This window comes from Treponema paraluiscuniculi Cuniculi A (assembly GCF_000217655.1).
Lineage (GTDB): Bacteria > Spirochaetota > Spirochaetia > Treponematales > Treponemataceae > Treponema > Treponema pallidum.
This window is the reverse complement of sequence record NC_015714.1, coordinates 232,501-277,500: the sequence shown is the minus strand read 5'-3', so window position 1 is coordinate 277,500 and position 45,000 is coordinate 232,501. Positions and strand designations below refer to the sequence as shown.

The following is a 45,000-nucleotide window of genomic DNA, read 5'->3' as shown; positions in this document are numbered from 1 at the left end:
TTACAATCTTTCGACCTTCCTCATCCACGCGGTGTCGCTCCGTCAGGCTTTCGCCCATTGCGGAATATTCTTAGCTGCTGCCTCCCGTAGGAGTCTGGGCCGTATCTCAGTCCCAGTGTGTCCGGTCACCCTCTCAGGTCGGATACCCATCGACGCCTTGGTAGGCCATTACCCCACCAACAAGCTAATGGGTCGCAGGCTCATCTCTGAGCGAGGCCGCAGCCCCTTTCCTCTCAAAGACCTACGTCCAAAAGAGCGTATTCGGTATTACCCCCTATTTCTAGAGGCTATCCCCATCTCAAAGGCAGATTACCCACGCGTTACTCACCAGTCCGCCACTCTAGAGAAACGAAAATTCGCTTCCTTGCCGTTCGACTTGCATGCTTAAAACGCACCGCCAGCGTTCGTTCTGAGCCAGGATCAAACTCTCCATCATTATTCTAAACCCCGTTTCCAGGGTCCGAAACCTCAACCTGTCCGCCCCACACCCTTCCCTCCCCCTTCCCTCACCCTCTCAAATATCACTCCGCGCGCACCACATACCCGCAGCACACACAACTCAACCACTCTACCCATAACCTATACCCCTTGTCAACCCCCACCACCCGCATAAAACGCCACCCGCACCACCCCTATTCACATACAAACGCTGCCCCGGCAAAATACTCCCAGGAGGAATCGTGATACATACTCACACGCTCTCGCTGAGCTTCATGCTGTTTTCATTCTTCTTCGGTGCAGGAAACCTCATCCTTCCCCCCTTACTGGGAAAACACGCAGGTACGACACTCGCCACGGCGTTGCTCGGCTTTGCCACTTCCGCAGTCCTCATACCAATCGCAGGGCTCATTACTATCGCACACGCAGGCGGTATTGTCCCTTTGTCAGAAAGGGTAGGAAAACGCTTCGCTCACTTGTATCCGGCTATTACTCTCCTTGTCATCGGACCGGCGCTTTCTATCCCACGGGCAGGAATCGTCCCCTTTGCGCTCGCCATCGCTCCCCTCATCCATCGGGCGAATACCACACTACTTGCGCAGCTTATATATACAACATGCTTCTTCATTGTTTCCTACTGGCTCTGCATGCGTCCACACACCTTAAGCAACACTCTCGGCAAAGTACTTACCCCCGCGCTCCTAGTACTCGTTCTCCTCCTCTTCCTTGCCTCCTTCACTCCGACACTCGGTCCCTACCTCCCTGCACAGGGCGCTTACGCTACCCACATACCCTTCAGCCAGGGATTCTTAGACGGCTACCTCACCACGGATGCACTCGCCTCCCTTATGTTCGGCAATATGATCCTTACCTATTTGCATCGGACCCGCTACACAACCGCCCCTTTCCCTCCCGCTCCAGCAAACATCCTCGCAGATATGCGCACCGTCGCCTGGATAGCAGGGGCCATGCTCTTTTTTACCTATGGAGTACTGGCGCATCTCGGCGCACTCAGTGCCCGCCAACTCCCTCATACCATTAACGGCGCGCACATACTCGCGTCGGTGTCACTCCACCTTTTCGGAAAAGCAGGCATCGCACTACTAGGACTGATCTTTACAATTGCCTGCCTAACTACCTGCGCCGGACTGCTTGTTTCCGTCAGCGAATACTTCCACAAACGCGCACCCCGTGTGTCTTACCTGTGCTGGATACGCCTGTTCACCATATCCGGCTTTGCGCTCGCAAATACAGGACTAGAACGCATACTGGCATACGGAACACCTCTACTCATGATCCTATACCCAATCTCGCTGGTCCTCATTGGCATATCACACCTCGAGCGACTCATACGGATACCACGCGCCGCCTACCGCCTGACAGTATGGAGCGCAGGAACACTCAGCACCTGTGCAGTCGGTACGCCGCTTGTGGCGCACACCCGGATAGGACACGTGTTGAATACACTCATACATACCCTTCCACTCGCACAGGAACAGCTCTGCTGGCTTATCCCCAGCGCGGCAGTTCTTATACTTAGTACTGCGCATGCACGCTTACGTGAAAAAACATGCACGCCTCGCGGTACGCTACCCCTCACGGATAACTGACCACTGGATCTCACCATCTTGTGGAGATGGGGGGAATCGAACCCCCGTCCTAAAGAGCGAGTGCTGCGCGCCTACAGGTTTAGCGGTGCGTACTGCGTTTGTCGGACTCTGCTAGGCCTGCACCGCACGCGCCAGAGTCTTAGCACAGACAAAAGTCCCCCTACGTCCGCCGTGCACAACGTAAGAGCAAGCTCCGTTTGGCGTCGGGCCGATATGTTCGCTCAGAGCAGCGCAAACACAGGCCCGCGATTACGCGGCGAGCGCGTAGTCGAAACTGTCAGAATTGGCAGTTATAAAGGCGCCGAATCAGGAGATCGACACTCCACCTGCAGCGCAACACCCCACATCCCTAGTCGAAACCTAGTCATCCCCCACAGACTGACGTCTGCCCTTTTCTCTACATTCCCCCTCCCTCACCCTGTGCACCCAACCTAGGAGGCACGCTCTTCCATAATCGCCACCCCATTGCTGGTACCAATCCGTGCACAGCCAAGCTCGATAAAACGCTGCGCCTGCGCGCGCGTACGGATGCCGCCTGAGGCTTTTATCTTTGTCTCACCTTTCAGATATTTTTTAAAGCACTGAATATCCCCTTCCGTTCCCCCGCGCGACGCGTAGCCGGTGGATGTTTTGATAAAATCCGCGTGTCCCGCCTCCACACAGGAACACGCAAACGCGATGTGCATCTCATCTAAGAGGGCGGTTTCCACGATCACTTTTACAATGGCCCCGCGCGCGTGACACCGCGCTGCAACCTGCGCAATCTCGCGTTCTACAACCTCTCTTTCTCCTGCGCACACCTTGTCTATACGGACGACCATATCCAACTCTTGCGCCCCATCGTCCAACGCACGCTGCGCCTCAGTGCACTTGACCTCCGTGACGTGCGTACCAAAGGGAAAACCGATCACGCTACACACCCGCACCGCCGTCCCCCGCACCGCACCTGCTGCTAACGCCACATGGCAAGGATTCACACACACCGACGCGAAGCGATAGTGCTGCGCCTCTTGGCACAGACGCAACACTTCGGCCTCAGACGCAGAGGGCCTTAAGAGCGTGTGGTCAATATATGCATTGAGTTCCATGACACTATCCTCCCTGGGACGGAATGTCAGCCGTACCTAGATGGGGAAGCGGACGTGCCCACGCCTCCGCGGACAATTGGCCGATCCGCTCCTCCCCTGCTCCGTCATACGCTGCAAGCGCAAAAAAATACAAAACGCCGTTCTGCAGTCCCCGCACCGTATATGACAAACGCTTACCCACCCGAATAGGAGATCCCGCCACAAAATACATCCCTGACGTGTCGCCCACATACACCACATACCCCTCTACGTCAAAGTCAACCGAAGGTGTCCACGTGAGTATCACCGACCCGTCAGCCGCCTGCGCAAAAAGACGTCCCGGGGGCAAAGGACGCTCATCTTGCTCATAATCAACGGTTACTGCATGCACCACCGGTGTCTTACGCCCTGCACCATCTGGATACAATTGCACAGCCACCTGGAAGTATCGTCCTTCCAATCCGCTGAGCGGCTGGCCTGCCACCACCGGCTGCCACAACGGGTACTCCGACGTCCAGTCCTCTTTCGTTTGTCCTACTCGCACGAAGAACGCCACATCTGCCTGCTCTGGAATATCCACATCTGCATTCACACGCCGGACCACCGCCTGCAGTCCTCCTGCATCCGTGATCTCCGACTCAAAGCGGCCACCTGCCTGGTCAAAACGCGCAAGACGGTTAAAACGGCGCAGCACCTCTCCTGCTTCAGACGGCGGAACAAATTCTTCAGTAATCACCACCTCATCGATCAGACCAGAGTAGCGCTCCCCGATATGTACTGCGGCTGCAGCGCCTAAACGTGCATGCCACACCTGGCCAGTTTCATCCTGCGAATCCGTGAGGTACTCAAGACATTCTGTACGCCCATTCATGCGATACTCAAGCACACCGCGCGTTTCGTCGTACGTGAGCATATGGTGGCTCCACCGCTCTGGCAGCACGTGCGTACGCGAACGGAGACGCAAAGAGACTGCCTGTCCGCGCACGTCATTCCACAACCCCTCCGCGCGCCACTCAAGCCGGTGCTGTAAAATGTGCGCTACAATATGCTGATAAAAAGAACGTCCGCGATCAGAAAGAGAAGAACGCCACCGGAACAACACCGCCCCGTTCTCACTTACCGCAGGATACAGCCAAAACTCAATGGAGAACGAAGACAAGGCCTGCGACCCATAAAAAAGAGCGCCCGGATTTGGCTGTAGCACTACCCCTTCTGCACCATCTCCCCCCGCGGCCCCTCCATATGCAGACGGCACGGAGCGGTGCATCGTGCGAAACAACGCCGCCCCCGCTCCGCGATGCGCACGCTCTTCGCCCACATGCTGCGCAGAGGAGGACTGCACACGATAACGACCGTACAAATCGCTGACCAACGGATCATCAAAACTAAGATACAAGTCACCCCGAACACTACGGGTACGCGCAGCAGAAGAAAGTTCAAGCGCCGGATGGCCCGCTCGCCCCACGCGTGTACGCAGGTTTTCTACCCGTGTAAGCGACTGCCACCCCTGTGCACCCCCGAGCAGCAGCTGCGCTTCCTTTGCATACAGCACACCCGCAGCATTCCCCTCCCCCCTCCACACGCCGCACCATACCCCAACAAGGGCGAATATTGTCGCAAAAAGCGCACCCATCGCCGCCGAGTATCGGCCTTTCCACACGAATAATCAATAATGGGCGCTCACACAGCTCCTACACTGTACAGAACCAGCGCGCACGCAAAGCCCGCGCAGCGCCTTTGTGCGTACGTGCACGGTATACCCCAGGGAAAAAGAGCGTCCCCCAGCAGACAGCGAAAACGAATGGGCACTCCGCTACAACGGTTCAGCCTAAGGGCAAACCATCACCCTTACCCCGGCGCATGGTCACGTAGCGGTTCAAATCCGTCATATTTTTAACTACTATCCGGCGCTCTTGACACTCAACCTTCCGCTGATCAGAAAGCCTGCGCAGCGCGTCCTGTACCTCCCTGTCAGAAAGACCAGCCCACCGGGCTATCTCTTCGATGCTGATATCAAAAGAACGCGCGTCGCTGCTGCGATCTACGTGCGGTTGCGTTTCATCCAACATCAAGAAAACATCCCCCACACGCGCAGTACTATCTTGAATCGTTAAAATCATAAAACGCCGCTTCTGGGTGTAAATACGCCGCACAAACGTTTTCAAAAGCCGCATTGCAATAGCAGGATTACCCATCATGAGCACTTCGAAATTCTCCCGATTGAACTCCAGCGCCACAACATCGTCGTACGCAACCGCAGACGCCGAACGCGGTGAGTTGTCGAGAATAGACATCTCTCCAAAAATCTCCCCCGGTTGCAACACATCCAAGTAGCGCTCCTTTCCGTTGATAATTTTAATTAGACGCACCCGCCCGCTCTGCACGAGGTAGAAACTCTCCCCCACATCAAACTCTGCGAAGATAACAGAACCCCGCTGAAACTTTTTGGCAAAGCGCGTAAACGAGGCAAAGGCATCAGCCATGCGACGCCTCCTCACAGGAACGCTGGAGCTCTTTTATGCGCGGAACTAAAGACTCAGGAGCGGTAGAAAGCGCCTTGTCGTAAAAAGAAATCGCCTTATCCGGCCTCCCCATGCCCTGATAGCACTGTCCCAGATACATCAGCACCTCCGCAAGACGCGTAGACTTCGGATTGCGGGTAATGCACTCAGTGAACGTCTGAATGCTCCGCACAAACTCCCTCTGCTCAAAAAGACACCGCCCCGCACCCAGATATGCGGCCTCCGCGCCCACTCCCCCGTTCGACGCGCACCCTAACCGGTAATGCTCATAGGCTTCACCCCACTTTCCCTGTCGCTCAAGAAGCTCTGCGGCACGCAGATCCCCCACTTCAGAATCGACAGCTGACTCAGCAAAAGCAGAAGGCACCTCAAAACCCGCATCCGAACCTTGCGCACCCGCCTCCTCAAAGCCGCGCCCGACTGTACCGTCGGCGCTCTCAAGCATCGACGCAATATCGTTCCGATGCTTTCCGTCCGGATACAGTTCCCGGTAACGCTGCGCCACCTGACTTGCAGCAAGGTAATGCTCAGAGGCGTGAAAGGCATGGGCAACGGTGTACAAACCCTCCTCGTTATTTGTCTCCTCCTGAGAGTCAAGGAGCGACTCAAGCTGCCGATGCACGCTCCGCAGTTGGCGAGAGAACACCTTGAGCATCTTCATAACAATGCGAATGTTCGTTTGAGCAAAAGCTTCAAACTCCTGACTCCCAAACGCATACACAATCGAATCCACCAAGGTGATCGCATTCTCTTCACGAGGAAAATTACCGAGCGCAGACTTAACCCCAAAGAACTCACCAGTTTTAATGTACTCAGTCACCTGCGACCCTGTTTCGACATCCGCAAAGGTAAGCGCCACGTGCCCCTTATTCAGGAGCATGACACGATCGTCAAGATCGCCTGAAAAATAGATAACCGAATTGGCCTTATACTGAATGGCTTTTGGCACGTCTGCCTCCGTCTTCCACGCGACACCGAGAAAAAGCGCGGCTCCCACGGTACATTTTCGATAGAACGGTCATGCACTTAAGTCTTTTTCCAGAATTCACGTCACACGCTCCTGCGCGCACACCTGCAGAGATCGTTCGCATGCCTTTTCCAGGAAAGGTGGGCGTGCTACTATCGGTATGTGCAAGTTCACTCTATCTGGAGGCGCTTCTGTGCGCTCGGCCCGCTGGTGCCCTTTCTGCTTCTGCTGTTTTCCTGCACCAACACGGTTGGTTACGGCGTCCTCCAGTGGTCCCTCCCAGATCTGGGACTGAGTACAGGGGACATCCTGCCGGTGTACGTGCGCTCAAACGTCTCCCGAGTGTATATTGTGGAAATCCAGAAGAAAAAGGTAGAGCTGCCTTTCTGGCAGCTAAAATTATGCAGGACAAAGAAAGAGGCGCTTCAGTACGCTGAGCGCCTTCGCGAGTACCGTTACAGCTATGCCGCCTCTGTGCTCGACGGTCTGCCCCTGCGAGAAGGGCCTGAGAACACTGCCCCCCAAGTTTATCGCCTCCGCGAGGGACAGGCGGTCAAGCTATTGTGGAAGGGTACAGGGAAGGCCGTCTACCGCGGTGAAAATCGCCTCGAAGGGGATTGGTTCAAGGTCATGACCGAAGACGGTACCACCGGATGGTGTTTTTCTCACGGTCTATCCCTCTTTGATGAGCGCGAGTCGCGTCCTACAGTACGAGAAACGGACGACCTCGCACGTGATCGCGACCTTCAGCACGTACTCAACTCTGCGTGGTATCCTGAATACTACCGCACCATGGTTGAACAGCGCCGCATCGACTTAGAAAAAATGGCAAGCGGCTGGGGTTTATTTGTCGGTGAGAAAAAAGGCCTCGCACGCATTGAATTGCCCGATGCGCACTACGCCTTTCCCTACTCCCGTCTGGTAAAAACGGGATCCAACGGGTACCTCTTTGACGGATCCTCTCTGAGCATCTATGTTCGGGACGCGCACACCCTTGCCGCGCAGTTCACTGACGAAGCTGGGCGCCTGCGCATAGAACGCTTCGTCACCCTGGAGAAAACGCCTGAAGAGATTATCGCAGAAGAGCAGCTGCGGCGCAGTGCGCTTTTGGAACACGTCTGCACACCAGGGCTGCGCCTTCACTCTGAGATATATGGGACGCTGTCTTTTACAGAACGCAACGTCTTCACCTGGACAGGGGCGCGCGCGCTGTCCCCGGCGCTTATCCCCGCAGGGGCAGGGAGCACGGGGCGTGTAGCACTGCGGTGCTTCATAGATCAATCGCTGAAAAGCGAGTATGAAGGGGTGCTGTCCTTCGACTTTGACAGCGCGCAGGAATGGGTGCACTTCCTGTACTTACGCACCCCCGGGGGGCTAAAGCTCGAACACATAGACTCCACCCACCTGAAGGATGCGACAGTGCTCCGTAGGAGCGTAAGCCCAGTGGTACTCTACTTCGCGCCGGAAGGACACGCCGAGCCCCAACCCTAAGAAGCAGTCAGCCGTCGGGAAGGGAGACGGCCGCAGGCCCCTTTTGGGAGGACGAGCGAGCCCTGTGTGCCTGGCTGCCCGCCAGCTGCCACCCCGGCGCGGATTTGAGCAAACTGGCGCGCAGTGACTCCTAGCGCGGCATGTCCCGAGGCTCGGTCTTGCCGATTTTTTCCCCGAGTTTGTTCATAAACTCAGCTAGCTTCATCTTACCCTCAGAACGATAGATACGCTCTACCTGGGCGAATGCCTCAAGCCCCTTGCGGACATGATCCGGATCAGCCATAAACTCGTCAAAGTTCGGAATAACCAACTTCATACCTGGCCTAATGCGGTCTGGATGCGTCACCACGCCCTCACTGCAGGCCATAATAATGGGGAAATAGTATCCGCGGATGCGCGAGCCGTAAAACTTTTTAGCAATTTGAGAAAGGGTGTCTTCGTTTTTGACCACGTACTCAGCACGAGACACCTCTTGCGGAGCGACTGCCATAGGCTCCTCGGGGACGGGCGTCATGGGCTCTTCTTCCTGCTCCTCCACAGGCGGCGCAACTTCCACGAGCTCCTCCGCCGGAGGCGCAGACTTGCAGGACGTAACACCCGAGATAAACGCAATCCACAGCAACAGGCCCGTACTAAACTTCCTCATCATCGTCTCCTCCTCCAGACTGCACGCACAATCCGGACAAAATAGCGGTCCATTCTCACACAGAACCCCAATGAAGACAAGATACATGCCACCTCATGGGGAAAATCATACGGCATACTCTTAGCAAGCGCACACACCGTCCTTCCCACCTCTGCCGGGAGCAGCGTGCTCTCTTTAGGTCCATTTCATCGGAAAGGATGGCACTGCAATTCATTAAGGATACGCACACAATCAACCGAAACAGTGACGCACGTGGGTGCGCGTAGCTTTCGTTCCGCCGTTTTTACTCTTCTCACCACTGTCTGTGCGCTGTGCGGCGACCCGGCACATGCCTATCTTGTGCAATTTAAAGAGCAATTTTACCGTCTGTACCATACGCACCTGCACCAGTATCCGGACGAAGTTATTGAAAATATTCATTGGCTTGAGCGCGCTGTTCACGCCGACTTCGCCAATCCCCTTTATGCACTTGCGCCTATTCGCGATAAAAAAAGCTGGGAAAGATACCGCGCACTCTTCATGATGCACTTAAACCTCAAGCTGACGGAGCAGCATTTGCGTCTTGGCGAAAAATTTGACAAAAGGGAAGCCCTCTTTTTCAACGCACCATGGAGAGAAGAAAATATCGAAAGCCTCGCTACCGCCGAGCGGTGCTACCACACTGCACGGCAATACTGGCACGAAGCGGCGCTCTGGGCCGAGCGCGCAAACGCCGATCAGTTTCGTTTTCTGTTCCTCACCGAGTTGCCTGCTTGGGAAGACGAGCGAGAACGCATCGCGCGCGGCACGCTCAACTATGCGCGTACCATATCGCGCGAGCTCGCACGTCTCGAGGCGGTGCGTGCTCGCTTCATGGAGATGAACGACACCTACTGAGAACGAACTCCACCGGTACCAGGCGACACTGAACACTTACATCGCCTGGACTACACAGAAGGCCGGTCAATAGCGGGCGGGTTTGCCCAGAAACTTTACCCCAAGATCAGGAAAATCCGTGAGCACCACGTTTGCGCCGGTCTGTTTGAACAAAATGGAAAACATCTCGTCCATGGTACGCGCGTAGCTAGGCAGTGTTTCTTTCCGTACCGTGTGCACATGACATTCCAATTTCGCATCTTGGATTGCAGAAACCATCGGACTCAGGCGAACAGCGCCCACCTTCGACCATTCATTCTCTATGAGCATCCTCCAGTCAGGACCCACGCCGTCTGCATATTTTGCTATTTTCTGCATACCACCGGGCTCAAACATCCAATTGTAATTGTAGTTTATCCATTTCCCACGCGAGTCCTTCTCCTGTGTCTCACGTTGATCTGTGTAAGCAACACGCTGAATCAGCTTCACGTTCATTTCGTACTTTGGTAAAAGTTCTCGTTTGATACGCTTCAGCTCGTTAAAATCATACGTTTGCACATACACTAGATCCGATCGACTCTGGTAACCGTATTTTTTCAACAGAGCGAGGGTAAGCGCTGCGATGTCTTTTCCTTCCTGATGATGAAACCACGGCACCTTTATTTCAGAGTAAATTCCAATCTTTTTCCCGGTTGTCTGCTCCAACCCACGGATAAACTGCAACTCCTCTTCAAAAGTGTGCAGCCTAAAACCAGGCTTCCAAAGAGGAAAGCGCTGGCCATACACCGGCGTATGTCGCTTACCGCGCGTATAGAAACTATTGGTTGCACGGAGGAGGGAAAGTTCTTCTACCGTAAAATCTATGACATAGAAATGCCCATCCGCACGCTGCCGGTGTGGAAATTTTTCTGCCACGTCAGTCATATTATCCAGAATATGGCTTTGCGCTACGATAAGCTGATTATCCTTTGAAAGCACGACATCCTGCTGCAGGTAATCTGCTCCTTGTGCAAAAGCAAGAACTTTCGAGGCAAAGGTGTGCTCGGGCACATATCCTGCAGCGCCCCGATACGCAACTATCATACGTTCGGACGCACAGCCTGCAACCAATGCCGCAAACACCCCCCCCCAAAGCGTCACACAATATGTTCCCCGCATAAACTTCTCTCCTCCCCTGTTATAGAATGCACAGATCGTCACCGTGCATAGTAGCACGCCGCATATCTCCACTGAGCGCTGATCCTACCTTCAGTTTTAATCCCATTCACGACATGTCTTGCATACAGGGTAACGGGTACGCCCACACACGCGCTTGAGAATGGGGAAAAAAGTCTTCAAGTAAGAAAAAAAAGAAGCAAGAGCCAATACCACTGGCACCACGTACACCAGGCGGCCAACCGCACGCATGCGCTCATACCAATCCGCGCCAGCCAATTCAAAGGCGTACAATGCTTTCAAAAGAAGCGAAAAAAGGATCGCACCCATATACGAGGCTGTTTTCAGCTTTCCCATTCTCTGGGCACCAACTACGTGACCTTCGCCACACGCAAGCATTCTCAGGAACATCATTCCAAATTCCCGATACAAAATACACAGAAAAAGAAAAACCGGCATGAAGTTATCTGCCACGAGGCAAAGCATGACAGCTACATTCGCTATCACATCAGCAAAGGGATCGAAAACCTTCCCAAAACTAGAATACTTTCCTGACTTGCGCGCGTAATAACCGTCGAGGAAATCAGTGCACGCAATGAAAAGAAAAAGCAGCACCGACGCGATAGACACCACACGCCCCACATTGGCAGCAGGAAAGTACATAACAACCCAACGTGGCATATGATAGAGTGCAAAGAAAGGGAGAACCAACGCCAGTCTCAGCGCAGTATAAAAGTCAGAAAGCCTCATACTCACCTAGGGAAAAGACGCAATGGTACACCACAGGTGTACTCCTAGCCTCGAATTTTGTATCGCCTATTGAACCTGTCAATACGTCCTGCTGAATCTACCAGTTTCTGTTTACCGGTAAAAAACGGATGGCACGCAGAACAAATCTCTACCCGCAAGTCCTTCACGGTAGAAGCAGTCACGATGACGTTACCACACGCACACACCACCTTCGTCTCCTCGTACCGAGGATGCAGTCCCTTTTTCATCTAAATCGCTCCTTTTCCCATTCTACAGCGCGCCGCGCCCTTAAAAAGGTTACACCCGCCCTCTTACAGAAGGCTCGTACACGCCGGGTGTAACCGACACACGTTCCAGTCTCCTTACTCAGGAGGAGAACGCACCCGTATTCATAGACCTCAAAAACGCCTCGTTGTTCTTTGTTTTACGCATCTTATCAATTAACAATTCCACAATTTCTGCATCGTCCATAGGATTGATTACCTTACGCAACACCCAAATACGCTGCATTTCTTCCTCCGTCAGGAGCAACTCTTCCTTACGCGTACCAGACTTTTTAATACTCACCGCGGGAAATAGGCGCCGATCCGAAAGGCGACGATCGAGATTTATCTCCATATTCCCCGTACCTTTAAACTCCTCAAAAATAACCTCATCCATCCTACTGCCTGTTTCAATAAGCGCAGTGGCAATGATTGTCAGACTTCCTCCTTCCTCCACATTGCGAGCTGCACCAAAGAAGCGTTTCGGTTTGTGCAGAGCATTTGAATCCACTCCCCCCGACAACACTTTACCTGAAGTTGGCATCGTTTGGTTATAGGCACGCGCCAGACGCGTAATCGAGTCAAGCAAAATCACCACGTCCTTCCGGTGCTCTACCAATCGCTTTGCGCGCTCAAGCACTATCTCTGCAATCTGTACATGGCGAGTAGCCTGTTCATCGAACGTAGAAGAAATAACTTCAGCATCAACCGTACGCTCCATGTCGGTTACCTCTTCAGGACGCTCATCGATGAGCAGCACGATAAGATAAACTTCAGGATGATTTTGCGTGATGGCATTTGCAATTTTCTGCATGAGAATCGTCTTTCCCGTACGTGGCGGCGCTACAATCAGCGCACGCTGCCCCTTTCCGATCGGACAGAACAAGTTCATGACACGCGTTGAGATATCTTCCGTCCTTGTTTCTAAATTCAGCTTTTCCCGCGGGTACAAAGGGGTAAGACTGTCGAAAGGGACACGGTCCTGTACCTTTGCTACTTCTTCGAAGTTTACCGTTTCCACGCGGAGCATTGCAAAGAAACGCTCTCCCTCCTTAGGGGAGCGAATCTGCCCATAGATGGTGTCGCCCGTTTTCAGATTAAACAGGCGAATCTGACTTGGAGAGACGTAGATGTCATCGGAACCGGGCAAATAACTGTTCTGAGGTGAACGCAAAAAACCATAACCGTCAGGCAATATCTCCAGCGAGCCAGAAGCAAAGATAACGCCACCATTCTCAGTGTGATTTTTAAGAATGTGAAAGACGATATCTGACTTTTTCATGACAACCACGTCTTCTTGAGAGATACCCCGCTGTACTGCAAAATCACGCAGGGCATGCATCCCCATCTCAGTTAAATCATCAATCAGCAAACGCGCCCTACCCTTAATGTCGGCGGAAGACTCACTTGTTTCCGCATCTTCTGGGCAGAAATTTTGCTTAAAGCGTAGGGCTCTTCGCGGACGTTTTTCCACCTCCAGCGCTTTTGACGTCACCACTCGTCTCCGTGAGCGAGAGCGGATGACGAGCTTCTTCCTCCCGCCGTAGGCATCGCATTCCCCCACGTCAGCGGCACTATCCTCAGACACAATCTGATTCCCCACGATTCCCTCTTCCAAACCCAACTCTCCTTGTCCGACGACGGTACCAACAGAATCTTTCATAACTTACACACCGAGATTACCGACACCGGTTTGAATAGCACGCAGCACCGTGCACGCTACAACCCTGGAAAGAAAAACCGACGTCCAACGAGTACACGCCCAAGAACACTCTCACCTAAATTGGCTAAAGACTAGAACACCAGGAGAACAGAAGACGACACCCTTAACTTCACGTGGTGTACACAGGAACTGTGCGCCTCTTTTAGGCATTCAGTCAAGACCCAACCATATCTACGCTAACGACGCAGATGCTCCTTCAATTGCTCAGACTGGACAGAAAATAGATCCCGCTTCGAAACATTCCCTTCCCGAGTCATGCAAACAGACCCCTCAAACGTAACTCCATCACAGATTTTAATTCTAGAAGCAGTGACATCCCCAAACACTCGGCTTCCATCCCTCATCTCCACACGATCAACCACCGTCAGATTCCCTCTCACTTCCCCCTCAACAAAAATAGAAACAGCACGCGCGTACTGAACTGCACACACCGCACCCGGCGCAATGGTCAAACAGCCCTGCGCATCGATAGCACCGGAGAACTTTCCCCTAATGTGCAGGTTACCTTTGAATCGCAATACCCCGTCGAACACCGTCTTCGCACCCAGAACAGTCTTGCCATGCCCTTCGCTAACCCGTTTCAACGCCACCCGCCCCTCCTGCATCTCAGCATATGGCGCGCACCACCAGCAATCAATATAAAAAGGGACGCCACACAAAAAAAGACTCCCAACGCGTCCCCCCAATACCGGTAGCCTCCGCATGCGCATGTGACAATCGGAACGTCCGCCACCAAAACTCCCGGGGCAAAGGGCTGTAGTTCATCGAGTATACGCCCGTCAGGCGCAATTGCAACCGTCTGGCCAGACGTGCTCGCACGCACCAGTGCCCTCCTGTTTTCGATTGCACGAAACACCGCCATACTCAGGTGCTGATACTGACAGGAAAGACTCTTTGCCCAACTGTCGTTAGAAATATTGACGAGCAAAGAGGCACCACGCGCACAGAACTCACGCGTGATGTACCCAAACGCATCCTCGAAACAAATCGGGACAGAAAACTTTAACCCTCGTGCCTCAAACACAACGAATTCACTCCCCTGGGCCCAAAAGCGCGCATCCTGCTTTTCCAAGAAGTTGTAAAACCAGGGAAATACCCGCTTGTACGGAAAGTACTCCGTAAAGGGAACAAGCTTTATCTTATGGTACCGCTGCGGACTCGGCGGAAGCACGTTCACCCCAGGAATGAAAAGAAGCGCCGCATTGTAATCAACACGTTCCCAATCCCCCTCCTTCGTGCGCCTCTTATATGCGTCGTCACTACCGATAACGAACGGGCAGTTCTTGGCGTTCACGTAGTCCAGCAAATCGCATACTAACTGAAATGACTGCTGTTCGTGCCGGTAGCGATAGTGCCAGTCGATGCGAGGAACAAAAGCCGTCTCCGGCCACACCACCAAATCAACATCTGGATACCGCTCAAGCGCCCAATCAGAAAGATACGTCAGTGTGCTAAAATCCGCCCGATATGACTCGATACCGCCGCGTCGCGGATCACTATTAGGCTGAACGAGCGCAACCTTTGCCCGCGTGTGAGCTGTGCAATCCGGCCACCATCCCGCCTTGGCCGCGCATACACAAAACCCACACAGACCAACCCACACCAGCGCCGAAACCCAGTGGCTATACGCGGCAGACAAAAACGCTCGAGCATCCCTTTCACTTTCCTCAACCCACTGCCCCAGGACAGATGCGAGCCACGCTGAAGGAAAAACCACCAATGCAGAAACAGCCCACACACCGAAGACCGATGCAACTTGGATAAGCGGCAGTACACGCCATTGCGAATAACCCATAACCCCATAAGGGAAACCAAGAAAACCAAGCGTCTTCGCGTACTCATACCCAAGCCACACAAGACACTGCACGAGAAGCGCCCGCCGCTGCCAAAATGCACCACCAGCCTTCAGCGCAAGACACAGCGCCGCAAGAAAAAGCGCAGAGAAGCCGGCAACTACGCACAACGCCACCGGATGAAATACAAAAAGCCAATAAGAAAACGCACCGTAGCTGAACGCGCCGTACGCGCCCCCCCAGAACACAACCGCAAAACCCGAGGCCCACCTTACCAAAAGGAAGAGAGGAGCAAGCGCCCCATACGCTAGGAGAGCACACCCTCTGGGAAGCAGAGGGTTAGGGTGAGAGAGCGCGAACAGGGAAACCGCCAGAACAAACAACAAAAACTCGCCCAGACGGGAACGACACCATTCCTCAATCCGCACCAACCTCCCCCGAACGACATCCCCGCACCGCACTCCTCAAACGCTTGCTAGGGCGGAACACTACCACACAATGACTCGGAATAGAGACCACCTCCCCTGTCTTTATGCTCCTCCCGACGGAAGCCTTACGCACGCGAGACTCAAACACCCCAAAATCCCTCAGCTCGACTGTCTCCCCCCGTTCCAATGCAGCGGTTACCACAGAGACAAAGTTATCAACAATCCTCGCGACATGGCGACGGCTCAAATCCACCTCGTCACAAAGCGCATCGACAACGAAAGACCGCGTTCTCCTAACTCTCTTCACGACAAGAAACACACTCGGGCAAACAGCCGCTTCAAACGCGCACCACCTCGGGTGAAGAGAACACACCGTTGTACAGTCTACACATTCGGGACTTCTGGCGAGCCACAGCCTTTCTAGCGAAAACACCTTTCCGGGCAGCGGTGTCGAGCCGCTTCACCAGGCTCCTAAGTAGAAGCAGAGAACTCTCCCTATCCCCGGATGTAACAGCAGCCAAATACCTCCGCGCACAAGTACGCGCCGCAGACCTAGCCATCCTACCACGCACCCTACGCACCTCACTCTGATCATGCCTCTTCCTGGCGGATACACTCCTACCCATCCGACCTCCCCGAACGCCAAAACACCGCTAAAACCCAAGAAAAGAAGAGAGGGAAAAGACACGCCCCGTGCCTAGAACCCCACTGTCCCCTCTCCCTAGGAAGACTACTGCACTACTGCTGCCCCTCCTGCCGCTGAGCACCCCCAGAGGGTGTAAAACCAACCTCTGTAGCAAGCTTCTCTTGCTCTATATAACGCAGCACCTGCTGCTGCCCGAAACGCGCAACCTCAACTCTCTTACGCTCAGCCTCACGCTGCGCCTGGATACCCCACAGGTCCTCGTCCGCAAAATCGCGCACCGTACTCAGCACCGCCTTATCATAGATAATCTTGACGTCCTTGAAATAACCAACATAGTCCCCTCCGGCATGAGCCGCGTCCCTAGTAACCACAAAGCCTTCAAACACGACGTGGGGCGTCGACGTGGGATACACGGGATACAAGCGCACCTCCCGCGACCGAACATCAGAGATATACGAAGGATTGTTCCACACCAACTCCTTCCAGGAGTCGAACAGGAGATACCCCATGAAGTAGCGATGCACCTCACCACCCTGATCCCGCATCATCACGTACAAACCATGAGGATAATTCATCCCGTAAGTGTTCACCGCGATGGACTTAAGAACACCCACATTCTTTACCACTCCGTACCCATCTTCAAAACGCCCCTTTCCAGAAGCCTTCTCCTCCTCTGTGGGGGCCTGCACATTACCCTGATCGTCCACCTGAGCCATCACCTCGTACGCAGGAATTACGAACGCCGGCTTTATCATTGCGTTTGCGTTACTGTCCCACGTGGGGAACAACACGCGCACACCAAGGACACGCTCACCAGCAAAACTCTTCGCTCCCTCACTTACCGGAGCCTCAATAACGCGAGAGGCAGCATGGGCGACAGGATTGCGCGCGGAAGAATTCAGCACAACCTCCCACTGTGCAACCGCAAGAGAAGATCTCATCAATGCCTTCTGCTCGTCAGTGTACGAGGCACCCGCCAGAGAAGCATAGTCCAGAACGGTACGCCGATTATGCGTCATACCTCCACTCTTATCCGCCATGATATCAGCATTCAGCTTTGCGAAGTCGATGAGCACTGACTCATCAGCAACCGCGCACACCCCCGAGAGCAGCGCCACCGCGCTCAACACAACCGCTTTCTTCATTCAAACGCTCCTTTCGCACAATAAGATAACCGCCCTTCGAGTATACGCTCACCGCCTATTTTGTCAACACCCCTGCATCTACCCATCACTTTCAAACCCCGCGCGTCCCCCGACATAAAAACACACCCGCTTTACCGGCGCACAGTTCAACACAACCGATCGCTCAAAAAGCTCATACGCACGGTGCAGACTACACGTCTGATACTTCGGTGACAGCACCCCCACAGGCAAATCTATATACAACGTATCGCCACGAGAAAAACAACTCAGCGGTCTCACCGTTGGATCCACCAACCGTGCGTAACCATGATGCTGCGGCCCTAACAACAATTCGCGCACTACCTCGCGCACAGCACCCCCTTGCGTGTGCCCACGCACATAGCGCGGCTCACACACCACTGCCCCATCACGCATCCGCTCAAAGAAAAGCACATACCGAATACACCGCTCCCCCGCCAATTGCTGCGCCGCAAGTGCCACACCAATCATTAGCAAGAGAGTCCAACACACCGCCCTCACTACACCGTACAATGCTGCCCCATCCCCTATCATAAGGGTCCGGTAAATCCCCCCGAACCTTCAAAATACGTGATAAAAGAAACAAGCCCATTGTAGATTCCCTGCGCGCACCTTTTCAAGTAGTCCGCATCGTTGAGCAACCGCGCCTCTACCGGATTACTCACAAAGCCTAATTCCACCAAAACACTTGGCATCTTCGCGTTCCGTACTACAAACCAGGCCTCCTCTTTCACTCCACGATTTTTACTTTGTGCACCGACGCTTGCTTGCATTCCGTCAGCGATACTGCGCGCAATCATAATACTTTCCATTGTGAATTCCTCTTCAAGCATCGAGTTCAAGATCGGGAGCACCTCTTTGGACGCCGCATTTTTATCAAGAATTGACCTGCGATATTCAGGCGGCAAGTACCACACCTCAAACCCAGAAGCCTTTGTATTCCATGAAAAATTCGCATGCACCGACACGTACAGGATCGCTTCGTACTTCCCTAGCTTTACCCCATTTGCCATCGCCACACGCTCCTCAAGCGTAAGATATGAATCCCCTTTCCGCGTCATAATGATTTTACGATCCGGATAGCGCGCCGTAAGTAAGTCATAGATATTTTGAGATGCACGCAACGCAATGTCTTTTTCTTTCACCACCACCGTTTTACCCTGCTCACGGTACGAGCCCTTCGTCCCCCAATCCTTTCCTCCATGTCCTGGGTCTATGAGCACCGCACCCACACGATGCTCAGGTTGATGAGAAGAATACCCAAATACTTTCCTTAGCCGCTCTGCAAACCCTCCACTTACATACACCACCGCGTCCTTTACCACCGGCGGCTCAATCATCAGCACCTCACTACCATCCAATAGTGCAAGCACTTGCCCAACCCGACATTGTACTCGTCGCTCACCTTTGGAAAATAAAATTGTTTGCGAAAGCGGATTCCAACTAACCGACACATTCAACGTACGCGCAAGCTTCATCGCAGACACAAACGCTTCATCAGCAGAAAGACACAGTGCAAAAAAGAAAACACCACCTATCAAACACGAACGCAAAAACTTCATAATGCCCCTCGCTCGAGATACCCTGTCAAAGTACCAATGCACACCTGTCCCCTCTCCCTACTCACAATAAGCACATACGTCCACGCACCACACTACCATACCCTTTGCGCATGCAATCTCTCACCAGATGACAACCGGTGCACTTTACTGAGAACGACACGCAAAGTACGCAAAAGCTCACGCGGTAGATATTCCAACCGCTCCCCTAACAATAGTCCTAACTCCTCAGTGCTATTCCATACATCATGGAAAAGCGCGGTTTCTTCCGGACTCATCAATCCAATTTGGAACCCAAAAATCATCACTCCACGCCGACGTAGTTCCTCTATCGTTCGTCGACTCTCATGAGGGTATGAGGAGCATCCGTCAGTAATTACCAACACAACCTTAACAAAAGATGTATCAGACGACACACGTGCACGCCTGCGTTCCACGTCTGCAAGAATGTGTTTTAACACCTCTGCATCATTCGTCCCTCCGAATCGTCCATCTAAGTTCACCGATGCTTTGATAAGCTGCGCGCTATTGAAGTCTTTCGATTTACTCTTTCCAAATGACTTCACTTTTATAAAACTGCTCCCAAAGTAATACACCTCAGAATGAATAGTTGTTCTCTCACGCCTACCTGCTGCGAGCATATCTGAGTACTCTCCAAAATCTTTCAACGAAAGCATACTTACCGCAAGCGCTTCCCTTGCACTCGCAATCTTTTCTTTATTCATAGAACCCGAGTTATCAACAACGAATGAAACTTCTATCTGTGCCGGACGTAGCGTACACGCACGCACTTCATACACACGATCATACACGCGCAGCTTGTACCTCTGATCCCTACCCCGAAATTCTTGAAAATCAGGAAAAACTGAAACAAAATCGCCTACGTTTAACCTCCCCTTCGGGCACTTCCCCTCGTAACAGTCTATCCACTGGACTGACTTTCCAATAAGTGATTTCCAAAACGCGCGCATATCGATACGCAAACGATGCGTTGTACGCAGCAACCGCGCAAACTCTTTGCGTTCCTTCGGAGAAATAGAGAAGCGCTCGTCAAACTGAGTGGTACAAGACTCAAAAACATCTTCTCTTTTTTTCAGCTCTTGCTGCCCGTCCCTTGAGTGCACAGCGTGCAAATTACTTTTAGTGTATTCGAAGGCACGCTCGTTTCTGAAAGGATCATAACTTCTGTCCGTTATATTCTTTAACTCGAATGTGATATTTGCCACACTCAGATGCCAAAGCCGCACAAAATGCTCTAAGAGAAACACAGAGACAATACGGTCCCGGTGCTTGGTTGGGACTACCTCGCCAGAAAGGGGGAAAAATTCTGAGTGAATAAAATTACTCATCTCAGTACCAAGCACTAAAGTGCGTAGCACCTCCTGTACTACAGGATCCCGTGCGATGCATGCGCGATTGCAACCCTTTGGCATATCATGGAACAGCACGCGCTCTGCAAGCGCATATGCAAACTGCAAGTGCAATGCCGTTTCCGTATGTTCCCAATACACACCCCGTTCTTTTTGATACAGAGAAGCCAGCAGCGCACTTCCTTCTGGAGTTGTGTAGTACGGAGCTCTGTTCCGCACATAGTGGAAGGCATACACCGCATCGAAAAGGTAAAACAGTGATGCCACTTCTGTGTGGCAGTAATGCTGAACAAAGGCGCGAACACGTATTTCATCTCTCGCTTCGCGAGAAAAAACTGCCTCATACATAAGACGTCGCATCCCCTGTGCAGCGTCTTCAAAAAAAGACACACGGTTGCAGTAATACGCGTAATCCGCCTTTAATTCTCGATAGTAAACAAGCTCCCGGAAAAGGTTCCACAATATTTCTTTTCCGTCAAAGTCGTCTTTTAAAAACCACTGCAGTGGAACCCCTACCATCCCCTCCTGCGGAACAAATACAAACCGATCAGCTTGTAAAATAGGTACACAACGAAAATGCGCATCCCCCGCAAAGGTGGCGATATTCCGTGCTTCAGCGGAAAAAAAACGCGCAAAATTCTCTTGCGCACGCTTCGCATCACATTCATTCATTGTCATGCAACGGCGGCGCGATGATCTTACTCAGTCTCTCTTTAAACATAGAAGGTTCACAAAATTCGTGCACCGTCAAAAGCCTGCACGTACCATTTTCTGCCGCAATAAACACGTTGAATACCGACAGGTGTTCACTCCGCAATAAGAATGCAGAAATGACCGCTCCTGTTGTGTTTCCAAATGAGCGAGAATACTGCGCCGTGCCCGTGGCATCGAATGACAGCAAACGCGCCTCCCCACCCCGGCCGAAAACAAGCACCATTCGTGAAGAGAGCGCCAACGCGCATAACACTACACTTTTGAAACCTGTAATCCATTCGCCATACGCATAGTCCCCCGCAGCCATGCCATGCTCGTGCCGAAGCACGCGACTTTCCCCGTCATCGCCAAAGACTACCACTCGATCCTCAGAAAGCACGACCGCTTCAGTGTATGGATTTTCAAATCCATATATCGCGTCAGAATACTCTTCATTGTGTAAAAGGCGTGTACCGCTAAAACCACTAAACACCACAAGCTGCGCGGTATTAAGAGCCCGTACTACCCGTATTCCCCCACCTAAACCAAGAATCGGCCCACGATACTCATATCCGTGTACACCCTTTTCTAAAATGAAGAGAGCACCTGTCTCATCACCTACCACCACTCGGTGAGCATTTACTTTTTCCACACACAGCACACGCTCATACACGCCTTCAACACGCGCAACTACCTCAAACGAAACCCTTCTTCTCTTTGCCTTCTTCGATCGTTCCTGAATAGAAAGCACGATCGTTTCACCACCTTCGGTAACGACAACTACTTCTCCATCACCCATAGAGATAAGCGCACAAATACGCCAATCCGTTTTCACGCTCTTATGCGTGGATTCCGCAACAAGCCATTGATCGTGCACCCGGTATAAAAGCCGTATATCATCTGTGCCACCTGCGATAAGGACAGAATCTTCCGCCAAAGGAATCGCTGCGGTGATGCTTTTTCCAAATTCAAAAAACACGTCACTGTACGTGCACTCATCTCCACAGATGTCGGGAAAGCAGTGCCGAAACTCGGGAAGCAGCTCCTGAATCAATGCGTCACTTGTCTGTTCTGCACGTGCAAGATCATCCCACAGTGCGCGCGGAGTTCCTCCCTCACTGCGCAATCGCGCGTGCTCAGACACCAGTTGGTCACACGAACACTGCAGATGGGCAATCCGATCCGCACACTCACGTGCGTATGATTTTTCCTGCAAAAGTCTGAATGCTGCACACACGCGTACCAACTCGTGTATCCGATCGTGCAGAACCAACATCGCACCAGCATCTACCACATCCGGTACCGCATTCTGTGTATGCATGGCGTACGCAGGTCCGTGTCCAAAGAGCAATGCCACCACCTCAGCGAGAGTTTTTACCCCATCCGGCAGACGCGTGTATTCGTAAGGACGGGTACGGATCTCTTCGTAAGAAGTAAAACCTGCCCCAATCCCCTTGGGCCGCACACTCCACCCGTCCTTTTCTTGAAAAAAACCAAATCGGACTGCTTGCGATAAAATATAATTTTGATCGTCTGCATTCAAAACACCACCGATAAAGCCGTCCCACAGCGCCTGATCCACATCCTTCTCTTCGCCCCGATTCCACTCATCAAGCACACGGATCACATTACGAATGGAAAGCACCGCTTCACGCAGCTCAGGCTCCACATCCCCAAGACCGTCATGCGTCTCACTTCCCCCCGTGCTATCTTTCCATTTGCCGGAAAATACCTGCTGCGTCACCTTTGCCAATTGCGCAAGTTTAAACAGCTTGTCCAATGAACCATCAATATCCGGCAGGCAAAGTGATCCTCCAGAAGAGGCAAGACGCGCGAGAATGATGCGAAAAAGTTCATTTTTCTCAGGATGCGCCTGATTCGTATAAAGACCTTCTGTGGACTGCGGAGGGTAATCATATTCGAACGTGTTAAAGCGCGAAGCAAACGCGGGGTTGAGCGCCCCAGTGCCCTCGTAATGAACAAGTCCACTGCTGATGTTCCCCGTGGCAATTACGCCAAACCCTGCAGCTATTTTTACCGGGCCTACCCCGGGGATATAGGCGAAATCCCCTACCCGTTTTTGCAAAATATCATTGAGTGCGATGAGATGCTGCATGGGAATTGCGTTGATTTCATCGATAACAAGAGGTCGTCCCTCTTTTACTGCGCGCAGCACCTCACGCTCAATCTTTTGTACCTCAGTGCCAAAATTGCCATACTTTGCAAGATAGATATCCAGCATTGGATCAAATGCGTAACCACGCTCGGTAAAGGCATGCACATCCTGGTAACAGTGTTCGGGTGTTTTTCCCTCCAGACTGTTTTTTAACACAAGCGTCTTTTCAAGAAACAGATCCTCTGTGTCGATGTGCTTTGACCCCGAAATAAATAGGGGTTTGATGCGCTGCAAAAGCTGCTCGTCACCGAGACGTAGCGCCTGTTCATAATATGCCGCGCGCTGAGAAAAAAGGCGTTGAAACTGCGTACGCGCTTCCTGGGAGCTTTGTAAGGCATCCGACACGCCACGCTCGCTGCCCCGAATCTCCGCACACGAGCCACCGGTTGCAGCAGTGCACCACTCATTAAGCGCACAACGGACATCTTCAGTGATTAATTTATGAAGCGCAAAACGCTCCGCGGCGAGCACGGCGAGCTCAGTCTTTCCCGTGCCGAGATGCCCGCGGAGTAGCACCGCATCCCCGCGGGCAAGGCTTGTCGCTATCCTCTCAAGTGCAGCACTAACAGAGGGGGTTTGCGCAAGCACCCCCGAGCTGACGCGTTCAACTTCCCCAAGCCATTGAGCAGCATGGAGAACGAAAAAGGATTCAGGTGTTTCCAACGCGAGCGCTGCTCGTTGCTCCTCCAGATTCCGTATGGCATCTGAGTGCACTCTGGTAAAAACCGTACTCCGCCTATGGATACCGAAGTGGGCACAGGCGACTGCACACTCCCAGTCGCGCAAAAAGCGCTCATACACAATACGCGCGTCAATATCTGCCAAACGTGCCCGATACCGTGCAAGTTCCGTATTATGGAAGTGCGTAAATGCCTGTAACAACAGGCAATCTGCACTGCACAGCGCGGCGCGCCCATCGCCGAGCACTTCCTCTTGCTGAAGGCCATGCGCAGCGCGGGGATCTATCTCCCTAGACGCACGCAAGAACGAATCACGAACGTCAACAGGGCACTTGAGCTCTGCGCGAACCACCCCCGAGCGCTCTTCCTTTGCGGAAAATTCACGAAAGAGGGCACACGCGCGCGCAAAATTATGTGGATCCGAGAGCAGCCCCCCCACCGTATGGACCCTCCGTTTATGCTGATAAGGCGCACAAGAACACGCCACCCAAAACCGACGTCCAGATAAATCAAGAGAAAGGACGAGGGCAGAAACACCCCCTGCAACAAACGCCCCAGGAAGAGACGCGTATCTACCAGCGATAGTGCGAAAAAGCCTTATTGGCCTCTGCCATGCGGTGCGTATCCTCTTTACGTTTAAAGGCAGTTCCCGTGCTGTGGTACGCATCAAGGATCTCTGCTGCAAGTCGCTCCGACATGCCACGCCCGCTGCGCCTGCGTGCTGCACCGATAATCCAGCGCATACCTAAAGCCTCACGCCTCGTTTCCCGAATTTCCATCGGCACCTGATAGGTAGAACCACCAACCCGCCGCGATTTAACCTCCACTGCAGGCTTTACGTTCTCTAACGCTTTTGTGAATACCGGAAGAGGCTCCTCACCAGTCTTTTGCTGAATACGTTCAAGACAATCGTACATAATACCCACCGCAGTTGCCTTCTTACCCGCCAGCATCATTCGACAAATAAACTTCGCCAACACCACACTGTTATACCGCGCGTCAGGCGGCGGTACCCGACGCGACACCCGTCGCTTCCGCCCCATACCAACTCCTCTCCCCAGCCCCTACGCCCGAGGGCGCTTAGCCCCGTACTTTGAACGACCGCGCTTACGATCCACCACGCCAAGAGTGTCCTTGGCCCCCCGGATAATATGATAACGTACTCCAGGTAAATCTTTCACACGTCCACCGCGAATCAGCACAATCGAGTGCTCCTGCAAATTATGCCCAATCCCGGGAATGTACGCCGTCACTTCAACCCCGCTACTTAGACGCACACGCGCCACCTTACGCAGAGCAGAATTCGGCTTTTTTGGCGTAACTGTCATCACACGCGTACACACTCCGCGCTTCTGCGGACAAGCCTGCAACGCAGGGCTCTTCGTACGAGAAAAAACCGCCTTACGCCCTATCCTCGTCAATTGATTAATTGTTGGCATTCTTTTCGCTCACTTCCCCAAAAAAATCCTCAACACCGTAAACCTTGCCGCACACAGCACACGCGGCTAGGATACTCAGAATAGCCAAACCAGGTCAATCCGTCACGCTTCGCCTTCAGGTTCCCCTTCCATACCCGCAACTGCCTGGGCAAGCGCCTCCTCTTCAAGTTTTCTACGCCTGATAACTTCCTCCATCTGCACATCAAGATCCCGCTTGTTCTTGTCAAACAGCTTCACCTGACGATAACGCCGCATCCCCGTACCTGCAGGAATTAAGTGCCCTATAATGACGTTCTCCTTCAACCCACACAAGTCATCAACAGAGCCTGCAATCGCCGCATTGGTGAGCACCTTGTTCGTTTCTTGGAAAGATGCCGCAGATATGAAAGAGTCTATGTTCAACGCCGCCTTCGTTATACCCTGGAACATTGGGCGCGCAACCGCAGGCTGCCCCCCTTCCGCTTCAACCCGACGGTTCTCTTCGTGAAAACGGTACTTATCCACCTGTTGCCCGTAGATAAAACGCGTGTCCCCAACCGAGACAACCTCTGTCTTTCGTAGCATTTGCCGCACCACTAAACCAATGTGCTGGTCATTGATTGAAACACCCTGCACACGATACACGTCACGGATCTCATTCATCAAATAGTTTTGCAAAGCATTTTCACCCAGAATTGCCAGGATATCATGGGGATCAAAGCAACCATCACACAAGCGTTCGCCCGCCTCAACCGTATCTCCATCACGTACTAAAAGCTGACGCGACATGGACACGAGGTGCTTATATTCCTTCCCGTAATGGTCACGCACCACGACAATACGCTTACCCTTAAACAGTCCTTTGAACGACACAACCCCAGAAATCTGTGCCAAGACAGCCGCATTCTTAGGGCGCCGCGCTTCAAATAATTCAGAAACACGCGGCAGCCCCCCTGTAATATCCGACGTCTTTTGAATTGCTTTTGCCAGTTTTACAATGACCGTACCCGCCTTCACCTGCGCGCCTTCTTCAACCATCAAGCGCGCTTCCTCTGGCAAGTAGTACGAACCCAGCGCATTCCCCGACTCATCAGAGATGAATACCCGCGGTTGAAGCTGTATTCCTGTTTTCAACGTCGTAATCCTGCGCTCCACCATCCCCGTTTCAGTATTTACCTCTTCGATGAGCGTAGAGCCCAAAATAATATCTTCGTACCGCACAAAGCCATCCTGCTCTGCCAAAATAGGTTCAGTGAACGGATCAAACGTAGCCACGGTCTTTCCGGGCGGCACATACTCGTCTGCCTTGATTACTACATTAGAACCATTGCGAATTTCCGTCTTTTGCTCAGGCCCTACCAGGTACACGGTTCGATCGATTATACGCGCAAAACCACTCACCGAAGCGTACACTGTCTGCCCATCGGTGGTGTGGTAGAGAACCTCATCCTTTAGCACCCGCGCGCGGTCACGCACCTGCACGCTGTCACCCTCTTGAAGCTGATACTCTGCCAGAGTTTTGTGAAAAAAGAGCGTCCCCCGACGCGTGAACAGCTGAGAGCCATCCTCCATTTTCACATGCACCCCCTCAATACTCTTTACCAGTATGGGATACTTAAACGTGATGCGGTTCTCTTCCGTAGTACTGCTTGCCGTACCCCCAACATGGAACGTGCGCATTGTCAGCTGCGTACCCGGCTGACCAATGGACTGAGCGGCTACAATCCCAACCGCCTCCCCAATTTCTACAATTTTGTTGCGTGCAAGATTCCGCCCGTAGCAGCACACACACACTCCTCGCTTAGATTCGCACGTGAGCACGGTGCGCAACTTCACTGACTCCACGCCCGCTTCTTCCACCTTTTCTGCACGCTCATCGTCGATGTATTCGTTCACATCGAGCAGCAGTTCATGGGTGATGGGGTGTTCTACACGTTCAAGCGTATACTTTCCTACGATGCGCTCAGCAAGCGATTCAATAATTTCATCGCCGGACTTCACCGCGCGATATTCAATGCCATTGATGGTACCACAGTCCTCCTCGTTCACCACCACATCTTGCGCGATATCAACCAGACGACGTGTCAAATACCCCGCATCAGCGGTCTTTAGCGCAGTGTCTGCGAGCCCTTTGCGTGCACCGTTGGTAGAAATAAAAAACTCAATGACATTGAGTCCCTCTTTAAAATTAGAACGAATAGGCAATTCGATGATATCCCCACTCGGCTTTGCCATTAAGCCACGCATTCCCGCCAGTTGGCGGATTTGATTGCGACTCCCGCGCGCACCTGAGGTAGCCATCATGTAAATGGTATTAAATCCATCCTTGTCGCGCTCAAGTGTTTCCATCATGAGCGAAGTGAGCTCCTCACTTGTTTTGGACCACACCTCAACGACGCGATTATAACGCTCCTCTTGCGTGATGTGCCCCCCGCGGTATTGACTCGCAATCGCTAGCACTTCCTTGTTCGCCTTTTCGAGCATCTGCACCTTCTGCTCAGGCACGATGATGTCGTCCATACTGAGCGTTGCACCAAAGAAGGTCGCGTAGGTATAACCGATAGTTTTCAGTGCATCGAGCATCTGCACCGCAAGCCAAGAATCCTGACGCTTGAACACCCGCTCAATTAATTTCCTGATGCGTTTGTCATCAAGCGTTTCGTTGACAAAAGGAATCTCTGCGGGAACTTCCTCATTCAACACAAGCCTTCCTGCAGTAGTGACCACAAGCTGACCATCACATTTGTGATACCGCACTTGAATCTGATCCTGCCAGCCGATTACCCCCTTTTCCGCAGCCATCATTACCTCCTCCACCGAGGAAAAACGGCGAGGACGAGCACCCTCCGGCAGAGAGCGTTCCTTTGTCAGATAATACAAACCCAGAACCATGTCCTGAGACGGATACACAATCGTGCGCCCATTTGCAGGGTCAAGCAAATTGCGGTTCGACAACATGAGCGTCCAACACTCCATCTGTGCCGCCTGCGTCAGCGGCACATGCACCGCCATTTGATCCCCATCAAAATCAGCATTAAAAGGTTTACACACAAGCGGATGAAGACGAATCGCCTTCCCCTCCACCAACACCGGCTCAAAAGCCTGAATGCCCAATCGATGCAATGTCGGCGCCCGATTAAGCATAACCGGATGCTCTTTTACCACTTCATCCAACACCGAAAATACCTTCGGCGACTCTTGTTCCACGAGCATCTTTGCCTTTTTGATGTTCGAGACAATTTCTTTCTCAACCAGCTTTTTCATAATAAAGGGCTTAAACAGCTCAAGCGCCATTTTTGTAGGCAACCCGCACTGCCACAACTTAAGTTCAGGCCCCACTACGATAACCGAACGCCCGGAATAGTCGACCCGCTTGCCCAAAAGATTCTGGCGAAAACGCCCTTGCTTCCCCTTGAGCATGTCAGAAATAGACTTAAGCGGCCGGTTTGACGCACCTTTAATCGCGGGCTTGCGCTTAGAATTATCAAAAAGCGCGTCCACTGCCTCTTGCAACATGCGCTTTTCGTTCCGAATGATGATATCCGGCGCCTTCAGTTCCATGAGCCGAATCAAACGGCTATTGCGGTGGATCACACGCCGATACAGGTCATTGAGATCTGAGGTAGCAAAACGCCCCCCGTCGAGCTGCACCATAGGACGCAAATCAGGCGGGATCACCGGGATAACGCTCAAAATCATCCATTCCGGCTTATTTCCCGACACCCGAAAGTTTTCTACGATCTCTATGCGACGCAGCAAGCGTTTGTCGCTTTTCGCACCCTTCTCCATCATCTTCTCACGCAACTGTGCAACAAGCGCATCAAGGTCAAGGTTTTGCAAAAGGGTGCGGATAGCCTCCGCTCCCATTCCCGCCGTAAAGCCGCCACCGTAGCGTTCCTGCGCGTCATTGTACTCAGTTTCAGTGAGCAACTGATTCTTTTTTAAATCGGTGTCGCCCGGCTCTATGACTATGTACTTCTCATAGTACAAAACAGAACGCAGTGCGATCACCTGCAGATCGAGTAACAAACCCATTCTACTTGGTACACAACGGTAGTACCAAATATGAGAAACAGGCGTTGCAAGCTCAATATGCCCCATGCGCTCCCTGCGAACCTTGAAATGCGTTACCTCCACCCCGCACCGATCGCAGATAACACCCCGGTACCGAATTGACTTAAACTTTCCACAAAAGCATTCCCATTCCTTTGTAGTACCAAAAATGCGTTCACAAAAAAGCCCTTCACGTTCAGGACGCAACGTGCGGTAATTAATTGTCTCAGGCTTTTTCACCTCTCCATAGGACCATGCCCGAATGGTATCAGGGGAGGCAAGCTTTATTTGTAAACTGTCAAAATCCCGGATATCCTTCATTCCCTGCACCCCTTAAAATTTAGAGCCAATCTTATTCGTCATTTCTTCATCGCGCTCAGTGAGCGGAATCTGCTTGCCCTTCGCATCGTAAATCGTAAAGTCGAGCGCAAGTCCCCGCAGCTCCTGCACCAACACGTTAAAAGATTCAGGAATACCGGTAGGAGACGAAGCCTCCCCCTTTACAATTGCCTCATAAATTTTAGAACGCCCGTGCATATCATCCGATTTAATCGTTAGCAACTCCTGCAGGGTATTCGCCGCGCCGTAGGCTTCAAGCGCCCACACCTCCATTTCCCCGAGACGCTGCCCTCCAAACTGCGCTTTACCCCCTAAGGGTTGCTGCGTCACAAGCGAATATGGACCTGTAGAGCGGGCGTGCATTTTGTCATCCACTAGATGCGCAAGCTTCATAAAGTAAATAACCCCCACAAATACAGGGTTTTGAAAATAATCCCCCGTGCGTCCGTCACGCAGCATCACTTTTGAATTAGTCGGAAAACCTGCCTGCATCAACTTTTCCCCAATCTGCTCGTTGCTTGGAGATTGAAAGACAGGAGACTCATACCATTCGTCAAGCCGCAACCCCGCAAGTCCCAATTCAGATTCAAGAATCTGTCCTATGTTCATACGAGAAGGTACACCGAGCGGGTTCAAACAGACATCAAGCGGGGTACCATCATCCAGATACGGCATGTCTTCTTCAGGAAGGATGCGCGCAACGATACCCTTGTTACCGTGGCGACCGGCCATTTTATCCCCTTCACGCAGCTTACGCTTGGTAGCGATAAGAACCTTCACCACCTCTGACACCCCGGGGTTTAAATCATCTCCCTCCGAACGCCTGAGTCGCTGCACGTCAATGACTGTACCCTCAACTCCATGCGGCACACGTAGAGAAGAATCACGCACTTCCTTCGCCTTCTCCCCAAAAATAGAATTCAGCAGCCTAAACTCTGGCGTCGTCTCAGACTCGCTTTTTGGCGTAATCTTTCCGATAAGCACGTCCCCCGCACGCACCTTTGACCCAATACGAATGATCCCTTCTGCATCCAAATTATCCAGATTCTTCTCAGACTTATTCGGGATATCATTCGTCATTCGTTCAGAACCCAGCTTGGTTTCACGCACCTCAGTAGAAAATTCTTTGATGTGAACCGAGGTGAACATATCCTCCTTTACCACCCGGTGAGAAATCAAAATGGCATCCTCGTAGTTGTAACCGTTCCACGGCACAAAACCAACTAGAATGTTTCTGCCAAGCGCAAGCTCCCCTCGATACGTTGCAGGACCGTCTGCAAGCGCATCTCCTACCTGTACCCGATCTCCCACGTGCACTATTGGCCGCTGGTGGTAACAGGTATCCTGATTTGTCCGCTGATACTTAAGTAACGGATACACGATCTTCTGCTCTTCCCCAGACGCCGCGGCGGAACAAACCACTATCTTCTCTGAGGAAACGTAGGCAACCGTTCCGTCTTGCTTTGCCTTCACCAGCACTCCAGAGTCATATGCACACTTCTCTTCCATGCCTGTACCCACGCGCGGGGGTTCAGGAAAAATAAGCGGCACTCCCTGCCGTTGCATGTTCGACCCCATTAACGCACGGTTAGCATCATCATGCTCAAGAAACGGTATGAGAGAAGCAGAAACAGAAATTATCTGCTTGGGGGAAACATCCATATACTGGATATCCTTAGGACTACGCGTACTGTAATCCCCCCGGTGCCGACAAGAGACATGATCTACACGGATGACTCCGTCCGGTCCTACCGCCGTAGAATCCTGCCCAATGTAGTAGCGATCCTCGTCCATAGCATCCAGGTACTCAATCTCTTTCGTAACAACTCCGTCACGCACCCGTACATAAGGCACCTCCAAGAACCCATACCCGTTAACGCGTGCGTAATTGGCCATAGAAACAATTAAACCGATATTTGGTCCCTCGGGGGTCTCAATGGGACACATCCGACCGTAGTGCGTGTAGTGCACATCGCGTACCTCAAACCCAGCACGCTCCCTTGAAAGTCCACCAGGACCAAGTGCGTTCAAACGTCGCTTGTGTGTCAACTCCGCCAGCGGATTGACCTGATCCATGAACTGAGAAAGCTGACTTGCACCAAAGAACTCCTTAATCGCAGCCATGATAGGTTTTATGGAAATGAGATCCTGCGGCTTGATCGTTTCCGTTTCCTTAGAACTCATACGCTCCTTCGCAATACGTTCCATGCGCAAAAAGGCCGTTTTTAACGTATTGGTCATTAATTCCCCCACCGAACGAATACGACGGTTGCCCAGGTGATCGATATCATCTTCCTGTGCATCACCGCTATACATTCTGATGAGAAATTTCATGGTATTTACGATATCGTCGAGGGTGAGCGTGCACTCAGTAGTCGGCGAGTCAGAGCGAAATTTCTTGTTCAGCTTGTAGCGCCCCACCCGCCCTAAATCATAGCGACGTGGGGAGAAAAACATTGTCTGCAAATCTTTTTCCGCCGCGTCCATGGTCATAGGATCGCTTGGTCTTAGCGCTGAGTATACAATACACAGTGCCTCTTCACGCGAAAGCTCGTCCTGTGCACCCGACTTAGAGAACTTCATTTCCTCTCGTTCAAGACAATTGATAACGACCGCAGAACGCAACGAACCTTCCGCTTCAAGGTTAATAACGTAGACCTCACATATGCCGTTTTGCAGCAGATCATCGATGACATGGGGATGGATTTTCTCTCCTGCTTTGTACAACACCCGGGTTTCACCCTGCTCATTTTCCACCGTCACCGATCGTGCCAGGATCTTACCTGTGAGCAGCTCGTACTCCGCACGATCCTGACAAACAGGTGTCTTTTCTATGGCGTAAAAGGCCTCGATGATTTGCTCACGCGTTTCGTAGTGCAACGCACGCAAAAACACGGTGCCTAGGATACGTCTCTTTTTATCAAGCTTTGCATAGATGAGATCTTTTTTCTGATCAATTTCAAATTCAAGCCAGCTTCCCCGGTACGGAATAATGCGGCTGGAGAATACCTCCCGTCCTTCCTTGTCCTTCTCATGAGAAAAAACAACACCAGGGGAACGATGGATCTGGGATACCACCACACGCTCCGCACCGTTGATGATAAAGGTGCCGCGTTCAGTCATCTTGGGGATATCTCCCATATAAATGTCTTTGCGCCTAATCTCCCCCGTATTGTTGAAACGTAAATCAACAAGCGCCTTCAGCGGAATGGCGTACGTCAAACCCTTTTGTTTGCACTCCGCCTCGGAGAACTTGATGTTTTTCTCATCAAGGGAGTATGATTGGTACTCGAGCGTCATGTCCCCCGTAGAGCTCTCGATAGGAAAGGTAGTCTTGAATACGTCTTCGAGGCCGAGCTCCTCTGTAGTACCGGAGATAAGGGTGTCGGCGCCGGACGGTGCATTCCGGGCCCCATGCAGAAAGGTGTCGTAAGATCGGAGCTGGATTTCGATGAGATCCGGGATGTCCATAAAATTCCTGACATCCTTTCCCACGTATACTCTGTGTGTTTTGCAAACTCGTGCTGACATGCACTCCCCCCTCAAGCTGCACCGAACCGACACGGTGCTCCCTATACCACACGCTCTACCGTAATACTCCCCACACAGGGGAGACGCCGTCCCCTCCACTCAAGCGAGGAGAACGCGACTCAACCCGCATGCCAAAATGCCGAGAACAAGTATGAAAAGAAATAGAAGCCCACGCTCTACTCAAAAGCGCGACGCCCTCCCACACGAAAGGGTGTCAGAGGCACACAACGACGCGCCGGACGCATGCAAAAAAAAACCAGACACTAGGAAATCTCAATGAGCGCACCCGCTGCGGTCATTGACTCTTTTATCTTTGCCGCCTCTTCCTTGGACACATTTTCTTTCAAAGTCTTTGGCGCACCCTCCACCAGATCCTTCGCCTCTTTTAGGCCAAGCCCTGAGATAACGTTGCGCACCTCTTTAATGACCGCGATTTTTTTGCCTGGTTCTGCAAGTCCTTTGAGCACAACAGCAAACTCTGTCTGCTCCTCAGCGGCTACAGAACCTGCTCCGCCACCTTCCGCTACCGGCGCTACCGGCACAGCCGCGGTAACTCCAAACTCCTCCTCCACCGCCTTGATAAGCTCAGAAAGCTCCAGGATGGTCTTGCCCCGAATCGCCTCAATAATCTGTTCATTACTCAACGCCGCCATATTATCTTCTCCTTGTATGCGAAATAACCCCTATAAACGGACAGGAAGACAGCACCTCAGAAGCCTGACCGCCTAACACATACCCCGTAACTAAGTTACAACAACCGCCTAGGACGAATCACCTCCCGACACCACGGAAACTTCTACACCCTCATCCCTTTTATCCATCACAGCCTGTAATACGCGTACGAACTTCACCGTCGTTGCATTCAGCGCAGACAAGAACATGGAAATGAGCTCTTTCTTTCCAGGAAGCTTCGAATACGCTTCTACCTTCGAAGCGTCAAACACCTCCCCATCAAGAATTGCACCCTTCACCACTAAGGCAGGCACTTCCTTTGCAAAATCGAACAGCACACGCGCGACGCCATTCGCATGCTCCGTGTCCACTAGGGCGATGGCCGTGGGCCCCACCAGATACTCTCCCACCGTCATGTTTAGGGACGTAAAGGCGATATTCGCAAAATTGTTACGCACCACCCGATACACGCACGAGAATTCGCGCAGCGCGCGGCGCAACGCGGTCAGCTGCTCAACCGTAAGCCCCCGATACTCCGTAAAGATATAAGAAGAAGCCTCACCCAAATCACGCGTAAGGCTCTCGACAGCAGCCACCTTTGCCGGCTGCAGCCTTCGTGCGCGTACTGCCATACTACTCCTCTGACTTATGGACAACCCAAATCCCAGGCCCCATACTGGAGCTGAGCGAAATCGAACGGACAAAACCAGCTTTTACGTCAACGGGCTTCTTGCGATCCATCTCCGACAGAAACACGTCAACATTCTCTACAATCTGCGCAGAGTCCATCGTCGTTTTCCCTACTGCTAGATGGACCACACCTGTCTTATCCGCGCGAAACTCGACACGCCCCTTTTTCAACTCACAGACAGCAGCCCCCAAGTCCGCACTGACCGTGCCAGTCCTCGGGTTAGGCATCAGCCCTCTGCGACCTAACACCATACCAAGACGACCGACGTCCTTCATCATGTCAGGACTAGCAACGACCACGTCGAAGTCAAACCAGCCTCCTTTTACCTTCTCAAGATATTCAGCATCGCCTGCATAGGCAGCACCTGCAGCAAGCGCTTCCGAAACACGATCCTCTTTACAAAAAACGAGCACACGAACCTCGGCCCGAAAACGGTGGGGGAGCACAACCGTATCCCTCACCGTCTGATTCTTCTTAAGCCTCAGACTAACGTGCACCTCCACCGTCTCGTCAAAGGAAGCATACCTCACTTCCTTAAGCAAACCTACCGCACGGTCAAGGCTGAACCGCTCGGCGCGATCATAACGCGCAACGGCAGCGCGATACTTCTTCCCCCTCTTCATAATGAACGCTCTACCTCCACCCCCATGCTGCGTGCCGTACCCGCGATGATACGCTTCGCAGCATCGAGAGTTAAAGCGCTCATATCAGGTAATTTCACTTGAGCAATCTCCGTTAACTGCGCCAGCGACAAGCGCGCAACCTTCTGCTTAACAGAATTCGTCGATCCTTTTTCGATCCCACACGCCTTCCTAATAAGAACAGCCGCAGGCGGCGTTTTCAGCACAAACGAAAAACTCTTGTCAGAATAGACGGTGACAACCACTGGCACCACCAACCCAGGCTCCATGGATTTAGTACGGTCATTAAACTGCTGCACAAACTGCGGGGCACTAACCCCGTGCGGCCCAAGCGCAGGCCCAACCGGCGGCGCGGGCGTCGCCTTGCCTGCAGGACACTGCAGCTTTATCTGAGTAACCACTTTCTTCTTCGCTGCCATATTGGCCTCTCCTTATGACGTAAAAAACAACAAAACACCCGAAACCAACGCGTAAACGGCAGGCAATCATGCGCATTGCAACACTCTCCACCCTGGAAGAAGAAAATCAGAGCGCCTCCACCTGGACTAGCTCCAACTCCACAGGAGTAGCGCGGCCAAAGATGGTGACTGCCACACGCACCTTGTTGCGTTCACTCATCACCTCCTCCACCTCACCCGAGAAAGTAGCAAACGGCCCCTCAACGATCCTCACCTGTTGTCCAACCAAAAAAGTCTGAGCGATACGAGGAGTCCTATCCCCCTTAATTTCCCCCGCCTTCTGCAAAATACGCCGAGCTTCATCCGCAGAAACCGCCTGAGGCTTCGCATTGCCCGAAGAACCCAAAAAACCGGAAACACCAGGAATCCTGCGCACCTCGTTACACACTATCCTCCAGTCAACCTCGGGCAAATCCATTTCCACCAACAAGTAACCAGGGAAAAACTTACGCCTAACCACCCTCTTCTTACCATCTTTCACCTCGGTAAGCAGTTCCTCAGGGATTTTTATATCAAAGATAACGTTCGTTGGAATCCTCGCATGCTCCACGAGCATACGGACAGCCCGCTCCACCCTTGCCTCGCGACCCGAGAACGTGTGCAGAATATACCACTCTTTCGCCATTCTATCCCCTCAGAAGAAGAAACTCAGCAACGCCACGAACAGAGCATCGATAAGCCCGAGGAAAAGCGCCATGACAACGGTAGAGACGAGCACTACCTTAACCGCGGTATGTACCTGAGTGCGCGCAGGCCACACCACCCTCCTGAACTCGGCAACGCACTCCCTACGAAACTTTGCGAACTTCAACATGAAACACCTTTTCGAAAGCACTCAGGCCAGGAAGGACTCGAACCTTCAACATTCGGTTTTGGAGACCGACGCTCTGCCATTAGAGCTACTGACCCACAAATCCCCGGAAAACACCAGAAAACCCCGTGCGTAACAGATATGACGACAGCCTACTTTATCTTCGCCTCTCTATGCAGCACACGTCTACGCTCAAAAGGACAATACTTCTTGAGCTCGAGCTTTTCCTGAACGTTACGTCGGTTTTTTGAAGTGGTGTAATTACGCCGCTTGCATTCAGTGCACTGAAGCGCAATAAGCTCCACCGCCGTCCTCTTTGCCATACCACCCCTCCTCACATCCACAGACGGAAGCTTCCGAGCGGGATTGAACCGCTGACCTCAACCTTACCATGGTTGCGCTCTGCCAACTGAGCTACAGAAGCAACACAGACAGGACTCCCCGAGCCGCCCGGAGGGCCGGCCCGCATTGTACAACGCCTCACCTCACACATCAAGCACGAAACACCTCCCTAAACAGGCAGCCAACCAGCCTGCCCCAGAAAGAAAGGCGCGTCACCTAACCGAGAGACACGTGTGCGCTCGCGTCAAGGGCGAGAATCGTCTTACATTCGGAACAACGAAAACGCCCCTGCTTAGTCGCCTTTAACTTCTTAGAGCAGATCGGGCAAGAAAACACCTTCGGAAAGGTGTCCACCTTCAGCGGTGAGACCTTGTTCCTAAAAAGGCTAACTGCATCCGCAATAGAATCGCGAATGTTAAAAAACTGAGAAAAACCAAGTAACTGGAAAACCTCATACACCTTCGGCTGAATATCGAGGAGAACAATATCGCCACCTTTAGGCTTGACCGTTTTTAGAAACGCCGTAAAAGAACCAATTCCAGTGGAGGAGACATAATTCAAAGAGGCGCAGTTAAATACAATACGCGTGTAGCCTGCATCGATAACCTTCGCAATCCTCTTTTGAAAAAAGGAAGAATTGTAAGTATCGATGTACCCGTTGAGGAAAACAACGACGCCACCCCCAAGGTCATCGATCTTTTGCAGATTCATCCTAAGACTTTCGTCTTTCTCGTCATCGAATCCCGGAACAACAGTACCCATAGGCCATCCCCACTAGCAGTTTTGCGCACTCTAGCACAAATAGCCCGATATAACAATAGGCGCCGGTATCTTCCCTACAGACAGTACAGCAGCAGGGGACCGCTCCCCTCCCCTCGCGACTGCAAAAATACAACGAGTGCAGTACACACCCTAGAGAAAAACTATTGAAATTCACACGACACTCTTTCTGTTACCGGCAGAACTCAAAACCACACACCGCCTACCAGAATGCCCTGCTACAGGCAATCATAGCGCAACGGCATCAAGAGCACGCAGGAAGTGTACAGGCATACGTGCACGCAACACCAGCGGTTTACATGCACATGGCAACACAAGACTGTGTGCGAATAACTGGAGCCTTTTTACTCCCCACGCACGAGCACACGCCTTGTTACGCGCGAAATCACCGTATTTGTCATCCCCAATTATAGGACATCCTAGCGCAGCCAGATGAATACGAATCTGATGGGTCCGACCACTGTGCAACGTGAGTTCAAGATATGTATGCGTATCAGTCGCACGCAACACACGGTATGCAGTATGCGCGGCACGCACAACCTGACACCGCCTTGCTGCCGTACCGGTACGGATAGGAACGCGAATATCACCACACTCTCGGGGAGGTCGCCCAAAACAAAGTGCGCGATAGCGCTTAATCACACGCATGCTGCCTAAAATCCCCTGGTACAGAGCAGCTGCCCGTGCATGTTTTGCAAACAGCAGCACGCCCGCGGTGTCCTTGTCCAAACGATGCAGAGGAAACAGACGCACCCCAAGCTGTTTCTGTAATACGTCAACTACGCACACCCGCACCCGCGCACCCGGCTGTACTGCAAGTCCTGCCGGCTTATCAACGGCCACCACCGCTGCGTCCTGAAAAATAATCGGCAGTGCCACATCCTCTCTCCTTTCCGTCCCGCACCTATACCAGGCACCGCATACTACCGGTCAACCAAACACGCAAACAGCAGGATAACACGGAGTACATCTACTCGCCCTACAGCACATTTACAGGATCTACGTCAGATTCTACGTACACCCCCGCCGGAGCTCGAAATTCATCTAAAAAGCTGCGCGCCACCTGCTGCACCACTGGGAATGACGGGGCACGCAGCAGTATTTGCATCCGATAGCTGCCTGCCACCTGCGCCACCACACACGCTGCAGGTCCCAGTACGTCCGCACCCAGAGGCATCTGCGCCGTCAAAAGCGCATGTGCCGCATACGCGGCGTCTTTAGCCTTGCGCTGCGTCTTGCTGCGAAAAACAAACCGAATAAGGCGCACAAAGGGCGGAAAACACAGCGCCTCCCGCTGCGCAAGTTCTTGCGCATAAAAGGACTCACAATCCCCGTGCTGCGCACACACCACCGCAGGATGCGCAGGATTGCGTGTTTGGATGATGACCAGGCCGTTATCTACATAGCGACCCGCACGTCCGGCCACTTGCATCATCAAGGCAAAACTCCGCTCGGCGGCGCGAAAGTCTGGCGTGTGCAATCCAGTATCTGCGCAGGCAATACCCACTAAACGCAGCGTAGGGAAATTAAATCCCTTTGCTATCATTTGCGTACCCAACAGTACATCGATTTTCCCCGCGCGAAACTGCTCCATCGTCTGCTGCACGTGCCCTGAGCGCAGCGCATCGGTGTCCACCCGTGCAATACGGTATTCAGGAAATAGCGCCTGTACCGCTTCCTCAATATACTCTGTGCCCACCCCGCCGTATCGGGTATCAAATGAATGACAGCACGGACAACTTTCAGGCGGCGCCTCTTGCCTGCCGCAGTAATGACATTGCATTGCCCCCACACGTTTGTGCCACGTCAAGGGAACTGCACACTGCGTGCAACACAGCGTGTATCCACAGCTGCGACACTGAAACGAATAGGAAAATCCTCGACGATTCAAAAAGAGCATCGATTGATATCCTGCCTCCTTCGTCTTGCGTATTTCATCCACCAGACGGGTAGAGAGTAACAGGGCCTCTTTTGACACGTCCACCACCTCAAAACGCGGCGGAGCCCCTCCCGCAACACGCGCAGTCAATGGTAAACGACGCACCGCCCCCCGCAGCATCGCGTACCAGGCCTCCACAGACGGTGTTGCAGACCCCATGACAAACGGACAGTTCGCGTCCATACAGCGATACATCGCTACCTGTCGCGCATGATAGCGCGGCACATGCGCAGACTTATACGAACTGTCATGTTCTTCATCCATTATCACAAGGCCCAGCTGCTTCAACGGAGCAAAAATTGCACTTCGAGCTCCAATCACTACACAGTGACGCATGCGCTGTATGCGCCGCCACTCACCTAGGCGCTGACTGCCACTGAGCGCTGAGTGCAACACCGCCGCCTGACTGCCAAAGCGCACATACACCTCCTGGAGCACCTGGTGAGTGAGCGCTATCTCAGGAACAAGATAGATAACCGACTTGCCACGCGCAAGGACTGCCTCGGCTGCGCGCAAGAACACTTCCGTCTTCCCCGACCCTGTCACCCCGTGCACATAAAAACTGCGCGCACCGGTGCTCGCGGTAATCGCATCAATCGCCTTGCGCTGTTCGCCCGAAAGCGCATAGGTGTCAGTGCGCCGAACACCCGCACAAGAAGCAAAAGAAGACAATGTCCGTTCTCGTTTCCGAGACGGAACCACCGCACACAGCGCCTGACCTAAGGCACACAGGTAGAAATGCGCCATCCAACGCGCACACGCAAGATGCGTTTGGTCAAAAAGCGCTTCCCTGTCAATGACGCGGATGATCTCCTTGAACGTGCCAACTGCACCACCGCAATCAGCAGGCGAAGAATGTGATTCACTTATCACAAATCCAATGAGTGTACGCGCCCCAAAGGGAGCAAGAACTCGTCTACCCACGAGTGCCTCACCCGCGTGGGCAGCACACGCACGGTACGTAAAGCTTTTATCCAGTGGAACGTCAAAAACAAGCTCAAGCCACGGCGCCATGATTTTATATTGGCATGTGTGCGTCCTGCTTCAACTGCAGCAACCGTGCACGAAACGTTTTGAGATCCTCCCACGCCGGACGTTTCAGCGCTTCATCCCGTAACAACGCACTCGGATGGTACGTAGCCAGAAGGGGAATCCCCTGATAGGTAAAAAAGCGCCCGCGCAACTTGCCAATACCATCGGTTGTTTGGAGCATGTGCTGTGCGGCGCAGCGGCCGAGCGCCAAAATAGCACACGGGCGATGCAGCGTAAGATGCGCATGGAGGAACCGTGCACAACACGCAGTCTCGTGGGGTGTTGGTGTGCGGTTCCTTGGCGGCCGGCACTTAACCACATTGGTGATATAACAATTTTGCTGACGCGAAAGTCCAATCGCCGCAAGCATTGCGTCCAGCAATTTACCTGACTGTCCTACGAACGGACGACCGCTTCGATCTTCTTCCGCTCCAGGGGCCTCCCCAACGACGAGCACGTCTGCGTCTGCAATACCCTCTCCCACCACCGCATGTGTACGCTGTTGATACAACTCACACGCACGGCATGCAAAAATTTCCTCGCGCAAGGTTTCGTCCGTGTATACAGACCCGTCACTGCTTCTCACACACGCATCGGCAGTGCTCTGCGCACGCTCTCCTGCATGATTACGCGGTGAACACGCAGCATTCGGTAAAATTACCGAATCATTCCTAGGACGGGGCCCAATACCCTCGGTGCGAAACAAATCCAGACAATCGCGCACCACACGCACGAAGCGTGCGATACTCTCTCTGTCCCCAGCGTGCATAGGACTGAGCCTACCATAAACTGCGTACATGACGGTACCCGATCCTTGCATCTGTCAATAGACACTACACGAGCTCTGCCCGCGCACAGTGGGAACGAACCGACGCGTACGCACCTGGCAGCCGTTCGGGTAAGTCTGTTAAAAACTATACCTGTGGCACCACCCAAGATATTGAAAGATTCCTCCTTCCGTGTTACACCGCGCATCGGCCCTTCGGAGGAGTACTGTACCATGCACCGTAGTAAGTCTTTGGCTTTTGTTGCGCTTTTTGCCGCACTCATTAGCTCGAGTGCGCTCGTTAGCATTCCTCTCAAGCCTGTTCCGCTTGTACTGCAGAATGCAGCGGCCGTTCTCACCGGTTTATTGTTGGGACCGCGAGACGGTGCACTCGCCGTTCTCAGCTTCCTCGGGGCAGGACTCCTTGGTCTGCCGGTTTTTTCAGGAGGTCGGGGCGGATACACCGCGCTTTTTGCCCCTACGGGAGGATTCCTCCTTGGATACATACTCGCTGCTACGCTCGCTGGCGCAATCGCGCAGCACCACCGCCTGTCTTGCACTCCACCACGCGGTGGTGGACGCGCACTCCTTCTTTGGATCAGACTTACCGTCGCAACGCTCGTTGGTTTTCTTTCGATTTACTCCATCGGTCTGCCGGTTCTCGGTTACGTGCTTGGCCTCAGGACCGGGGAGCTCATGCTAGGAGTCTTCCTTCCCTTTTTTCTTGCCGACACCCTGAAAATCGCCCTTGTTGTCCTACTCGCCCATCATCTTGCCCCTACAGTTCGCCGCCATTTGTACCGTCATGGTTGATGCCATAGTATTCGCGTGTCGCGGGTGTGTACGCGCCACAGGACACGGTGCATCTTCTGTGGACGCATGAGCGCAGATGTCGCGGCAGACACGGCTGTGGAGTCGTGCGCAGGACCGCTGCTTGAACTGGTCAATGTAAGTAAGTCTTTTGAGCGCGACTGTGAAGTATTACACTCCGTTTCGTTTAGGGTGTTTCCTGGGGACTGTGTCGTCCTCGCAGGTGCAAATGGCTCGGGTAAAACTGTGCTCATGAACATCCTTGCAGGACTTGAACCGCCGTCCTCCGGCCGTGTGTATATGGCACGCGGGACTACTGTCGGTCTGGCGTTTCAAAATGCAGACACCCAGATCCTAGGCGAAACGGTATTTGAGGACTGCGCCTTCGGTCCTCTGCAGTGGGGATATTCCCGCGCAGAAATTGACGCACGTACCAACAGCGCACTTGCAGCCGTGTCACTGCTTGACCGGCGTGACCATTACGCCCGAGCGCTTTCAGGTGGAGAAAAAAGACGCCTAACCGTTGCCGGCGTACTCGCCTTGGATGCAAAGGTAGTCATTCTTGACGAGCCGTTTGCAAACTTAGATTACCCCAGCGTTCGTCAGGTTGTGCAGCTCATCATAAGCCTCAAACACGCAGGTAAAACGCTTGTTATCATCACCCATGAGGTTGAAAAAATACTCGCTGCTGCGACGCGTCTATGCATCCTTTCTAAGGGGGTCATTTCCTACGATGGCACGCCACAGGATGCACTCGACAGTAGAATTTTCTCTTGCTACGGACTAAGAGATCCTTTGCACTGTCCGCGCACTCTTTCAGATCTCCTTTGGATCTAGGTAGCGGCATGCATGCAGTACTTCCACCTGCTAGGAGGAGTCAAGGAAATGTATGTTTTTCTCTCTTTATGAACGCCGGCAATCGCTGCTTCACCGTGCTCCTCCTGTAGCGAAAGTCGCAAGCTTCGCTCTCCTTCTCCTGTGCTGTAATGCACAGAGTTGGTGTATGCACGCGTCGCTTACACTTGTGCTGCTCGCATTAATGCTCATTGTCACACGTTCTCTGAAACGCGTGGCTGCACACATACGTGTAGTTAGTATCTACCTCGTTTTTTTCTTTTCTCTGAAGATCCTGCACACATTTTTCAGCACCGGTGTTGTTAGCGCTACACAAATCAACCAGCACATGCATGCAGGATACCATATAGGCATCCGCCTATTTTTATTGCTGTGCGCATCTTCACTTTTTTACGCGTGCACATCCCGTTTGGAACTTTTCTCCCTGTGTCTCCGTATGGGAAAGGTGCTACATGTGCGCAGCACAGCGTACACAACACCCTGTGCAGTTTACGTTATGATGCTCGTATTGTACTTCGGACACGATATCTTTCGTGAGTGGACGGAGCTCCGCCTCGTGTGGAGAGCACGGACGCGCGCGAACACCTCTCTTTACAACTGGGTAGACGCGACCCTCCATTTTTCAAAAACACTATTGACTCGGTTGCTAGAACGCGCGCAACACCTCTCCCTACGAAGGGCGGACTTTAAGGTTTCGGATAATATTTTGTCAAGCGAGTGATGGGCAAAGGGGAGCCTGGCTACTACCTACTTTCCCGCGAATGAGCAGTATCATCGGCGTAGGAGAGCTTGACTTCCGTGTTCGGGATGGGAACGGGTATGACCTCTCCACCATGGCAACCAGGCAAAATATTTTACGCAAAGGGGTAGGGTGAAGGAGAAGGATGAATAATATGGTCAAGCCTCACGACTTATTAGTACTGGTCGGCTTAATACCTTACGGTACGTAGACCTCCAGCCTATCGACCTTGTAGTGTGCAAGGAGTCTTCAGGAAGGTCAACCTTCAGGGATATGTAATCTTGAGGCGGGCTTCCCACTTAGATGCCTTCAGCGGTTATCCCTTCCGAACATAGCTACCCAGCACGTACCCTTGGCAGGATAACTGGTACACCAGAGGTTCGTCCACTTCGGTCCTCTCGTACTAAAAGCAGCTCCTCTCACATATCCAACGCCCATAGCAGATAGGGACCGAACTGTCTCGCGACGTTCTGAACCCAGCTCACGTACCGCTTTAATTGGCGAACAGCCAAACCCTTGGGACCTGCTTCAGCCCCAGGATGCGATGAGCCGACATCGAGGTGCCAAACTTTCCCGTCGATGTGAACTCTTGGGGAAAATCAGCCTGTTATCCCCGGAGTACCTTTTATCCGTTAAGTGACGGCGCTTCCACACGCTACCGCCAGATCACTAAGACCTACTTTCGTATCTGCTCGACCTGTCGGTCTCGCAGTTAAGCCTCCTTGTGCCTTTACACTCGCGCACCGATTTCCAACCGGTGTGAGGAGACCTTCGCGCACCTCCGTTACCTTTTAGGAGGCGACCGCCCCAGTCAAACCGCCCACCTACCACGGTCCCTTTGCCGGATCCACGGCCAAAGGTTAGAAACCTGACGTACCAAGGGTGGTATTTCACTGTTGACTCCGCCTAACCTGACGGCCAAGCTTCTCTGTCTCCCACCTATACTACACATGGTAAACCAAGTTCCAATAGTAAGCTACGGTGAAGGTTCACGGGGTCTTTCCGTCTAACTATGGGTAACCGGCTTCTTTACCGGTACATAAATTTCACCGAGTCTCGCGTCGAGACAGTGTCCAGAGTCGTTACACCATTCGTGCGGGTCGGAACTTACCCGACAAGGAATTTCGC

General features: G+C 52.6%; 39 protein-coding genes, 2 tRNA genes, 3 rRNA genes and 1 other RNA gene (2 of these 45 cut by a window edge). 6 read left to right on the top strand and 39 right to left on the bottom strand.

Going from position 1 to position 45,000, the window contains the following annotated elements:
* Positions 1-436 (bottom strand): 16S ribosomal RNA (locus TPCCA_RS01335); it reaches 1,113 nt to the left of the window's first position.
* A gap of 244 nt (positions 437-680) precedes the next feature.
* Between TPCCA_RS01335 and brnQ the strand changes: the two genes are divergently transcribed.
* A complete protein-coding gene (gene brnQ / locus TPCCA_RS01330; RefSeq protein WP_013944940.1) occupies positions 681-2,048 on the top strand; it encodes a branched-chain amino acid transport system II carrier protein in 1,368 nt (455 codons plus the stop codon).
* 18 nt (positions 2,049-2,066) lie between these two features.
* Here the strand turns inward: brnQ and ssrA are convergent.
* From ssrA to TPCCA_RS01310, 5 genes are all read right to left on the bottom strand, one after another.
* Positions 2,067-2,420, bottom strand: a transfer-messenger RNA (tmRNA) gene (gene ssrA, locus TPCCA_RS05235).
* 59 nt (positions 2,421-2,479) lie between these two features.
* Entirely contained in the window at positions 2,480-3,136 is a 657-nt protein-coding gene (gene deoC / locus TPCCA_RS01325) for a deoxyribose-phosphate aldolase (protein ID WP_013944939.1), read from the bottom strand.
* Between the two features lie 4 nt (positions 3,137-3,140).
* A complete protein-coding gene (locus TPCCA_RS01320; RefSeq protein WP_245522168.1) occupies positions 3,141-4,667 on the bottom strand; it encodes a LamG-like jellyroll fold domain-containing protein in 1,527 nt (508 codons plus the stop codon).
* Positions 4,668-4,938: 271 nt separating this feature from the next.
* Positions 4,939-5,598, bottom strand: a complete 660-nt coding sequence (locus TPCCA_RS01315; protein WP_013944936.1) for a Crp/Fnr family transcriptional regulator — start codon at positions 5,596-5,598, stop codon at positions 4,939-4,941.
* Positions 5,591-6,634, bottom strand: coding sequence for a cyclic nucleotide-binding domain-containing protein (locus tag TPCCA_RS01310; protein ID WP_013944935.1), 1,044 nt, complete (start codon positions 6,632-6,634; stop codon positions 5,591-5,593). The genes TPCCA_RS01315 and TPCCA_RS01310 overlap by 8 nt, the downstream gene beginning before the upstream one ends.
* A 132-nt stretch (positions 6,635-6,766) precedes the next feature.
* Between TPCCA_RS01310 and TPCCA_RS01305 the strand changes: the two genes are divergently transcribed.
* Complete coding sequence (locus tag TPCCA_RS01305) at positions 6,767-8,095, top strand: SH3 domain-containing protein (RefSeq protein WP_013944934.1); 1,329 nt, start codon at positions 6,767-6,769, stop codon at positions 8,093-8,095.
* A gap of 130 nt (positions 8,096-8,225) precedes the next feature.
* Here the strand turns inward: TPCCA_RS01305 and TPCCA_RS01300 are convergent, their stop codons facing one another.
* Positions 8,226-8,744, bottom strand: a complete 519-nt coding sequence (locus TPCCA_RS01300; protein ID WP_245522166.1) for a LysM peptidoglycan-binding domain-containing protein — start codon at positions 8,742-8,744, stop codon at positions 8,226-8,228.
* Between the two features lie 162 nt (positions 8,745-8,906).
* Here TPCCA_RS01300 and TPCCA_RS01295 point away from each other — a divergent pair, with 162 nt between their 5' ends.
* Positions 8,907-9,617 carry a hypothetical protein gene (locus tag TPCCA_RS01295; protein WP_013944932.1) on the top strand — a complete coding sequence of 237 codons (711 nt, stop codon included), beginning with the start codon at positions 8,907-8,909 and terminating at the stop codon, positions 9,615-9,617.
* A 66-nt stretch (positions 9,618-9,683) separates the two neighbouring features.
* Here the strand turns inward: TPCCA_RS01295 and glpQ are convergent, their stop codons facing one another.
* The 30 genes from glpQ to TPCCA_RS01150 form a co-directional block, all read right to left on the bottom strand.
* Positions 9,684-10,736, bottom strand: coding sequence for a glycerophosphodiester phosphodiesterase (gene glpQ / locus TPCCA_RS01290; protein ID WP_245522165.1), 1,053 nt, complete (start codon positions 10,734-10,736; stop codon positions 9,684-9,686).
* A gap of 114 nt (positions 10,737-10,850) precedes the next feature.
* Positions 10,851-11,501 (bottom strand): CDP-diacylglycerol--glycerol-3-phosphate 3-phosphatidyltransferase, encoded by a 651-nt coding sequence (gene pgsA / locus TPCCA_RS01285; protein ID WP_013944930.1) that lies wholly within the window; start codon positions 11,499-11,501, stop codon positions 10,851-10,853.
* Between the two features lie 44 nt (positions 11,502-11,545).
* Positions 11,546-11,749: a 50S ribosomal protein L31 gene (gene rpmE / locus TPCCA_RS01280; protein WP_010881704.1), complete on the bottom strand. Its 204-nt coding sequence runs from the start codon at positions 11,747-11,749 to the stop codon at positions 11,546-11,548.
* A gap of 118 nt (positions 11,750-11,867) precedes the next feature.
* Positions 11,868-13,427, bottom strand: coding sequence for a transcription termination factor Rho (rho, locus tag TPCCA_RS01275; RefSeq protein WP_013944929.1), 1,560 nt, complete (start codon positions 13,425-13,427; stop codon positions 11,868-11,870).
* 236 nt (positions 13,428-13,663) lie between these two features.
* On the bottom strand, positions 13,664-14,077 hold the full coding sequence (locus TPCCA_RS01270; protein ID WP_010881702.1) for a bactofilin family protein: 414 nt from the start codon (positions 14,075-14,077) through the stop codon (positions 13,664-13,666).
* Entirely contained in the window at positions 14,068-15,708 is a 1,641-nt protein-coding gene (gene lnt, locus TPCCA_RS01265) for an apolipoprotein N-acyltransferase (RefSeq protein ID WP_013944927.1), read from the bottom strand. The genes TPCCA_RS01270 and lnt overlap by 10 nt, the downstream gene beginning before the upstream one ends.
* On the bottom strand, positions 15,698-16,015 hold the full coding sequence (locus TPCCA_RS01260) for an HU family DNA-binding protein (RefSeq protein WP_041610027.1): 318 nt from the start codon (positions 16,013-16,015) through the stop codon (positions 15,698-15,700). The genes lnt and TPCCA_RS01260 overlap by 11 nt, the downstream gene beginning before the upstream one ends.
* Positions 16,016-16,046: 31 nt before the next feature.
* Positions 16,047-16,334, bottom strand: coding sequence for a 30S ribosomal protein S20 (rpsT, locus tag TPCCA_RS05230; RefSeq protein WP_083815493.1), 288 nt, complete (start codon positions 16,332-16,334; stop codon positions 16,047-16,049).
* 112 nt (positions 16,335-16,446) lie between these two features.
* Positions 16,447-17,499: a flagellar filament outer layer protein FlaA gene (locus TPCCA_RS01255; protein WP_013944926.1), complete on the bottom strand. Its 1,053-nt coding sequence runs from the start codon at positions 17,497-17,499 to the stop codon at positions 16,447-16,449.
* A 78-nt stretch (positions 17,500-17,577) separates the two neighbouring features.
* Positions 17,578-18,051, bottom strand: coding sequence for a GerMN domain-containing protein (locus tag TPCCA_RS01250; RefSeq protein ID WP_013944925.1), 474 nt, complete (start codon positions 18,049-18,051; stop codon positions 17,578-17,580).
* On the bottom strand, positions 18,048-19,121 hold the full coding sequence (locus TPCCA_RS01245; RefSeq protein WP_013944924.1) for an N-acetylmuramoyl-L-alanine amidase: 1,074 nt from the start codon (positions 19,119-19,121) through the stop codon (positions 18,048-18,050). Before TPCCA_RS01245 ends, TPCCA_RS01250 begins: the two co-directional genes overlap by 4 nt.
* A gap of 50 nt (positions 19,122-19,171) precedes the next feature.
* Positions 19,172-20,965, bottom strand: coding sequence for a vWA domain-containing protein (locus tag TPCCA_RS01240; protein WP_193386059.1), 1,794 nt, complete (start codon positions 20,963-20,965; stop codon positions 19,172-19,174).
* Positions 20,966-21,110: 145 nt separating this feature from the next.
* A complete protein-coding gene (locus tag TPCCA_RS01235) occupies positions 21,111-24,662 on the bottom strand; it encodes a P-loop NTPase family protein (RefSeq protein ID WP_013944922.1) in 3,552 nt (1,183 codons plus the stop codon).
* Positions 24,568-25,038: a 30S ribosomal protein S7 gene (rpsG, locus tag TPCCA_RS01230; protein WP_013944921.1), complete on the bottom strand. Its 471-nt coding sequence runs from the start codon at positions 25,036-25,038 to the stop codon at positions 24,568-24,570. Before rpsG ends, TPCCA_RS01235 begins: the two co-directional genes overlap by 95 nt.
* A gap of 21 nt (positions 25,039-25,059) precedes the next feature.
* A complete protein-coding gene (gene rpsL, locus TPCCA_RS01225) occupies positions 25,060-25,434 on the bottom strand; it encodes a 30S ribosomal protein S12 (protein WP_010881691.1) in 375 nt (124 codons plus the stop codon).
* 102 nt (positions 25,435-25,536) lie between these two features.
* Positions 25,537-29,787, bottom strand: coding sequence for a DNA-directed RNA polymerase subunit beta' (rpoC, locus tag TPCCA_RS01220; RefSeq protein WP_010881690.1), 4,251 nt, complete (start codon positions 29,785-29,787; stop codon positions 25,537-25,539).
* Positions 29,788-29,799: 12 nt separating this feature from the next.
* The gene (gene rpoB / locus TPCCA_RS01215; protein ID WP_013944920.1) at positions 29,800-33,336 is read right to left on the bottom strand and encodes a DNA-directed RNA polymerase subunit beta; all 3,537 of its coding nucleotides are present in this window, start codon (positions 33,334-33,336) and stop codon (positions 29,800-29,802) included.
* 263 nt (positions 33,337-33,599) lie between these two features.
* Positions 33,600-33,989 (bottom strand): 50S ribosomal protein L7/L12, encoded by a 390-nt coding sequence (rplL, locus tag TPCCA_RS01210; RefSeq protein WP_013944918.1) that lies wholly within the window; start codon positions 33,987-33,989, stop codon positions 33,600-33,602.
* A gap of 108 nt (positions 33,990-34,097) precedes the next feature.
* Entirely contained in the window at positions 34,098-34,640 is a 543-nt protein-coding gene (rplJ, locus tag TPCCA_RS01205) for a 50S ribosomal protein L10 (RefSeq protein WP_013944917.1), read from the bottom strand.
* Between the two features lies 1 nt (position 34,641).
* Positions 34,642-35,322 (bottom strand): 50S ribosomal protein L1, encoded by a 681-nt coding sequence (gene rplA, locus TPCCA_RS01200; protein WP_013944916.1) that lies wholly within the window; start codon positions 35,320-35,322, stop codon positions 34,642-34,644.
* Positions 35,319-35,759 (bottom strand): 50S ribosomal protein L11, encoded by a 441-nt coding sequence (gene rplK, locus TPCCA_RS01195; protein ID WP_010881685.1) that lies wholly within the window; start codon positions 35,757-35,759, stop codon positions 35,319-35,321. The genes rplA and rplK overlap by 4 nt, the downstream gene beginning before the upstream one ends.
* Positions 35,760-35,865: 106 nt before the next feature.
* Positions 35,866-36,423, bottom strand: a complete 558-nt coding sequence (nusG, locus tag TPCCA_RS01190) for a transcription termination/antitermination protein NusG (RefSeq protein ID WP_010881684.1) — start codon at positions 36,421-36,423, stop codon at positions 35,866-35,868.
* 9 nt (positions 36,424-36,432) lie between these two features.
* A complete protein-coding gene (secE, locus tag TPCCA_RS01185; RefSeq protein ID WP_010881683.1) occupies positions 36,433-36,612 on the bottom strand; it encodes a preprotein translocase subunit SecE in 180 nt (59 codons plus the stop codon).
* A 22-nt stretch (positions 36,613-36,634) separates the two neighbouring features.
* Positions 36,635-36,707: transfer RNA gene (locus TPCCA_RS01180), tRNA-Trp, on the bottom strand.
* Positions 36,708-36,761: 54 nt separating this feature from the next.
* Entirely contained in the window at positions 36,762-36,932 is a 171-nt protein-coding gene (gene rpmG / locus TPCCA_RS01175; protein WP_013944915.1) for a 50S ribosomal protein L33, read from the bottom strand.
* A 28-nt stretch (positions 36,933-36,960) separates the two neighbouring features.
* Positions 36,961-37,033, bottom strand: a tRNA-Thr gene (locus TPCCA_RS01170).
* A 134-nt stretch (positions 37,034-37,167) separates the two neighbouring features.
* The gene (locus TPCCA_RS01165) at positions 37,168-37,713 is read right to left on the bottom strand and encodes an STAS domain-containing protein (protein WP_013944914.1); all 546 of its coding nucleotides are present in this window, start codon (positions 37,711-37,713) and stop codon (positions 37,168-37,170) included.
* 246 nt (positions 37,714-37,959) lie between these two features.
* A complete protein-coding gene (locus TPCCA_RS01160) occupies positions 37,960-38,610 on the bottom strand; it encodes an RluA family pseudouridine synthase (protein ID WP_013944913.1) in 651 nt (216 codons plus the stop codon).
* Between the two features lie 100 nt (positions 38,611-38,710).
* On the bottom strand, positions 38,711-40,684 hold the full coding sequence (gene priA / locus TPCCA_RS01155) for a replication restart helicase PriA (protein WP_013944912.1): 1,974 nt from the start codon (positions 40,682-40,684) through the stop codon (positions 38,711-38,713).
* A 4-nt stretch (positions 40,685-40,688) separates the two neighbouring features.
* On the bottom strand, positions 40,689-41,501 hold the full coding sequence (locus TPCCA_RS01150) for a uracil-DNA glycosylase (RefSeq protein ID WP_013944911.1): 813 nt from the start codon (positions 41,499-41,501) through the stop codon (positions 40,689-40,691).
* Between TPCCA_RS01150 and TPCCA_RS01145 the strand changes: the two genes are divergently transcribed.
* From TPCCA_RS01145 to TPCCA_RS01135, 3 genes are all read left to right on the top strand, one after another.
* The gene (locus TPCCA_RS01145) at positions 41,466-42,281 is read left to right on the top strand and encodes a biotin transporter BioY (RefSeq protein WP_193386055.1); all 816 of its coding nucleotides are present in this window, start codon (positions 41,466-41,468) and stop codon (positions 42,279-42,281) included. The genes TPCCA_RS01150 and TPCCA_RS01145 overlap by 36 nt on opposite strands.
* A gap of 66 nt (positions 42,282-42,347) precedes the next feature.
* The gene (locus TPCCA_RS01140; RefSeq protein WP_013944909.1) at positions 42,348-43,115 is read left to right on the top strand and encodes an energy-coupling factor ABC transporter ATP-binding protein; all 768 of its coding nucleotides are present in this window, start codon (positions 42,348-42,350) and stop codon (positions 43,113-43,115) included.
* Positions 43,116-43,167: 52 nt separating this feature from the next.
* Positions 43,168-43,854 (top strand): CbiQ family ECF transporter T component, encoded by a 687-nt coding sequence (locus TPCCA_RS01135; RefSeq protein ID WP_013944908.1) that lies wholly within the window; start codon positions 43,168-43,170, stop codon positions 43,852-43,854.
* A 13-nt stretch (positions 43,855-43,867) separates the two neighbouring features.
* Here the strand turns inward: TPCCA_RS01135 and rrf are convergent.
* Positions 43,868-43,978 (bottom strand): 5S ribosomal RNA (rrf, locus tag TPCCA_RS01130).
* A gap of 48 nt (positions 43,979-44,026) precedes the next feature.
* A 23S ribosomal RNA gene (locus TPCCA_RS01125) occupies positions 44,027-45,000 on the bottom strand; it runs 1,979 nt beyond the window's last position.

Excerpts from the sequence above, each read along its gene's own strand:
- TPCCA_RS01255 (WP_013944926.1), bottom strand. The coding sequence starts at position 17,499 with ATGAAGAAAGCGGTTGTGTTGAGCGCGGTGGCGCTGCTCTCGGGGGTG.
- rpsG (WP_013944921.1), bottom strand. The coding sequence starts at position 25,038 with ATGGGGCGGAAGCGACGGGTGTCGCGTCGGGTACCGCCGCCTGACGCG.
- rpoC (WP_010881690.1), bottom strand. The coding sequence starts at position 29,787 with ATGAAGGATATCCGGGATTTTGACAGTTTACAAATAAAGCTTGCCTCC.
- rplJ (WP_013944917.1), bottom strand. The coding sequence starts at position 34,640 with ATGGCAGTACGCGCACGAAGGCTGCAGCCGGCAAAGGTGGCTGCTGTC.
- TPCCA_RS01235 (WP_013944922.1), bottom strand. The coding sequence starts at position 24,662 with ATGCGTACCACAGCACGGGAACTGCCTTTAAACGTAAAGAGGATACGC.
- TPCCA_RS01150 (WP_013944911.1), bottom strand. The coding sequence starts at position 41,501 with ATGTACGCAGTTTATGGTAGGCTCAGTCCTATGCACGCTGGGGACAGA.
- rpmE (WP_010881704.1), bottom strand. The coding sequence starts at position 11,749 with ATGAAAAAGGGACTGCATCCTCGGTACGAGGAGACGAAGGTGGTGTGT.
- rplL (WP_013944918.1), bottom strand. The coding sequence starts at position 33,989 with ATGGCGGCGTTGAGTAATGAACAGATTATTGAGGCGATTCGGGGCAAG.
- rplA (WP_013944916.1), bottom strand. The coding sequence starts at position 35,322 with ATGAAGAGGGGGAAGAAGTATCGCGCTGCCGTTGCGCGTTATGATCGC.
- rho (WP_013944929.1), bottom strand. The coding sequence starts at position 13,427 with ATGAAAGATTCTGTTGGTACCGTCGTCGGACAAGGAGAGTTGGGTTTG.
- TPCCA_RS01315 (WP_013944936.1), bottom strand. The coding sequence starts at position 5,598 with ATGGCTGATGCCTTTGCCTCGTTTACGCGCTTTGCCAAAAAGTTTCAG.
- rpoB (WP_013944920.1), bottom strand. The coding sequence starts at position 33,336 with ATGTCAGCACGAGTTTGCAAAACACACAGAGTATACGTGGGAAAGGAT.
- TPCCA_RS01300 (WP_245522166.1), bottom strand. The coding sequence starts at position 8,744 with ATGATGAGGAAGTTTAGTACGGGCCTGTTGCTGTGGATTGCGTTTATC.
- rpsL (WP_010881691.1), bottom strand. The coding sequence starts at position 25,434 with ATGCCAACAATTAATCAATTGACGAGGATAGGGCGTAAGGCGGTTTTT.
- nusG (WP_010881684.1), bottom strand. The coding sequence starts at position 36,423 with ATGGCGAAAGAGTGGTATATTCTGCACACGTTCTCGGGTCGCGAGGCA.
- secE (WP_010881683.1), bottom strand. The coding sequence starts at position 36,612 with ATGTTGAAGTTCGCAAAGTTTCGTAGGGAGTGCGTTGCCGAGTTCAGG.
- pgsA (WP_013944930.1), bottom strand. The coding sequence starts at position 11,501 with ATGAGGCTTTCTGACTTTTATACTGCGCTGAGACTGGCGTTGGTTCTC.
- rplK (WP_010881685.1), bottom strand. The coding sequence starts at position 35,759 with ATGGCAGCGAAGAAGAAAGTGGTTACTCAGATAAAGCTGCAGTGTCCT.
- deoC (WP_013944939.1), bottom strand. The coding sequence starts at position 3,136 with ATGGAACTCAATGCATATATTGACCACACGCTCTTAAGGCCCTCTGCG.
- TPCCA_RS01165 (WP_013944914.1), bottom strand. The coding sequence starts at position 37,713 with ATGGGTACTGTTGTTCCGGGATTCGATGACGAGAAAGACGAAAGTCTT.
- TPCCA_RS01250 (WP_013944925.1), bottom strand. The coding sequence starts at position 18,051 with ATGATAGGGGATGGGGCAGCATTGTACGGTGTAGTGAGGGCGGTGTGT.
- rpmG (WP_013944915.1), bottom strand. The coding sequence starts at position 36,932 with ATGGCAAAGAGGACGGCGGTGGAGCTTATTGCGCTTCAGTGCACTGAA.
- priA (WP_013944912.1), bottom strand. The coding sequence starts at position 40,684 with ATGGCGCCGTGGCTTGAGCTTGTTTTTGACGTTCCACTGGATAAAAGC.
- TPCCA_RS01140 (WP_013944909.1), top strand. The coding sequence starts at position 42,348 with ATGAGCGCAGATGTCGCGGCAGACACGGCTGTGGAGTCGTGCGCAGGA.
- TPCCA_RS01240 (WP_193386059.1), bottom strand. The coding sequence starts at position 20,965 with ATGGTAGGGGTTCCACTGCAGTGGTTTTTAAAAGACGACTTTGACGGA.
- rpsT (WP_083815493.1), bottom strand. The coding sequence starts at position 16,334 with ATGGGTAGGAGTGTATCCGCCAGGAAGAGGCATGATCAGAGTGAGGTG.
- TPCCA_RS01135 (WP_013944908.1), top strand. The coding sequence starts at position 43,168 with ATGTTTTTCTCTCTTTATGAACGCCGGCAATCGCTGCTTCACCGTGCT.